The sequence below is a fragment of the Salinivibrio sp. VGrn1 genome (assembly GCF_009377995.1).
GTDB classification, from domain to species: Bacteria; Pseudomonadota; Gammaproteobacteria; order Enterobacterales; family Vibrionaceae; genus Salinivibrio; species Salinivibrio siamensis.
The window spans coordinates 1-57,671 of sequence record NZ_SATA01000010.1 but is presented as its reverse complement, the minus strand read 5'-3'; the positions used below and the strand labels follow the sequence as shown (position 1 = coordinate 57,671).

Below are 57,671 nucleotides of genomic sequence, written 5' to 3'. Positions count from 1 at the left end.
TGTCACCTGCCAGGCTGGCACGATTTACCAATGGCGGGATCAAAACGGACAGTGGCATATCAGTGATCAGCCTCCCAATGCGCCCCACCAAGTGCGGCATTATGCTCCCTCGCCGGTGTCGCCATCGTTAACGCAACCGCCGCAGACAACCACCCAGCCCGCCAGTCAATCAAACGTGGCGATCACACTGGTTCACCCCAGTGATGGCGCGACGTTACGTAATAATCCCGGTAAGGTTTCAGTAAAAGCCACCCTTGCTCCGGCGGCTTCCCCAAGCGACCAGGTCCAGCTGGTGATGGACGGTAACCCCGTTCAGGCTCACCCTAAGCAGACGCGTAGCGCCTCACAGCTCACACTACAATGGCACCTCAGCCCGATAGACAGGGGCACCCATCGTTTTCAAGTCCGCTATTTAGAAAGCGGCAAGGTAATTGCATCATCCTCTGAGCATCAGGTGTATTTGCATCGCGCCCATGTGAATCAGCCACATCGAACGCATGATTAATCCGCGGCAACGCCGATGAATTCACAAACCCGGCAGTGCAAGCTGCATCAAGCAAGGATCTCGATTACACTCAATGCACCAAAACAGTGCAAACAAGGACGCAACACAGATGACCCCCGCTCAACTGTTCGATCATCTTCTCACCGCGATCATTGTGGTGGATAGCCAATGGCGTATTCAGTACGTCAACGCGGCCGCCGAGCAGCTGATGCACCAAAGTGCCAGGCGCCTGCTGACACAACCGCTCACCGCGCAGATTCAGCACGCCAGCGTCGACTGGGGACAAATTGCCAACACCACACGTGCCGGGCAAAGCTTGACGGACAGTGATGTGACCTGGGTGGTGGACGGCCAGCCACAAAAGGTGCAACTCAGCGCCAGTCCGTTGTTTGATCAAGAAGATGAGGGACGGCTGTTACTGGAAGTGAATGTGGTCAGCCAACAACAAAGGATCAGTAAGGAGCTTACCCAAAAAGCGCAACAACAAGCGGCAAAAGAGTTGGTACGCGGCTTGGCACATGAAATAAAAAACCCGCTCGGCGGCTTACGCGGGGCGGCACAGTTGCTAGAAAAGATGCTGCCTGATGCGAACTTGGCTGAATATACGCAAATTATTATCGAGCAAGCCGACCGATTGCGAAACTTGGTCGACCGTTTACTGGGGCCACAGCGCCCTGGGTTGCGCCAACGACAAAACATTCACGTTGTGTTGGAAAAAGTCCGCCAATTGATCAGCCTCGATAACCACGAAGGCATCCAGATCATTCGCGATTACGACCCCAGCTTACCCGATTTTGAGATGGATCCTGAGCAGCTTGAGCAAGCGATTCTCAACGTCGCCACCAATGCTGCCGATGCCATACGCGGTCAGCCTGACGCCTGTTTGACGCTCCGCACGCGTACAGGCTTTCAAACCGTGATCCATGGCGAGCGTCACCGAGTGGTCGCGCAAATTGAAATCATCGACAATGGGCCTGGGATCGCGCCGCATTTGCAGGATACCTTGTTTTACCCCATGGTGACGAGCAAGGCTGACGGCAATGGGCTTGGACTCGCTATCACCCATCATTTAATCGATCAGCATCAAGGCAAAATTGACGTGAATAGCTGGCCAGGCCATACCTGCTTCACCATCCAATTGCCAATCATTGAAAAGGACACGCCACATGAGTAAAGGGACCATTTGGATTGTTGATGATGACAGCTCCATTCGTTGGGTGATGGAACGCACCCTCAGTGCCGCCGGCCTCACCTGCGATACGTTTAGCAATGCTGAAAATGTACTCAGTGCCCTGCATGAACGTCGCCCTGATGTGTTGGTCTCCGATATTCGCATGCCAGGTAGCGATGGGCTGGCGCTGCTAAAAACGGTACAAGAGCAACACCCTGACTTACCCGTGATCATCATGACCGCGCACTCGGATTTAGATGCCGCGGTTAACGCCTACCAAAAAGGCGCGTTTGAATACCTGCCCAAGCCGTTTGATATTGATGAAGCGCTGGCACTGGTTGAGCGCGCACTGGCCCACTATAAAGAGCAGCAAAAGCAACAAACGTCACAACAGCCGCAAACGCAGACACCAGAGATCATCGGCGAGGCGCCCGCGATGCAAGAGGTGTTTCGTGCCATTGGCCGGCTGTCACGCTCCTCGATTTCGGTGTTAATCAATGGTGAGTCGGGCACGGGTAAGGAGCTAGTCGCCCAAGCGCTACATCGTCATAGTCCGCGGGCCAATCAAGCCTTTATCGCCCTGAATATGGCCGCCATCCCCAAAGACTTGATTGAGTCCGAGCTGTTCGGTCATGAAAAAGGGGCATTTACTGGGGCCAACGCGGTCAGGCAAGGACGCTTTGAGCAAGCCAATGGGGGGACGTTATTTCTCGATGAGATTGGCGATATGCCATTGGATGTGCAAACGCGTTTACTGCGTGTGCTAGCGGATGGTCAATTCTATCGGGTCGGCGGTCACGCGGCGGTCGATGTGGATGTGCGCATTATCGCGGCTACCCACCAAGATCTCGAACGCTTGGTGACAGAAGGCAGTTTCCGAGACGACCTGTTTCACCGCTTGAACGTGATCCGCGTTCATCTGCCCTCACTCAAAGATAGGCGCCAAGATATTCCCCAGCTATGTCAGCATTTTCTTGCCCGCGCGGCCAAAGAGCTGGATGTCGAAGCCAAGCAACTCCACCCAGACACAGAAACCATGATGAGCCAGTTACCTTGGCCGGGTAACGTCCGCCAGCTAGAAAACACCTGCCGCTGGCTGACCGTGATGGCCAGCAGTAAGGAGGTGCTGCCCTCCGATCTCCCAAGGGAGCTGCTCAACCAGCCAAGTGCTATGACCGACAATGAAGCCCATGATTGGCAGCAGGCTCTCACGTATTGGGCGCAAGATGCGATAACACAAGGACAACATGGTATTTTGCAACAAGCGCTCCCCAGTGTTGAACGCATCTTGTTACAATCGGCGCTCAAGCACACGCATGGTCACAAACAAGAGGCAGCTAAAATTTTAGGGTGGGGGCGTAATACCCTGACACGTAAACTCAAAGAGCTAAATATTGAGTCGTAACTCATTATTGAAACTGACACTCTTTGAACCTCTGCTAAATTTAAGTAAAGAGATTGAGGTAAAATCTAACAATCATGTTGTTTTTTTTATAAGAGTAAAGTTGCTGTCCTGATGAGAAACTTACGCCCATTGTCGATACGCGCTGCCGTGATGCTCCCCGTGTTTCTCGTCCTAACACTCACGCTGGTCGTGATCATTATTACCATCAACAACCACTATCGCGCCAGCTCGCAATTTGTCGGCAAGTTATTGCTCGAAGACTACTCCGTCGGTATTGAGCGAGACTTGCGCCAGTATCTTGCTCACCCCTTTAATGCCAACATCTTTGTCGCCGACAGCCTAGCCGCCCGGCTTGGCGATGCGCCAATGACTGACGCAGGGCTGCGTGATTATCTTCTCAATAGCTACACCTCCCTCTACCAAGCCATGCCTTACATGCAGGTATTAAGCATTGGCGTCGATGCCGAGGGCGAATATTTCGGCTACCGTAAAAGCCAAGCAGGTCAGTATATTTTGATGGAGCAAAGTGACGCGACCCAGGGTACGCTGCGTATTTTTGATGGCCGCACGCCAAACGCTAACGTCATTTATCAAGACAACTACTACGATCCACGCATCCGACCATGGTACATTCCTGCTTTCAATCGCGAGCAGCCGCGCTGGACCGACATTTACCGTGATGCCGATGAGGTCGGCGAAGTCTCCTTATCGGCCATCGCCCCGGTGATGGTCGATGATAATGTGTGGGGCGTGGTCGCCAGCGACATCAAGCTCAATGCGTTTAATCGCTTCTTAAGTGAGCGTCAACAAAAACTTGGGGGGGCATTATTTATTGTCGACGATGAGGGTCGGATGATCGCCCACAGTGGCCAAGAGAGCCCCAGCAATATCTTGCATTTTCCCGATATTAGCCATAACCCAGTCCTCGACAATACGATTAGCCAGGTCGCAAATGCGTGGCCGCCCGACCCCAGCCGTTTAGGCAAGCCCTTTAATTTCGATATTGCCGATAAGGGCCATTTTTATGGCACCATTAAAAAAGTGGCAATGCCCGCTCCCTTTCAGCATCAATGGTATGTGGTGGTCGCACTGCCCGACCAGCTACTGTTAAAAAACCTTCTTAGCCAGCAAGAAATCAGTATTTATCTGGTGGTAACCATGGCACTGGTCGGGCTTGCGGTGGTGTATTTCATTATACGCCAACTGACTCGCCCATTGAGAGACACCGCTGAAGCGGCAGCCAAACTGGCATCCGGCAACTTGACTTACCGCATCAATACACCCGCAAGCCTGCGGGAAATCGCGATACTCAAAGAAGCGTTTAATAATATGTCGGTCAAATTGCAGCATTCTTTCAATGCGCTGCGTCAACAAGTCCGCCAAGATAACCTCACGCAACTCTATACGCGAGAAGGCTTGATTGAACAGGCCGCTGGCTTACGCTATCACGCTCCCAATACCTTGGTGATTTTGGGGATCAATGGCTTTCGTAATATTAATGACAGCCTGGGACAAGAAGGCGGGGACACGCTTTTATGCGCGATTGCCGATCGACTCAGCGCCCTCTCCGATGGCTCTGGGATGCTACTGGCACGCGTACGTGGCGATGAGTTCGCCGTTCTCGCGCCCAATACCACTAACCGAACGCAATCAGAGGCATTGGTCGATCAGTTATTGAGTTTATTTAAGCGCCCCGTCACCATTGGCAACGATGATGTCCTGGTCGACGCATGTGCGGGCGTAGTCTTTGGCTACACCTTTGGCGATGCCATCTATGAAGGCCTTGATCACGCTGGTCTCGCATTGAGTGAAGCCAAACGCAGTGAAACAGCGATGTACGTGTACTTTGAAGCCAATATGCAGGCACGGATTCAAGAGCAATCACGGCTTCTCCTCGAGCTTCATCACGCCGTTCAGCATCACCAGTTTGAGGTCTATTACCAACCCTTTGTCCGCTTGCTTGATGGCCGGTTCTGCGGCGCAGAAGCCTTGGTGCGCTGGCGCCACCCTACACGCGGTATGGTCTCCCCGGCTGAATTCATTCCCGTGGCGGAACAAAGTGGCTTGATTAATCAAATCGGCATGCAGGTACTTGAGCAAGCCGCCTATGACACCGTGGCGCAGATTCAAAAAGGCTTATGGCCAGCCAATTATCAGCTACACGTGAACTTATCCGCTCGTCAGCTACTGTCGGCTGACTTTATCGACAAACTGCAAAGCGTGCTGGATCGTACTCAACTGCCAGCGGATAATTTAACCTTGGAGATCACTGAGTCACAGCTGATGAGCCACGAACACTTGGCAACTTCAGGGTTAACCAAAATCCGTGCGCTGGGAATTAAAATTGCTATCGATGACTTTGGCACCGGCTATTCATCGCTGGCATACCTTCACCAAATGGCGTTTGATAGCCTTAAGATTGATCGCAGCTTCGTTCACTCGATGACTGAAAACAGCACCAACCAACGCATCATTGAAGCCGTGGTTGCCATGACACGTGGCATGGATGTACACCTAGTGGCCGAGGGGATAGAGACCCAGGAAGAAGCCGAGCGGCTGCGCGACATCGGTTGCCATTTTGCACAAGGTTTCTTGTTTGCCAAACCGCTGCCCCTCACCGAGCAACCAACAGAACGGGTAACGGACAAGCTCCCCACGCGATAGCTGTCACGCCATCGACACACTGACTACTGACGATGAGCAGGTCACTCGCTATACTGAGCCCCAACTCACCTGCTGGGAACCGATGATGATAAGAAAAGACTTACCCGTGACGGATTTACACCGCCACCTAGACGGCAATATTCGTATCGAAACCATTTTGGCATTAGGGCAAAAATTTGCGATGCCGCTGCCCGCCACTGATATCGAGTCATTGCGCCCACATGTGCAAGTGGTTGAGACCGAACCCGATTTGGTCGCGTTCCTGTCTAAGCTCGATTGGGGCGTGGCAGTATTAGGTGATTTAGATGCCGTTCGTCGCGTCGCCTACGAAAACGTAGAAGATGCCTTAAACGCTCAAATTGATTATGCCGAGTTGCGCTTTTCGCCCTACTACATGGCGCTGAAGCATCAGCTCCCCCTCGAAGGGGTGGTAGAAGCCGTGGTAGATGGTGTGCAGGCGGGTAGCCGCGACTTTGGCGTGAAAACCAACTTGATTGGTATCATGAGCCGTACTTTCGGCACGCAAGCATGTATGGCCGAGCTCGATGCGCTACTGACGCAAAAATCACACTTAGTCGCCATCGATCTGGCCGGTGATGAGCTGGGCCAACCAGGTGACCAATTCACCGAGCACTTTGCCAAAGTACGGGCCAGCGATCTGCAAGTCACCGTACACGCGGGCGAAGCCGCTGGCGCCGCCAGTATGTGGCAGGCAATCAATGAGCTCGGCGCCACCCGAATCGGTCACGGGGTCAAGGCAATAGAGGACCCAGCGCTGATGGATTATTTGGCTAAACACCAGATAGGTATCGAAACTTGCCTGACGTCAAACATCCAAACCAGCACCATTGCCGATCTCGCACAACATCCTGTGCGTCAATTCCTCGACCATGGCATTTTGGCGTCCTTGAATACCGACGACCCAGCGGTAGAAGGCATTGAGCTGCCCTATGAGTATGAAGTGGCTGCCCCTGCCGCAGGCTTAACCCCTGCGCAAATCACCACATTGCAAGAAAATGGTCTTTCGATTGCTTTCTTGTCTGATAGCGAGAAAGCCGCACTGACAGCCCACGCGGCAACACGATAGGTCGCCGTAGAGCCTCTCCACACGAGCCTCGCGCCGTAAAAAAACCGCCATTTGGCGGTTTTTTAGCTAAATCACCCGCGAAAACTGTTGCTGACGCGCTCTATCTCGCAAATAAACATCAAAGCTCATACAGATATTGCGGATCAGCATACGGCCTGTTTTGGTCACCGTAATCGTTTGATCGGTCACTTGCACCAACTCGTCATCAATAAAGCACTGCAGTAACGCCAGATCTTCAGCAAAATACTGATCAAAATCTATCTGGTAACGTGTCGCAATGTCCGCTTTTTCTAAGGTGAAGTTACACATCAGCGCTTTTATGACATCACGACGAATGCGATCGTCCGGCTCAAGCATCACGCCTTTAAACAGTGCATGGCGTTCAGCATCCACTTGCTGATAATACGCTTTCATCTCTTTTTGGTTCTGCGCGTAACAATCACCAATCATCGAAATCGCCGATACGCCGAGTCCGAGCAGATCACAGTCACCTTGCGTGGTATAGCCTTGGAAGTTGCGATGTAAACGCCCTTCTCTCTGCGCCACCGCTAGCTCATCATCAGGCAGAGCAAAGTGATCCATCCCGATAAACTGATAGCCTGCCCCCGTTAACGTATTGATGGTGTCTTGCAACATGGTGAGCTTGGCGTCCGGAGACGGTAAATCCTCTTCTTTGATTTTGCGTTGCGCCGCGAACAAATTAGGCAAGTGCGCGTAATTAAACACTGAGAGTCGACCCGGACGCATCGTCAAAACTTGCGCTAAGGTTTTGGCAAACCCCTCTGGAGATTGGCTGGGCAAGCCATAAATCAAATCGAGGTTGGTGGAGCGGAAGCCCAGTTCACGGGCACGTTCAACCAAGGCGTGAATAAAGTCTTCATCTTGCTCGCGATTGACCAGCTGCTGCACTTTTTTATCAAAGTCTTGCACCCCGATACTGATGCGATTGAAACCTTCGCTCCGCAGGTGATCGAGCATATCGAGTGGAATTTCGCGCGGGTCGACTTCAATGCTGATTTCCGCATCGCGCTCAAAACCAAACTCTTGACGCAACAATCCCATTAAGCGGGAGATTTGCGCCTTGGTGAGAAAGGTGGGCGTGCCACCGCCCCAATGCAGCTGAGTCACTCGACGTGAACCCAGCAAGAAAGCACGCTGACGGATTTCGTGCTCAAGCGCATCTAGATACTCATCCGCCTTGTGTTGGTGCCGTGTCACCACTTTATTGCAGCCACAGTAATAACAAAGTTTGTGGCAAAACGGGATATGCACATACAACGACAACGGGCGCTCAGGGTACTGACTACACGCCATATCAAATTCCGCGGGCGCAAACGCCTCATGAAATTCGAGTGCCGTCGGATACGACGTATAACGGGGCCCTGAATAGTTGTACTTATTGATAAGGGCTTGATCCCAAATGATTTGTGGTGATGACATGGCTTACATTCCGCAAAAGCGCTTAGGAAAGGAGTAACAGCGTCTAGTGTGCCACAGCCTTGAGTAAGGTGTTTAGCACTACCCGCACTGGTGTTGCGAAAGTGTCGGTGAGATCGATTTTCGCCCAATAATTATAAGGGTATTGAGGCAAAATGACAGAGGAAAGCAGCCACGATAGGCTGCATTCCAGGCAGTCACACTTAGTGCGTGAGGATATGATCAGGGATGTGACGCGCGCCGGTGAAGGCGAGGATTTCCGCAAGCTCAACTTTTATCGCCTCTTCCAAACGCGCTTCATGTTTGGCTCGGTCTAAGTCGAGTCGCATGCGCTCATTCTTTTTCAATCCCTTCCTTGCCTCACCGCGAGGGGTATCTTTTACCGCCTCATACAGTTCAAACAAGGCCGGGTAGCGGCTATCAAACGCAACCCGTTTATCGCCTTGTAGATGATCCATGATCATGTAAAGGCGGATCGCAGCCTCCGATAAATCGCATTGATTCTGTAGTGCGGCAAACGCAATCACATCAACACTCTCAATGATTTTGTCATTGCGTTGGTTGATCGCTGCCTCTTTCATCTCGGCTTGCCACTTGGTTTGTCGCTTTAACTTCGCCAGCAATACGCCTGCGTAAACCGATAGCGCTAAAATAATGAGCGCCCCAAGTCCTGCCAATATCCAGATCCACTCCTGCACCGGCTACTCCTTGTTAATCGTCCTATTGCTCAAATTTAGCCAGCAGGTCGTCGTCATCATCCAACTCGTTATCGTCGGCAAGCAGGCCCAGTTTATCCATCAGCACCTCAATCCGATCCAGCTTCTCATCCACATAAGCTTGTAAACCCGCCCCTAATTTCTCGCCATTTTCGATTCTATCCAACAACACGTTCAATTGTGGATCTTGCTCAAGCTTGGCAAGCTCTTGCTCTGGTGTGAGCTTGGGTTGCTTAGGTTTTTCTGCATCCGTACCCAATGGGATCGGCTTTTTACTGCCAATGCGCGGGTCCTTTTTTCCACCGCTGCGACGCACTTGCTTGTTGTCTTCTTCTGAATGACGCGAGCCGGCTTTTTTGCCTTTACGCTTTTTTTGCTTTTTCAGCATTCGCGCAATGCGGTCTTGCTCGTTCTGATTCTTATCTACGTATTGCGCCGGGCCTTCCGATCCTACGCGGCGCGTTTTCTTTTTACGCGTCATGACTCTGGTTTCCTCATTAAAATTACGTCGTTGCCGATAAACGTCAGTTCCAACCCCGCTTGGTGAGCTAAAAACTGGAATGTATATCGGCTAAAAAAGCTGACATGCGTCAGATCATTCTTATAGTGCCAGCGTGAAAAAGCGTCTGGATCTTTAACCAGCTTGGTCATGATGCCCAAGTAACCCCCCGGCTTGAGCATCGACAACCACTGCTGCCATTGCACCTTTGGCCAATAGAAATGCTCGATGGCCTCCGTACAGGTAATAAAGTCATAATGTGCATCCAGTACGTCGGTTTGTGGCGCATAGAAGGGATCATAGCAGGCGACATCATGCCCTGCGTCTCGCAACATACTGGCCAAGACAGGCCCAGGACCACAACCAAAATCTAATCCCTTTGCTGGCACCGATAAGCGGTCGAGTAAAGGGTTGATCACGCGCGATAAAAAACGCTGATAACCGTCATCCTCAGGGTGATTTTGGTGTAAGTCATAGATAGCTTTCTCATTTTCAGGCGCGAGCAATGCCTGGCGCTCAACAAACACCAACGCGCACGCCGCGCATTGAAGGTACGCTCTGCGTTTGTCGGTATGATAAAGATGGGTTGTTGTGTGCTCACATAAAGGGCAGTGCTGCATATCATTCATCTATGCCAAAAGCTGGCGCGAATGTAGCAGAAAGTGGGTCAATAAAAAAGCGACAGGCATAAAGCCTGTCGCGTATCGCGCTTGCGATAATAAGCGGATAGTGTCCGTCCTGGTACCTTGTTCATCCCTGACTCATGGCGCTTGGCGCCTTAGTATCAACGTCCTGTTATCGTGGGTCGCATACCTGCGTGTCAGTCGCTTCCTGCGTCCTTGTCGTTCGACACCCACCACACATCCTGTGTCACGTCGTCCTTGTGCGCCTACCTTGGCAACATCCACATCCTGTGGTCAGACCGTCCTGGTGCTCATGTGCCTTGCTTGGCTCAATCACTTGTCCTTAAGACCAACGTCCTGTTGATAGTGGTAGCATATCGCAATGAGCGCGACTGCCTAGAATGCCAGCCATAAAATATTGAGTCAGGAAACAAGACACAGAGATAACTGACTGATTTTAAATAAACCTAAAATATGTCTTTCAAAAAATGACGTGTTTTTCTTGCAAGAGAATAGCCAATCTCTTACGCAGAAGGTCGCCGTTGTCGCTATCAGTGATGTGCTGACAAAATGCGTGCCAAGCGTCATAGACTGTCGCATAAATGGAAGAGATAAAAAAACGGTGGCGTACATTACGCCACCGTTTTCGTTGGACAGCTCGGTTATTAGTGGAGCCCGCCTAAGTAGTTAGACAGTGCATCAATTTCCTTGTCCGTCAGTTTCGCCGCAACCGAGCGCATCATTTTGTTCATATCATTATGACGCTCTCCGGCACGGAACATTTTCAACTGACTGGCTAGATACTTCGCAGGCTGGCCAGAAATTTTCGGGAAACCAGAAGAAGGGGTGCCATTCCCGCGAGGACCATGACAGGCTGTACAGGCTGCAATACCGCGCTCCGGATCGCCCGCCATGTAGAGCTGACGGCCTACTTCGATGGCCGTTTCGGGCGTGGTGCCAGGCTTGGGTGTTAAGGTTGCATAGTAAGCCGCTAAGTCTGCCATGTCCTGCTCAGAGAGCGGTGCCACCATACCAGCCATCACAGCGTTATAACGCCCCTGCTCACCGCCGCTTTGCGCGCCGAGCTTAAATTCTTTCAGTTGTTTCTCTAGATAGTTGGCGTGCTGACCCGCCAAGTTTGGGTAATCAGGCAAAACACTGTTACCGTCAGCACCGTGACAGGCGACACAGGTATTGGATTTTGCTTTGCCCGCTTCAGCATCTCCTTGGGCCCAGACTGAAGTGCTGGCGAGGAGAGTCAATATTAGCGCTAATTTCTTCATGACATTCCGTTTATAATTATCAAGCTTCCAGTACCACTACTTAGTTACCGTCATGGTACAATTACCGATCAAAAACCGAGCACGGTTATTTTACACAAATTCACACAAAAGTAATCAGTCTACTACACCAAGACGAGACGGAGTTAACAGTGGAGCAATCACTTAGTTACCGTAACACCCAGTTTGTTACCAGCGCACCCGACATTCGCCATCTTCCTGATAATACGGGGATAGAGATTGCGTTTGCTGGCCGTTCCAACGCCGGTAAGTCTAGCTCCCTTAACCGTCTTTGTGACCAAAAGAGCCTAGCAAAGACCAGTAAGACACCCGGGCGCACACAATTAATTAACCTCTTTAAAGTGGACGAAGGGTGTCACATTGTCGACCTACCTGGTTATGGTTATGCCCAAGTCCCGTTGGAAATGAAAGAGAAGTGGCAGCGTTCACTGGGGGAATATTTACAAAAACGTGATCAACTTGGCGGATTAGTGGTCTTGATGGATATTCGTCATCCGATGAAAGACTTGGATCAGCAACTGATTTACTGGGCGGTTGAATCTCACTTACCGGTGTTAGTGCTACTGACCAAAGCCGACAAATTGAAATCAGGGGCACGTAAGCAGCAACTGATGAAAATCCGCGAAGCGTCACTGGCCTTTTGCGGGGATGTTGAGGTCGAGTTGTACTCATCGCTCAAAGGGATGGGCGTCGACAAATTGCGCCGTAAACTAGACGCTTGGTATCAACAAACACCCCCGGTGATCGCAGACGACCCACAGCCAACCGATTAACCCTCTTGGACGGGTAGGGCCCACCTGTCGCTTACGCAGATAAAAAAAAGCCGACCCTCAATACGAGAGTCGGCGAATCTTTGTGCGTAAGCGAGCTCAATCAGCCCCCATAGACACATAAAGAACAAGAAGCTGTGCGCATTATAACCAAGCCTCCAGCCATAATTAAAGTAATTACTCTAATTTTTTTGAAAAGAATGGGATGATGCGAATCAGCAAAACACAAAAAAGGCAGTGGCAGGGTCGACTCATCGCGTTGACGATTAGCCAATAAAAAAAGCCCCAGTCAGTATCCTGACTGGGGCTGCTGAATCAGCCAAATCCAATAACGTGAAACAAAAGGTCTGAAAGATAGAACATCTTACCTCTGTACCCTACGTTGTTAACTGTATATCAATCACTCAGTATTGAAAAGTATCTTACGTAATTTTTTTTCATAAAAATAAGGCGGTTTAGAGTAAAAACGCCAAAGATCAGGTGGATAGTGACCAAAAAAAAGCCGATAAAAATATCGGCTTTCGGTATAAAACGACAGAAAGGTCAATAAAAACCCTGAACTTAGTGGGCTTCTCCCCAGTTATCTCCGAAACCGGCTTCGGCAATCAAAGGGACATCCAAGTCAGCCGCTGATGCCATCAATTTCCGTACTTGGCTTTCAACTTTGGACATTGATGACGTTTTGACTTCCAACACCAGTTCATCGTGAACTTGCATCACTAGGCGAGCATCATCCGCCGCATTGGCTTGAATCCATTGATCAACCAGTATCATCGCACGCTTGATAATATCGGCGGCGGTTCCTTGCATCGGCGCATTGATTGCCGCGCGCTCTGCCCCTTTACGACGCATGCCATTACGCGATTTAATTTCTGGCAAATAGAGGCGACGACCAAAAATGGTTTCCACATAGCCTTTTTCCGCTGCTTGTTCACGGGTGCGGTCCATGTAGGCCTTCACGCCTGGATAACGCTCAAAGTAAGTATCCATATAGCTTTGTGCTTCATGGCGACCAATCCCTAATTGACGAGATAAGCCAAAGGCACTCATGCCATAAATCAGGCCAAAGTTGATTGCTTTGGCGCGGCGACGCTGTTCACTGGTGACTTCATCGAGGCTTACCCCCATCACTTCCGCTGCGGTGGCGGCGTGAATATCTTTGCCCTCACGGAAGGCTTCTAGCAAGGCTTTATCACCGGATAAGTGCGCCATAATCCGCAATTCGATTTGCGAGTAATCGACCGCCAAAATGGTGTGATCCGGTTCCGCGGTGAAGGCTTCTCGAATACGGCGACCCTGTTCGTTACGAATAGGGATATTTTGTAAGTTCGGATCGGTGGACGATAAGCGCCCTGTTGCAGTAACGGCTTGATGATACGAGGTATGCACGCGGCCGGTTTGCGCATTGATCATGCGCGGCAACTTGTCCGTATACGTCGATTTGAGTTTTGCCAACCCACGGTATTCCAGAATCCGCGCTGGCAGCGGGTAATCGAGAGAGAGCTCTTGCAGCACTTCTTCATTGGTTGAGGGGCTGCCTGATGGGGTTTTCTTTACCACCGGCAGGCCCATTTTCTCAAACAAAATCGCTTGTAGTTGCTTGGGCGAGCTTAAGTTGAACTCCTCACCAGCAATCTCAAACGCTTCACGCTCAAGCTCAATCAAGCGAGTATGTAGCGCCTCTGATTGGGTCGCCAGCTTGTCTTTGTCGATTAGCACACCATGACGTTCCATACGCGACAACACGCTGACTAACGGCATCTCATAGCACTCAAAAATGGTTTTCAGTTTCTCGTCACTGGTGACTTTACCAATCAGGTATTGGTGCAAACGCAACGTAATATCGGCATCTTCCGCCGCATAAGGTGCCGCTTGCTCAAGAGGAATTTGATTAAAGGTCAGTTGTTTCTTGCCTTTCCCCGCTATCTCTTCAAAGCTGATGCAGGTGTGCTGCAAGTAGCGCTCAGCGAGGCTGTCCATGTCATGGCGTCCCGCCACACTGTTATAGACGTACGACTCGAGCATGGTGTCATAGGCAATCCCTTTTAAGGTGATCCCGTGACGCGCAAACACACTGGCATCATATTTCAGATTCTGGCCAACTTTCGCCGCTGAAGGGTCTTCCAACCAAGGGCGTAACACCTCCAGCACTTCATCCAGCGATAACTGCGCGGGCGCTTCCAGATAATCATGAGCCACGGGTACATAGGCCGCTTCACCTGGCGCGACGGCAAATGAAATCCCAACCAGATTGGCTTCCATATAGTTGAGACTATCGGTTTCGGTATCGACCGCCACCACCTCAGCATCACGAATTTTCTTCAGCCAAGTGTCTAGTGCGTCCCGCGTTAATAGCGTTTGGTAGCCACTACGGTCAATCGTGGCCGCTTGCGAGATAGGTTCATCAGACACCACTTCTTCCGGCGCATCACCTTCATCCAGCTCTTTGAGCCAGCGGCGGAATTGCAAATCACGATACATGGTCACCAAGGTGTCATTATCAGGCGCTTGCTTGACCAGCTGTTCAGGGGTGAAATCGAGCGCTACATCCAATTTAATCGTAGCGAGTTGATATGACAGGTAAGCGGCTTCTCGATGCTCAGTCAATTTCTTCGCCATGCTTTTGGCACCGCGGAAGCTGAGCTCAGCAATCTTATCAAGGTTGGCGTAAATATCGTCCAAGCCACCTAGATTGGCAATCAACGCGGTCGCGGTTTTATCGCCCACACCCGGTACGCCAGGAATATTATCGACTTTGTCGCCCATCAGAGCCAGATAATCAATAATATGCTCAGGGCCGAAACCATACTTCTCACGCACCGCCTCAGGATCCATCACCACATTAGTCATGGTGTTGATTAAGGTGACATGCTCATCCACCAACTGCGCCATGTCTTTATCACCCGTACTGATAAGCACCGGCATCCCCGCTTTCGAGGCTTGAGTAGCGAGCGTGCCGATAACATCGTCGGCTTCCACGCCCTCTACCGCCAGTAAAGGCAAGCCCATCGCGTTGATAATCTTGTGCAAAGGTTCAATTTGCCCGCGTAGATCCTCTGGCATCGGTGGACGGTTGGCTTTGTACTGCTCGTACATGTCGTCACGGAACGTCTTCCCTTTGGCATCAAAAATCACCGCCACATGCGAATGCGGGTACTGTCGCAACAGGCTGCGCAGCATATTCACCACCCCAAACACCGCGCCAGTGGGTTCGCCTTGGCTATTAGTGAGATTGGGAGACGCATGGTATGCCCGGTAAAGATACGAAGAGCCATCCACAAGGATTAACGGATTGTCGGGAAGAGTTGCCATATCAGAATCTTGATCGCCAGTTAAACACGTTAGCCGTTAAGCATGCCACGAGTCTCGACCCCTGTTAACCATGGTTTTTCCCACAAGGTCGCCAATCTGTGGATAACTTTGTTGGTAATTATTTTATAGGATTTTGATTTTGTCTAAACAAGCATGAAAAATGGATTTTTTATTAAATAAAAACATCAACTTAAATAAAAAACCAGGATCTAGATCTTGATCGAAAAAGGATCCTGTGGTGTGGAAAAAGAAATCGCTATCGGTGTCAAAGGTTGCAGAGAAAGTCATCACAAACTGCGGAGATAATCACCAATTTATCTTGCGATCTTGACTACTATTTCGCATAAGCCCTTGGCCAATGCGACACTGTCAAACGCCATTAAGCGTAGACGATGCTTTATGCATTGCCCACTCTGATTGCAATATTGTAAATGCCGATACAAGGAGAGCGTCATGAAAAAGGTTGCTGTGATCTTATCTGGCTGCGGCGTGTTTGACGGTGCCGAGATCCAAGAAACTGTGTTATCCCTACTTGCCCTTGAGCAAAACGATGCCCAATGGCAGTGCTTTGCGCCAGATATCGATCAGCACCATGTCATTAACCATCGTACTGGCGAGGCGATGAGCGAAACGCGTAATGTGCTCACTGAAGCCAGCCGCATTGTACGTGGAGATATTCTTCCGCTGACCGATCTGAACGCCGATGACTTCGACGCCTTACTGGTTCCCGGGGGCTTTGGGGCAGCGAAAAACTTGTCGGATTTTGCCTACAATGGCGATCCGGTTCAGGTGCACCAAGATATGTTTGCGGTGTGTCAGGCCTTTGCCCGTTCCGAGAAGCCTGCTGGCTATATGTGTATTGCCCCTATTATGATCCCGCAGATCTACCCGAAAGGCGTCAAAGGCACCATTGGTAATAAGCCCGATATCGCCGCCGCCTTTAATCGTATGGGCGGTGAACATATAGAGTGTCCGGTATCGGATTATGTGTTAGACCAACGTCACCATCTGCTTTCCACCCCCGCCTATATGCTCGCGACATCCGTCACTGGTGCGGCCGTTGGCATCAATCGTATGGTAAAAAAATTGGTTGAGCTCGCCTAAGCCACGCTCATCCACAAAGAGACAAAGAAGAGAAAAGAAAAAAGCGACGCCGAGATGGGCGTCGCTATAACAAGTGAGCGCAAAATCAAAGCTGTCTTAGTAACAGTTTGCTGGCCCCAATACACTGGAAGCAATGTGAGCAATGTCGTGCCTTCAGCGCTGAGCATGTGGGCTTGGCCCTGAAGACAAGTTAACAATAACCATTCTCATTACCGTTTTCAACACTTAATTGAGAATATTTTTCATTTGTTGATCTTGTGCGCAGACTCTCTCATTGTCATCAAACTGTCATTGCACCCACAGCCATCACACCAACAACCCGGGTTCGAAAAGCCCTTGCCCAGAAAAGAAAAAAGCGACACCCCGAGAGGTGTCGCCTAGCAAAAATAGGCTAACTTAATCACTGTCTGATAAGCGCCCCGCTAATACACTGGAAGCAATGTGAGCAATGTCGTGCCTTCAGGGTTAAGCATGTGGGCTTGCCCTGAGTGCAAGTTAATAATAACCATTCTCATTATCGTTCATCAAGAAGAAAATGCGATTATTTTGCATTCACTGCTCAATTATTGATCTGCTTCTCAAAATAAAGGCGATAGTCAGCAGGCTGACCCTTTTCCTCCAACGCCACAATCTGATAACCATGACAAACCAGCATACAAACCATCGCGGTAAAGCGGTTGCGTGATTTAACCGCAAGCGTTTGATAACCCGACTCATCAACCCACGCTTCTTGAGCCTTGAGTAGCGCTTTCGCCACCCCTTTGCCACGGGCCGCTTTGGTCACTCCGCCGAGCCAGCTATAAAACTGGGTCTCACTGGTGGCATAGCCTATTTTCGCCCCCACAGGCTCACCGTGTAGATATCCCACCAATACCAATGCCGTGCGTCCGGCTAATCGCGCGTGGCATTGCTCCAAGGATACACCCGCATCCAACTCGGGCACGCTGTTAAGCACCGTTACCGCCTCCTCTAAGTGCCCAGCACGAATTTCCATCTCACCTCCCCGCATTGATGTAAAAAAAGAGCCGCGATGCGACTCTTTATTCTGCTACTAATTAGGACGTTTGCTGTACCGTCGCCGATGGCGTCACCTGTGTGATTCTTCGAATAATCAAGTTGAGTAACACTCCATACATAGGAATAAACAGCCCCAAGCTAATAATCAGCTTAAAGGCATAGTCTACCAAGGCAATTTCAACCCAATGCTCGGCCATAAAAGCATCCTGGCTTTGGTAAAACGCAATCGCAAAGAACGCGAGCGTGTCTGACGCATTACCAAACAAGGTAGAACAACTCGGCGCGACCCACCATTGGCGTTGCTGGCGTAACCGGTTAAACACATGAATATCTAAGATCTGGCCGAGCAGATAAGCCATAAAGCTGGCAATCGCAATTCGCGCAACGGTGAGATTAAACGTACCCAGCTGTTCCATGCCTTGATAGCTGCCTTGGTAAAACAAGACGGATAATACGTAAGAAATCAGCAGCGAAGGTACCATGACCAGCAAGATAATACGGCGTGCCAATGCTGGACCATAGATCCTGACCGTTAAATCCGTCGCCAAGAAAATAAACGGAAAGGTAAACGCTCCCCACGTGGTATGAAACCCCCATACCGTAAAGGGTATCTGCACCAAGTAGTTGCTGGAGGCAATGATCAGTAAATGAAAAATCACGAGGTAGCCCAGCGCTTTACGCTGCTGAGCAAGAGAAAAGTGGCTCATAGTGCACCTTTTTGTTATTGGGGGCGAGGGAACCCAAAAAACTTAGCTACCTGTCTGCAGGTAGCGCGAGGTGGCGAATTATACAGCAATCAATCGACGGTGCCAGTGCAATTTAGAGAGGCGGATGACGCGTCCACCAGCGATGTAAAAACGCAATCACCTCATCGCCGTCGCTGTCCAACGGCTCCAACCACACGCTCTGGGTATAATGCGCCGCTTTGAGCATTAGCCGAGTGCCTTCAAAATCAATCAGCCAGGTCATCATGTCCGCGTCTTGTTGCCGCTCAAGCACAGAGGCTGCGAGGGTGTCTAACAATGGCTGACAGACTTCTTTAGCATTATCCGCATCAAGCTGCGGCTGATAAAACGCCAAGGCGCCGTCGGACGCCATCAGTTGCCAGTTACTCGGCGCCATAACCAAATTCACTTACACTAAGATGATCATCAATTAAGTCCAAAAACGCATCGCCGAATTTTTCTAGCTTGCGCTGCCCCACGCCACTCACCGCCAGGAGCTCTGCTTGAGATGACGGCAGCATCTCGGCCATTTCCATCAAACTGGCATCGTTAAATACCACGTAAGGCGGAATATCTTCTTCGTCAGCAATGGCTTTCCGTAACTTACGCAGCTTGGCAAACAGTTTTTTATCGTAATGGCGCTGGCTCAGCTTGTTGGCTTTGGTGCGAGGGCTGAGGCCAATACGCGGCACCGCCAGCTCGAGGGCAATCTCGCTGCGCAGCAATGGTCGCGCTTGTTCGGTCAACTGCAGCACCGAACTACGGGCAATGTTTTGCACCAGATAACCGCGGTGGATCAATTGGCGAATAATACTCACCCAGTATTCATGGCTCCACTCTCGCCCGATGCCATAGGTAGAGAGCTTGTCGTGACCATGATCTTTAATGCGCTGATTTTGCATCCCGCGCAACACTTCCACCACATATCCAACCCCGAAGCTTTGGTTAACACGGTACACGCACGACAGCGCTTTTTGTGCTTGTTCGGTGCCATCAAAATGGGTGGGTGGGTCGAGACAAATATCACAGTTGCCACAAGGGGTTTGGCGATTCTCGCCAAAGTAGTTTAGGAGCACTAAACGGCGACAGGTTTGCGCTTCAGCAAACGCGCCCATCGCGGTCAGTTTATGACTTTCGACCTGCTTTTGGGGCCCATCCGGCTTTTCTTCCAAGCAGCGATGGAGCCATCCCATGTCGGAGGGGTCATACAACAACACCGCTTCAGCCGGTAATCCATCTCGCCCTGCTCGGCCGGTTTCTTGGTAGTAAGATTCAATATTGCGCGGCACATCATAGTGCACCACAAAGCGGACATTGGGCTTATTGATCCCCATCCCAAATGCCACGGTCGCCACCACAATGTTGACATCGTCACGTTGAAACGCCTCTTGCACAGAGCCGCGCGCCTCAGTGCTCATTCCCGCATGGTAGGCAGCGGCGAGCATATTGTTATCACACAGTTTTTGAGTGACCTGCTCAACCCGCTTGCGACTATTACAATAAACAATCCCAGACTGACCACGCAGGCCAGTCAGAAACTGCACCAATTGCGCCAAGGGCTTGTGCTTTTCCAGCAAGGTGTAGCGAATGTTAGGGCGGTCAAAGCTACCCAGATGCACCAAGGGATCGTGCAGAGCAAGGCGGGATAAAATATCCTCGCGCGTGGTGGCATCGGCGGTGGCTGTCAGCGCCATCACAGGCACATCAGGAAAGTGCTGTTTGAGCTGGCCTAAAGAGGCATATTCGCGGCGAAAGTCATGGCCCCATTGGGAAATACAGTGCGCTTCGTCGACCGCAATCAACGCCAGTTGCCACTCGGTTAAGCGATGGATAAAGTCGCGCCCTAACGCGCGCTCAGGCGACACATAGAGTAGCTTCACCTCCCCCTGATTTAACGTGCGCAAGGTGTCCGCTTGCGCCTCAGGCGTCATCGCTGAGTTTAAACACGCCGCGGCAACACCATTGGCATTAAGCTGGTCAACCTGATCTTTCATCAATGAAATCAAAGGTGAAATCACCACGGTCAAGCCAGTGCGCACCAACGCAGGGATCTGATAGCACAGTGATTTCCCGCCCCCGGTCGGCATAATCACCAAGGCGTCACGCCCCGCAATCGCCGCATCAATCACCGCTTGCTGACCCTCGCGGAACTGGTGATAACCAAACACCGCTTTGAGTACCTGATGGGCAGGACTCATGGCAGGATCAGCGGTAGCGACGTCAGTCGCGGTTGACGCATCGGCATGGGCGGGGGTGGCGGACATAATCAAGCTCATTACTCAAACTGGCGCTCATTCTACCGACACCCCGTAAGCGATGAAACCCTGAGCACAGAGAAAGGTGCTTGCGCCCGCCCTTACAACTTGTTACATCTAGGCAACATGCACACGTTGGTGTTCATCCCTGACCGACACTTATAACGAGACTGCGCTGTGATTCCTGATCCAAAACGTACACGTCAAGGCGTGTTATTGGCCCTTGCGGCCTATATTATGTGGGGTATCGCCCCCATGTACTTTAAAACGGTCAACCATATTCCGGCGCCGGAAATTTTAGCGCACCGGGTATTGTGGTCGTTTGTTTTTTTGGCATTACTGCTTTTTTTCACCCGTCGTTTTTATCAGCTCAAGCCGATTGTCCGCGCGCCGAAAAAGCTGTTGATGTTGATGCTCACCTCTTGCTTTATTGGCTGTAATTGGCTGATTTTTATCTGGGCGATTGTCAATAACCGCATGCTAGATGCCAGCCTTGGCTACTACATTAATCCACTGGTGAACGTAGCGCTGGGGATGATCTTTCTTGGTGAGCGTTTCCGCCGTCTACAGTGGCTTGCGGCTGCGCTGGCGTTGGTAGGGGTATTGGTACAACTGATCACCTTTGGTTCACTGCCTTGGATTGCGTTGGTGCTGGCCACCAGTTTTGCGATTTACGGCTTACTGCGCAAAAAAATCAATCTCCCTGCGGTGCCGGGTTTGTTTGTGGAGACCTGCACACTCTTGCCCGTTGCGCTGATTTATCTGTGGCAGTTTGCCGATACACCCAGCGCCAACCTGCTCGATAATCCCATCAACCTGAATATGCTACTGGCCGCTGCCGGTTTGATCACGACGGTGCCTTTACTGTGCTTTACCGGCGCCGCCACCCGCTTACCCTTGACGGTATTGGGCTTTTTCCAATATATCGGCCCCAGCTTAATGTTTTTACTTGCCGTCGGCTTGTATGACGAACCCTTTACCCCAGATAAAGCCACCACCTTTGCCTTTATTTGGGCCGCCTTGGCGATATTTAGCTTTGATGCCTATCGAGCTAAGCGCCAGCAAGAAGCCAAGATAGAGACCACTCCTTTGTCAGCAGGAAAATCAGGATGAATGAGTTCGCTATTCTCGCCACGCTGGCGGGGGTGCATATGGTTGCGCTGCTCAGCCCCGGGCCCGACTTTGCCTTGGTGCTCCAAAATGCGACCCGTTATGGCCGTGCCACTGGCTTAGCGATCGCACTAGGGTTATCGCTCAGTATTTTGGCGCACACAATACTGAGCATTACCGGCATCAGCCTGTTGGTGCATCAGCACCCACAACTGTTTATGTGGGTGCAGGTGGCCGGGGGCAGTGTGCTGATGTATTTAGGCCTTAGCGCCATTAAAGGCTTGCTCGCCGCCACCACAGCACCGGCGCAAACCGCCAATGATGCGCCTGCGGTACGCGGCCAAAAACAGGCCTTTTGGAAAGGGGTGCTGACCAACCTTTTTAACCCTAAAGCCTTGGTGTTTTTTATTTCGTTGATGAGTACCTTGGTGCCGGCGAGCATGTCTGCCAGCGGCAAAGCCATGGCTGTGGCGGTGGTGTTTCTGCTCTCATTAGGCTGGTTTTCTTCGCTTGCCTGGCTGCTATCAGGCAGTCGCGTACAGCAAGTGCTCACCAAAGTCGCCCCGGTTATCGATGGCCTGTGTGCGTTGTTGTTTTTGCTGCTAGGTGGCGCGGTCGTTTGGCAAGCCGGCGTGTTCGACTAACGCCGCAGCTGAAAAACGCAGGTGGTAGGATAAATACCAATACGCCCAGCCGAGGCTGGGCGTATTGCGTTTTTTACCGTTAACCGGTCGAGCTTAAAGCGCTTCCAGTTTGGCGTACTGAGTCACCAACCACTTAATCCCTTCCCCATTAAAGGCAACTTGCACGCGGCTTTGTCCGCCACTGCCTTCAAAGTTGATGATGGTGCCTTCACCAAATTTAGGGTGTTGAACCCGCTGACCCAAACTAAACCCGGTTTGGTTAAAGTTCTCCTGAGTCTGCGTTTTGGAAAAACGGCCACCGCTTGCGGCAGGGCGTGAGACATTGGCACGCATCCGCACTTCTTCCAAGCAGGCCTCGGGCAGCTCACGAATAAAGCGCGAGATCTTATGGAACATGTCTTTGCCGTACACACGGCGCATTTCTGCGTAGGTCAGATAGAGTTTTTCCATCGCTCGCGTCATGCCGACATAGCAAAGGCGACGCTCTTCTTCTAAGCGGCCCGCTTCTTCGGCTGACATCTGGCTGGGGAACATGCCCTCTTCCACCCCGACCATAAAGACTAAGGGGAACTCGAGGCCTTTGGCACTGTGCAAGGTCATCAATTGGACCGCATCATCAAACTCGTCCGCTTGGCCTTCACCGGCCTCAAGGGCGGCATGGGCCAAGAACGCCGACAGCGGTGTCATCCCTTCCGCTTCCGCCTCTTCAGGAGGCGTAAATTGGCGCGTAGCCGTCACCAACTCTTCCAAGTTATCGACACGCGCTTGCGCTTTTTCACCTTTTTCTTGCTCGTACATGGCGCGCAAGCCGGAGTGACGGATCACCGCATCGGTTTGTTGATACAGTGCCATGTCACGGGTGTCATCTTCTAGCGCATTGACCAGCTCGATAAACCGGCCCAGCGCATTGGCTGCGCGTCCTGCCAGTGCTTTTTCTGCCAAGATTTGCTCGGCCGTGTGCCATAAGGTTTGGCCACGATCGCGCGCCGCGCCACGAAGCGTCTCAAGGGTGCGATCACCAATCCCCCGAGTGGGCGTGTTTACCACCCGCTCAAACGCCGCATCGTCATTGCGATTCCCCATCAAACGTAAATAGGCCAGCGCATCTTTGATTTCCTGACGTTCGAAAAAGCGCATGCCGCCGTAGATACGATAAGGGAGACCGGCTTGAATTAAGGCTTCTTCCAGCACCCGAGATTGGGCGTTGTTGCGGTATAAAATCGCGCTGTCGGTGAGCGCACCGCCTTCGTCTTGCCAGGTTTTGATTTTCCCGACCACAAAACGCGCTTCATCCAGCTCATTAAAACCGGCATACACAGAGATGGGCTCACCCTCTTTGCCCTCGGTCCACAGGCTTTTGCCCATCCGGTCGGCATTGTTTTCAATCAGGGTGTTCGCCGCTTGCAAAATCGTACTGGTTGAGCGGTAGTTTTGCTCCAAACGAATGGTCTGCGGGGTGGTGAAATCATCCAGAAAACGCTGAATATTTTCGACTTTCGCGCCACGCCAACCGTAAATGGATTGGTCGTCGTCCCCCACAATCATCACATGCGCCTGTTGGCCCGCCATCATGCGCAACCAAGCATATTGGATGTTGTTGGTATCTTGGAACTCATCCACCAAAATGTGCTGGAAACGCGCTTGGTAGTGTTCGCGGATCACCGCTTTATCGCGCAATAACTCTAACGTTCGCAGCAAGATCTCGGCAAAATCCACCAAACCGGCGCGATCACAGGCTTCTTGATAAGCCTGATAAATCCGCAGCCAAGTACTTTCAACCGGATCATGGCGGGTATCAATGTGCTTGGGGCGCAAGCCTTCATCTTTTTTGCCATTGATGTACCAACTCGCTTGCTTGGCGGGCCAGTGTTTTTCATCCAAGTTTTGCGCTTTAATTAACCGACGTAGCAAACGCTGCTGATCGTCTGAATCAAGAATTTGGAAGTCTTGTGGCAGGTTGGCGTCCAAATAGTGGGCACGGAGAATACGATGGCAAATGCCGTGGAAGGTGCCACACCACATGCCAGAGGCGGTGCCTTGCATCAATTGCTCGATACGGCCGCGCATTTCCGCTGCCGCTTTGTTGGTGAAGGTGACCGCCATCACCGAGAACGGCGATGCCTCTTCGACCCGCATCAGCCAAGCCATACGATGAACCAGCACCCGGGTTTTACCACTGCCAGCACCTGCCAACACCAAATGGTTGCCGAGCGGCGCGGCCACGGCTTCACGCTGTTTGTCGTTGAGTCCGTCAAGAAGAGTTGATACGTCCATCGCCACCTGCCATTTTACTGGGTATTTATACACTGGTTAGCGATTATACCAGCTCGCCACTAAATTGCGCGCCCGATCCCGACGCAACTTTTTTAAACAATAATTCAGCAGGTTAGCCACCAGCACGCAAAAAATCGCTTAAGTGGTGAAAGATTGCGCAGTGTTTTCCTATCTTGGTTTATATGCCCACCACCAATCAGTGGGCTGATAACACCAACACGGAACAAGAAGAGGAAGCATGATGAAACATACTAACCTAGCGGTTGCCGCCGCTGTCACAGGATTGCTGGCCGTAGGCGCGACCACACTCACTAGCGCACCGGCCCATGCGGCAGAAAAAGAAAAATGCTATGGCGTCGCCAAAGCCGGACAAAATGACTGCGCCACCAACACTAGCTCCTGCGCGGGCACCTCCACCGAAGACGGCCAAAAAGATGCGTTTGTGATGGTACCAAAAGGCTTGTGCGATCGCTTAGCCGGCGGCAGTACCTCGTCATCGTGATATGGCGCGCCCGGGCTAACCCCGGGCTTTGTCATTTGACCACAAGGAGCAACCATGGATGAGGCAACCGTTTTGACCGGCGTGGGGCTCAGACAACCACATCTCGCCTACTTCGACCAATATCGCCCAAAGCTTGGCTGGTTAGAAATTCACAGTGAAAACTATTTCCGTCCCCACCGTCCTGCCTTCTCAACCCTGATGCGGTTACGTGAGGATTACGCCATCAGCTGTCATGGCGTGGGGCTGTCGCTGGGGAGCGACGAGCCGCTTGATCGGGCACATTTAGACAAATTATGTACACTGGTCAAACACGTCGAGCCACTGTTTGTGTCTGACCATTTAAGTTGGAGCCGGATAGACGGGCAGCACTTTCACGATTTACTCCCCCTCCCTTACACCGAGCAGGCATTGCGGGTGTTTTGCACCAATGTGCAACAGGTTCAAGACGCGCTGCAGCGTCCTCTGCTGATTGAGAACCCATCGAGCTATTTAAGCTTTGCTCAGGGTGACTACCACGAATGGGACTTTCTCGCCGAAGTACACGCTCGCACGGGCTGCGATTTACTGCTCGATTTAAATAACGTTCATGTCAGCGCGTTTAACCATGATTTCAGCGCCAGCACCTACCTTGACGCGATTCCCGCCCATGCGGTGAAAGAAATTCACCTTGCTGGGTTTACCGTCAAACACACCCCCGCAGGAGAAATTTGGATAGACACCCATAACCAGCCGGTTAGCGAGGCAGTATGGACGCTCTATCAACAGTGGATTGACCGCCACGGCCCTCGCCACACCCTCATTGAGTGGGATACTGACTTGCCCGCACCCGAGCGATTGTTAGCAGAAGCGGCCAAAGCCCACCACCGACTAGCTCGACATAAGGAGGCGGTATGACGCTGGCAACCCTGCAGCAGGCCTTTGCTGCCACATTGCGAGATGACCCTCAGCCGCTGCCGATAAAAGACGGTCGCCTTGCCGCTGACAAACGATTGCAGATTTATCGTAACCATTATGTGGTCACCCTGACCGACACGCTAAAATGCGTGTATCCCAAGACCTGTGCACTACTGGGTGAGGCGTGTTTTGACGCGGTAGCGCGTCATCATGCGATGGTGCATCCCCCACAAACCGGGGTGATGGAAGACTATGGCGCACAGTTCGATGCGACCTTGCGCGCCCTACCCAATATTATCGAGGCCGTGCCGTGTTGCGCCGAGCTTGCCCGTTTTGAGTGGGCGCAAGTGGTGCTCACTCTCACCCCTCCCTCTCCGACGTTTGAAGGCAGCGCGCTCGCGTCGCTAAGCCCTGAGCAACAAGCGCAGGTTTGTTTACCGCTCAACCATCAAGCTCGTTTATTTGAAAGCGACTACGCAGTCAGTGACGTGTGGCAAGCGATCGCTACCGAGCAGTTCGAAGGCTTGGTGGTCGAGAAGCCGCAAGCTTTATTACTGGTTGCTAACCAAGACAAGGTGCATTGGTACGCGCTCAGTGCCCATCATGTCAGTGTGCTCAACGCCTGCCCCCATACACCATTAGGCGCGCTGTCAGAGACGCAACTTGCGTGTGTGTCTGAGCTCGCGGCCATGAATGCATTTACCACCCCAACGACTGCCTGCAATGCTAAGGAGTAAGCCATGTGGCTAACCACAATCAATCACACCTTCACTCGCGCGCTTACCCCACTGCAGCCGTTACTTCTGCTAATGGGTCGCGTCTACGTGGCGTGGATTTTTTTTCAATCTGGGCTGATCAAATACCAAAACTGGGACAGCACGCTATACCTGTTCGAGTATGAGTATCAGGTGCCGTTGCTGCCGTGGCAGCTGGCCGCGTATTTAGGGACCGCGGCGGAGCTGATTTTGCCAGTATTTGTTGCTTTGGGCCTGCTCGCACGCCCCATGACCTTGGCGTTATTTGTGTTCAACATTGTCGCGGTCGCTTCCTACCCACTGCTATGGGAGCGTGGCTATGATGACCACATTATGTGGGGCGTGATCTTATTGGTGGTCAGTGTGTGGGGGCCGGGTTGGCTTAACCTCGATAACTGGCTAGCCCGAAAACAAAGCGGCACCGGTTAGCGGTGCCACTGCTGAATAAGGGTATCGAGCTCAGATAAATCGTCGATCGCCACATCCGGCAAGGTGCGCCCTTTATGCATCATGGGGGACTGGCGCTCTGGGCGGATCCAACAGGCTTGCATGCCCGCTTGGCGCGCCCCAGACACATCCGAGCTTAAGTGATCGCCCACATGTAAAATACGCGCCGGGGCGATGCCCAAGGCCTGCGCGGCTTTATCAAACATCTCTGGGCTCGGCTTGGCTGCCCCGTGTTCACCGGCACGGAAAATATGCTGGAAAAACGGCGTCAGGCCAATCGCATCGGTGTCGACGTTACCGTTGGTGATGGCCACCAATGGCAGTTTCTCGGACCAGGCTTTTAAGTAAGCCAAACTGTGCGCCGGCGGAGTAAAGTCACTGCGATATCCGCAAAAGAAGGTGGTCGCCGCTTGGGCTTGTGCGCGCGCCTTCTCCGCGGTTAAACCAACATGCTCACCGGCAAGCGTCAGCTGGGCAACCCGCATCGCGGTAACATCAAAGCGTTGGGCAGGGTTCTCATCACGGGCTTGGCGGCGAAATCCCGCAAGGGTGGCTTTATCAAGCGCGGCGAGCGGCGGGCAGTGCTCACTCAAATAGTCGTTTAGCGCCGCCTCCGCACGTGCGATCACCGGCCAGTTATCGTACAAGGTATCATCCAAGTCAAAACTCACCGCATCAAACGCGTTTAAGCGACGATAAAATTTCATATCACGACTCCGAGTTGTTTTTTTTACCTGCACGAGGTTTGCTAGCCTCTGTGCTGCGGGCACGGGGATGCGCCGCGTCATACACTTTCGCCAAGTGTTGAAAGTCCAAGTGGGTATAAATTTGTGTGGTACTTAAATCGGCATGGCCGAGCAGCTCTTGCACTGCGCGCAAATCCCCGGACGACTCCAGCATGTGAGTGGCAAAACTATGACGCAGTTTGTGAGGATTAATGTGGCTATTCACCGCCTGCTTTTGTCCCCACTCCGCCATACGTTTTTGCACGCTACGGTGCGAAATTCGCTGGCCAAGTTTAGAGATAAATAGCGCCTCTTCTGGCCCTTTGAGGAGCTGGTTACGCACTTTCAGCCAGTTCATTACCCAGGTTTTGGCCATGCCGGAAAAAGGCACGATGCGCTCTTTTTCCCCTTTACCGGTGACACGCAAATCCCCTTTACGTACCGAGACATCACGCACGTTTAAATCAACCAGCTCGGCTAAACGCAATCCTGCGCCATACATCAGCTCCATCATCGCCCGATCACGCACCGACAGCGGGTCGTCTTGATCCACCTCGAGCAGTTGATTCATTTCATCCACATCAAGGTTTTTCGGCAACTGACGCCCTTGCTTAGGCGCGGCGACCCCTTTGGCCGGATTAGCCGCGAGCTTCTCGGTGAGAACGAGGTAGTCGAAAAAGCTGCGCAGTGCGGACAGCCGCAACGCAATACTGCCCGGTTTAAGGCCATCGCGTTTGGCTTGGCTCGATATTTGTCGCACCCAATCCGCATCCACGTCTTGCCAATGGGCGATACCCCGCGCGGTCAGAAAGTCGACAATCTTATCTAACTGGCGCTGATAATTGCGTTGCGTATGGGCACTAAGGCCCCGTTCGCTGAGCTGATATTGATAAAAACGGTCAAGAGGGACCGTCAGTGAACGGGGAGCAGCTTGGTCAGGCGTTACCGCTGTCACTGACGCTCACCCTTTTTCGCCCATTGGCTGCATAATATGGCCAAGTGCGAGGCCAGCTGTTCGATAAAAAGGGTGTCCATGTCTGGCTGAAAGTGCCCGCCATCTGCGCTCGCAAAGCTCAACAGTCCCCACTCTTTGCCTTCCCCTTTAACCGGTACCAGCGCAAAAGAGCCTAGCTCCGGTGGCGTTGCCATCACCGCTTCCGCATCCACACGGCGCAAGCGCCCAAGATAGCAACGACGACCAGCAAAATGATGGCTTTTTAATTGATCCACCGCCTGACGCGGCATGGTCTGCAGCCCGTCGATAGGCGCATACACCCGTAAGCTAACGGTCAGTTGCAGTTGCTCGCTAAGTGCCGTTAACGCCGCTTGCACCGCCTGTGGCGTGTTGGCACGCAACAGTGCCTGATGCGCTTCAGCAAAAGCACGAAACAGCGCGTCGTTTTTCGCCCCTAGGCTCATCAGTTGGGTAATGTCTTCTTCCAACTCCGCCACCCGCTCACGCAGGCGCTTAAGTTGAATTTCCACCAGCGATACCGCGCCTTGCTCACCGTGTGGCACGGTCAGCTGCGTCAGCAAATCGCGATGGCGAATAAAAAAATCTGGATTGTCTTTTAAATACGCCGCCACCGCCTCGTCGCTCAGCGGCATGGTTTCCAGTGTCGAGGCTTCTACCCCATCATTCATAATTGCAATTGTCCATCAAATACATGTGTCGCTGGGCCTGTCATTGATAAGGGATGGCCCGGCCCGCGCCAGCGAATGCGTAGATCTCCACCGGGTAAACTCACCGTTACTTGCTCATCAAGCACGCCTTGTATAATCCCGACCGCAACCGCGGCACACGCGCCACTGCCACAGGCTTGGGTTTCGCCGGCACCGCGTTCGTACACTCTAAGCTTAATCGCATTGCGGGAAAGGATCTGCATAAAGCCGGCATTGACCCGCTCAGGGAAGCGTTCGTGACTTTCAAGTAGCGGTCCCAAGGTGTCCACGTCGGCGTGGTCGACATCCTCAACCACGGTCACCACATGCGGGTTGCCCATGCTCACGGCGCCGACAAACAAGGTCTGTTCCGCCACCCGCATCAAGTAGGTTTTTTCTTGTGAGTTGGCACGAAACGGAATTTTCCCCGGCGTGAATTCCGGCTCGCCCATGTTCACACGCACCTGATTGTCGTTTTCAATGTGCAGCAGCATTTTACCGGCTTGGGTGCTCACGCTGATCTGATGCTTATTGGTCAGGCCTTTCATTCGCACGAAACGCGCAAAGCAGCGCGCACCATTGCCACATTGCGAGACTTCCGATGCGTCAGGGTTAAAAATGCGGTAGTGGAAGTCTGTTTCGGGATCGTAGGGCGGCTCAACCACTAAAAGCTGATCAAATCCCACCCCACGATGACGATCGGCCAGACGCCGAATCAGATCCGGCGAAAAGAACGCGTTTTGCGTGACACAGTCAACCACCATGAAGTCGTTGCCCAGTCCGTGCATTTTTGCAAACTGTACCTGCATGCCAATCCTTATTCTGGTAGGCGCTGTTCAAGCTGCCATAACGACGCCAAGTTCTCGCGCTCGCGCACAAGGTGTGCCTGGTCGCCATCGACCATCACTTCGGCAGGACGGCAGCGTGAGTTATAGTTTGACGCCATCACAAAGCCATACGCGCCGGCTGAGCGCACCGCCAGCAAATCGCCTGCTTCTAACACCAGCGAGCGATTTTTACCTAAGTAGTCACCCGTTTCACACACCGGGCCAACCAAATCATAGGTTTGCGGTTCACCGTCGCGCGGCACCACAGGGATGATCTCTTGATAGGCTTGATACAGGGACGGACGAATTAAGTCGTTCATCCCCGCATCGATAATGGCAAAGTTTTTGTGCTCACTGTGCTTGAGGAATTCGACCTTGGTCAGCAACACCCCTGCATTGGCAGCAATCGCACGGCCCGGCTCAAAAATCAGCTCAAGATGACGATGATTGTCCAAACGCGCCAACAGCGCTTTGGCATATTCCGATGGCTGCGGCGGTTTCTCGTCGCTGTAGGTCACGCCTAAGCCGCCACCCACATCGAGATGGCGAATAGAAATGCCTTCATCGCCCAAGGTATCAATCAGCGCCAGCAAACGGTCAGTGGATTCAATAAAAGGCGCTAGCTCGGTTAACTGCGAGCCGATATGGCAATCAATACCTTCGACCTTAAGGTGTGGCAAGCTGGCCGCATAACGGAAGCTCGTCAGCGCTTGATCAAAGGCAATGCCAAACTTATTGTCTTTCAACCCGGTAGAAATATAAGGGTGAGTATTGGCATCCACATCGGGGTTAATACGCAGCGATATCGGCGCTTGCACACCCAACTCGCCCGCCACTTGGTTTAAGCGATCGAGTTCAGAGTGTGATTCCACGTTGAAGCACTTGATGCCTACTTCCAGCGCACGACGCATCTCTGCGGCCGTTTTGCCCACGCCAGAAAACACCACTTTCGCGGGATCACCACCGGCGACGAGCACGCGCTCAAGCTCACCTTGAGAGACAATATCAAACCCTGAGCCCAAGCGTGCCAGCACATTTAATACGCCAGTATTGGCGTTCGCTTTAACGGCATAACACACCAAATGCGGGTGGTCGTCCACGGCGCGGTCAAACGCGTGCCAATGGCGCTCAAAGGTGGCACGCGAGTATACGTACAAGGGCGTGCCGTGGTCGTGGGCCAGTTGGGTCAAGGGCAGTGATTCAGCCCACAGCTGGCCGTCGTCCTGATAATTGAAATAGTCCAAGGTGCTCTTCCCTGTCGTCGTTGGTTATTGATTTTGCGTCGGTTGTTGGTCCGGATAATACAGGGGCCCTTGTTGGCCACAGCCGGTCAGTGTCATGATGCCAGTGAACATCAGTAAAATGACGAGTTTTCGCATAGTGAATGCCAGTGATTATCGAGTCAATGCCCTCTATAATCGCATCACAACCATGAAAAGCAATAGGATGTAACGGGATGAACACAACGGAATATCATCAGTTGGTCGATTTACAAATGCAGGCCATTGAAGAAGGTATCGATGACTCAGGCGCCGACATCGATTATGAGAGCGTTGGCAACGTGATGACGCTGGAGTTCGATGATGGCAGCCAGATCATCATTAATCGCCAAGAGCCCATGCAAGAAATTTGGGTGGCGTCAAAAAGTGGTGGGTTCCACTTCGCCCTCAAAGACGGCGAGTGGACCTGCAGCAAAACCGGCTTGATCCTGATGGATTTAGTTCAGCAAGAGTGCAGTAAGCACGCTGGCGAACCTATTTCTTGGTGATACATGGTCACGCATAAGCGCCCGCGGCTCGGGCGCTTATGCTCACTTAAATGATGCGACTTGCCCGGTAAACCCGCCTTGAGAAGGCGGACGTGGTGGCTGCCACTGACCATCACATTTAAAGGGCAAGGCTTGGGTGTCGCCCCCGTCATCGGTGACAATCTGATAAAACTGCGGCAAATTAAAGTTAATGAAATTCGCGCTGTAGCTGTAACGGTCGTGGGACGAGGTATAAAAACGGTTTACGCCCTGTACCATTTCGGTTTTATCCCCGCTGCACTGGCGATACACTTCCACCCGATTGTTCTCGTCGAGAATATAGAGGTTGTAACCATTGGTACAATCTTCAAAGAAAAACTGTACTAAGCCCTCGCTGGCATACGCATCCACGACTTCCGGCGGATGCACATCCTGCGGATTATCCACCACCATCACTGGCGTGCCGTTTACCTTGTTGGTGGAAATACAGCGATAAAAGTCGACCGAGTTTTCCAACCGCTGGACTGACACACCACGACGCTCAAAGAACAAACCATGAGTTTGCTTGCCGATGCGTAAGGCTTTAAAACGACGACGCTTCTCTTTTTCAACCGGCTTTAAACGTAATTCAATGCACTCAGCCACCAGTTGGTAAACCAAGTTTCGGATTAAACCGCGCATTTTGCTCGAATAACAGAACACATCGACTGACTCAGGCGGCACCGCATCCTGGTGCATTTTACCCAACATGGTTTTTAGCGCTTCCAAAATGGCATCGTCGCCACGGTAATTGAGCGTGCGCACTTCGTTCCATGAGTTGCGGTAAACGAGGTCAACACTCCCCACCAAGCAGGTTTGTTCAGGGCCATAGCTAAAAATATCGCTATTTTTAAAATCAAAGCGCATCGACGGCTTTTTGTAGGCTGATGTCGGATCATGCTCCAGGTTGACAAACAAGGCGAGCTGACGGATTTCGCATGGGCTCGACAACGCATCCAGCGTCGGACGTGGAGGGTTGAGCGAGAAGGTATTACGAATATCACTGACCAGCTGATACAAGGTATCAATATCAACATCGGCGTCGCGTACCACGGTATCCAGGCGTGTAGACTCTGTTAGCAGCCCATTGAAAAATGCCCAAGCGACCAGCTTGGAGAGGTAGCTGTTGTGCTCAAGTGGGGCGCGACCGATGATATCGACCGGATCAAGCGAGTGCTTATACAAATACCATCCCGGCGCATTAGTCCGCCCCTCCGGTACTTGAATAAAGGTGAGATCCGGTTCGTGTAAGTCTGGCGAAATTTGCGGGTTGAGCAAGGTGACTTTACCCGGCAACTCTTCAAATGCCGCGTAGAGCTTGCGGGCGAGAATGCTGATATCTTGCGGACTAATCGCGGATGTAATGTCGTTACGGCGCGCAAAGCGGATCAGGTTCCGATAACTTTGCATCAAAGCATCAAGCAATTCATTGTGGGCGTGCTGTACTTCCTCGACTTTCCAATGGCGACGATTATCGAGATACGCCAATGCCTGTTCATCCCAGCCCCACTCACGCGCCAATAAGCGCAGCACTTCGCGGCGCCAAGCGACCGAACCAGTCGCTGGGGACTGGGTCAATTTCTCATGGGTTTTAAGGTAAAAACAACGACGAACCAAATCTAAACGGCGCGTGTCACCAATCGACTCCAAGTAACGGGTGACTTTTTCCAGCATCAGATAATAAGCATCAGATTGATACACATCGACCCAGCCTGCATAGAAGCGGCGTTTGCCATCCACACTCAAAAGCTGGGTGCCGGGATACTGCCACGAGTACGCCTCGAGCAAAATCGCTTTGAGCACCGACTTATACGGCGAATCAATGCTTTTATACAGCTGCCACAAACTCGAGCCAAAATATTCTTCGGCCGGGATGGTCGGCAGGCCGCCAAAATCGACCCAATCACGACGGTCAAGGCCATGTTCAGCTACCAGTGTGTCGACGTACTCTTCATAACAGCCTTCCATCTCTGGTGGTACCATGTACCACAACAGCTTTTGCCCGGCGAGTCGCATAGAGGAGCGATAAAACTCGTCCAGCAAAAGGAAATGCTGGCTGGTGCCACAGTTATCGCTGGTCATCGCTTGGGAGAGATGATGACGAAAGCGCCCCTCACAAACCACAAAAAAATTGGCTTCTATCCCTTGGCTTAACGCCCATTCCGAGATCGCCATGCATTTGGCATCAAGCTTATCGCGCTGAGCGGCCGTTACAGAGGCATCGATACACACCCAAATATCGAGATCACTGGTGAGGCTTTGCCCCATCGAGCCGGTACTGCCCATGGTATACATGCCTTTGATCGGATGGCGCTCACGGCCTTCCACGCAGGCGGTTAAAGAAGAGAAGCGGGTGTTTGAGTGGATCAGGCAATCAGAGACAAACTCTCGTTGTGTCTCATCGAGCGCGTAATCAGCAATACCGAAAGGCACGCTGTCGCCACAAAACCCGGGTAATGCGGGGTGATTTAGATGTAAAAGCACTGGCAGCACATCAAAGATAGCTTGCGCCTGACGGCTCATCGCGGACCGCGCGCGATCCATTCTCACGCGGTTAAACGCTTCTATGCGCTCAGTTTGCTGTTCTACGTATGTTTGCAAGGCAATCATCCAGATTCGTTGACATCCCGGTCAACAGGTCGACGTTACTGTCTTCACCGTATCCGCCCAATTGCAGATAACAAAACGTGATCAATGTAACACTCTCGACAACTCGGGTAAAGCCAATAACCCCGATGCCTGTGTGGTGGTATCAACATCGCACTATAGGTGCTTTTTGAGACCAATATCAACTTTTTTGCTCTACTACCTTAGTCGTAAGTCAGCCATATTGCCGCCTTCAGATCTCATTATTTGCGCAAATAATACGCTACCGATCACATTTTTTCACCTATATGACCATAACGCCGTCATAAATCGCCAAACCGCATGGCAGAGATTACGAGTCGTCCAGCGCCAATGTTACGATGGGTGTTATGAACCAAGAAGGAAAACAAACCATGTACTCAACGCCTGTACGCATTGCCACGCGCAAAAGCCCTTTGGCTCTCTGGCAAGCTGAATTTGTTAAAGACGCATTAGAGCGCTCTCACCCGGGGCTAACGGTTGAACTGGTGCCGATGGTCACGAAAGGTGACGTGATTCTGGACACGCCTTTGGCGAAAATCGGTGGTAAAGGCTTGTTTATTAAAGAGCTTGAACAAGCCATGCTCGACGGCCGCGCAGACATTGCGGTGCACTCAATGAAAGATGTCCCGGTTGAATTCCCTGAAGGATTAGGGCTGGTCACGATTTGTGAACGCGGCGACCCACGTGATGCGTTTGTCTCCAATCACTACGACAGCATTGACGACTTACCTGAAGGCGCGGTGGTAGGTACCTCTAGCCTGCGCCGCGAATGTCAATTGCGCGAGCGTCGTCCTGATCTGGTCATTAACACATTACGGGGCAACGTGGGGACACGCCTCGGTAAACTCGATGACGGCCAGTACGATGCGATTGTCCTCGCTGCCGCTGGCTTAAAACGATTAGGTTTGAATGAACGCATTCGCAGCGAAATCCCACCAGAAGTCATTCTACCCGCCGTCGGCCAAGGCGCCGTAGGGATTGAGTGCCGCCTTGATGATGAACGCATTCGCACCTTGCTCGCGCCCTTGTCTGATGCCAGCACCACGCAGCGCGTCTTATGTGAGCGCGCAATGAACAACCGCCTAGAGGGCGGCTGCCAGGTTCCGATTGGTAGCTATTCAGACATTCAAGGCGATAAAATCTGGCTACGTGCGTTGGTCGGCGAACCTGACGGCTCCACCATTTTACGTGGCGAAGTCACGGGCCCGCTTGAAAAAGGCGAACAGCTCGGCACCGATTTAGCAGAGCAGCTTCTCGCTCAAGGCGCGCGTCAAATCTTGGATAAGCTTTATCAAGACGACGCATGACCACGGTTGTTGTTCGCCCCGAGCCAGACTGCAGTCAGTTAGTCGCCCTACTCGCCCAGCAAGGGCTAGCGGCGATCCCCTGTCCATTGGTCAGTTTTACGCCGGGGCGAGGCTTACCGTCTCTGGCCAGTCTGCTCGTCTCACTGCCTTCCGGTAGCATCTTGGTCGCAGTGAGCCCGCGCGCCGTGGCATTTGCTCATCAAGCCTTGCAACACCAAAACGGGGGATGGCCTGTTGACTGTCACTACGTCGCGGTTGGGCAACGCACTGCCAACGAGTGGCAGGCCGTCTCAGGGCAGCCTATCTTGACCCCCACCCGTGAAGACAGCGAAGGCATGCTTACACTTGCTCCTTTTAGTGCCGTGACAGGGACGCAAGTGGTGATTCTGCGCGGGGAGAGTGGACGCGATATGATGGGGCAAACGTTACAAGCACAAGGCGCACAAGTTCACTATTGCGAGACCTATCGGCGACAATGGGCGATTGAGCCTTTAGTATCGCAAGTAGTAAGCTGGCCGCATGACGCTATCGACACAGTCGTTATCACCAGTGGCCAACAATTAGCCTACTTTGATCAACTTATCACACTGAGCGGACAGCACTGGCTGCGCCAATGCCGTATACTGGTGCCCAGTAAAAGGATTCAAGATCAAGCCACTGCGCTTGGTTTTGACACGATTACGACCGTTGACAGCGTGGCCAATGATGCACTGGTTAACACGCTGCTCAGGTTAAGTAAAACGGGACTTTCGGATGACTGACAACAAAAATACCGACACCAAACAAAGCAAGGCCACCACGCCATCTTCACCCAAGACCCACGCGACAGATGCGCCGGCGCCTGAAAAAGCCAGCCAAACCTCATCGGGGGGACGTGGCGGCATATTACTCGGCGCTATCGCCATCGCATTAGCCCTCGGCTCCAGTGGCTGGGTATTTTATCATGGCCACCAGCAAGCCACCGTGTTGCAAAACACCGTATCCGCGCAACAATCTCATATCTCTCGCCTTGAACAAGATCTTAACCAACAAAAGCAAGCGGCAGAACAAGCGCGAGAGCAACTGAAAGCCACCACTCAAACACGTTTGAACCAGCAGGACAGCAGTTTATCTAGCTTGCAAAAAGCCGTCGCTGAAGTGAAAGGCCGACGTCCCAATGACTGGTTACTGGCAGAAGCCGACTATCTGATCCGAATGGCTGGGCGTAAAATTTGGCTAGAACAAGATGCACAAAGCGCCACTGCCCTGATGGAAGCGGCCGATCACCGCATTGCTCAGCTCAACGACCCGTCCTTGATGCCGATTCGCCAGGCGATGGCTGACGATATCACCGCGTTAAAGGCGGTGAAACGGGTTGATAGAGATGGGATTGTACTGCGCTTGACCAGCATGCAACAGCGGGTCGAAAATCTTCCGCTTGCCAGCGCGGTCATTCCCGACGCCGAGGCGGTGGACACGCCTATTGTCTCTGAGTCAGTGAATGACTGGAAAAGTAATCTCACCACTTCAGTCAAAGACTTTGTCGATAACTTTGTCACCTACCGCAAACGTGACGGCAACGTGGTGCCCTTGTTATCACCCACCCAAAGTTACTACCTGCAAGAAAATTTAAAAAACAAACTCGATCAAGCGATGCGCGCCGTGTATGAAGGCAATGATACCCTGTATCACGAAGCGCTAGAGATGGGAAAAGACTGGACACTGCGCTTTTATAATCAAGACGCCAATGCCACTCGCCGCTTTGTCGAGCAGCTTGACGAGCTGAACCAACAAACCATTGGCGTCGACCTGCCGCAAAAACTGAAAAGCCAGTCGCTAGTCAGTGATGAAATCAATACCCGACTGCGTCGAGACATTGCACCGCTGACAGGAGACCAATCATGATTAGATTGCTTTTGCTCGTCCTTGTGCTGGCGGCAGGGCTGGTGGTTGGCCCTCAATTAGCCGGACAGCAAGGTTATGTTTTGATCTCCGCGGCAGAACAAACACTGGAAATGAGTGTTACCACCTTGTTGGTACTGATTGGCATGTTAATCGCGGTATTATGGGCACTGGAGTGGCTACTGAGAAAGCTTTTATCCATCAGCAGCACCGCAACAGGCTGGTTATCCGGCCGTAAGCAACGTAAAGCGCGCCAGCAAACCCAAACTGGCTTAATTAAGTTACGCGAAGGGGAGTGGAAAAAAGCCGAAAAACTCCTCGCCAAAGCTCGGCCTCACAGCGATGCGCCTATGCATAACTTATTGGCTGCCGCGGAGGCGGCACAACAGCGACAAAACCTGCAGGCGCGTGACCAATACCTGCAGCAAGCCGCTGATCTTAACGCCAATAGCTTGGCTCTCGCCCTGACTCGTGCGCAGCTCCATAGCCAAAGTGGTCAGCACGAAGAAGCCTTGGCCTCGTTGCGTGCGATTAAACGTCAGCATCCTCGCAACCCGGTGATGCTGGCGCTGCTAAAAGACACCTATATTCATCTAGAAGATTGGTCAGCGCTTCTTAACCTTCTGCCCACCTTGAAAAAGGCTCAACTGCTTGATCATGAGCAATTTGATGCCCTACACGAGCGAGCTGAGCTAGGTGTAATGGCCCATGTCGCCAGTCAACAAGGCACCGAGGGACTGCTGGCGCATTGGAACCAACTCCCTAAAGCCAAACGCAACCAGCCTTCACTCTTAGCGGGGTTAGTCAAACATCTGGCGGCGCGCAATGCCGACTCAGAAGCCTACATTCTGCTACGCGAGGCCTTGAAAAAGCGCACCGATGATCGCTTGATTGCCCTGATCCCGACGCTAAACTTGCCAGATAACTACCCCGCGGTGGTGATGCTGGAAGAGTTGCTCACGCAAGATAGCCGCAACCCTGTACTTCACAGCGCCCTTGGGCAACTGCTTATGCAGTCGGGAAAATGGCAAGATGCGCGCAGCCACTTTGAGAAAGCCCTGGAGTATCGTGCCGACGTCACCGACTATGCGTATTTGGCTGATGTGTTGGATAAGCTTGATCAGGGAAAAGCCGCGAGTGATGTCTCACGTACAGCGTTAAAGTTAGCACTGCCTGAACAACCTCCCGCGGCATAGTATTTCCGCCAGCCGAAAAGGCAGTCAGTCAATTACCTTCGAATGAGAAAAAACGCCCCGCACTGCGGGGCGTCTTATTATTGTGGATAGCGACTACCGCTTTTTACACAGGACATTGAGCGCCGCATCGGCGTTACGTGTCACCACTTTGCCACTTCGAGCATCTACGCCCTTGGCGCCTTGTACCCAGTACGGTAAGCGCATGGGGAGCTGATCTGTCGCCTGCGCCACTTGCACCAATTCCTGCTGGGAGGCCAACACCATCCCTTCACGTTGACAGCGAGGTGCCGCCTGCGCATAAGGGACACGCAACCAACTCATGGATTTTTCGGTGTATTGCTTATCGCCAGCTTCTGGCTCTGGTAAGCCAAAATGGCTCAAGGTAATCGCCGTTTCCATCGGCGCCGACTTTTCAGCTCCCGAGGTCGATTGGGTTTGAGACAGCGGTGGTAAGCGGATCACGGCCGGTTGCGACAATGGCTGACGGGTTTGTCTTAACACCGCCTGCTTGGTTGGTCCAAATTGACGAACCCGCTTTAGCACCAACTGAGCCACGTCTAGGTTAGGATACGGACCAATCAAGCAACGTCCTCGCCCCTCACGCACCTGCACTTGAAACGGCAAGTCCGGTAAGCCTTGACGCAGAGACTGATAGAATTGGCGTGATGGCACGCCTTGCGTGGCGCCGCATTGCACCCAAAACGCCGTGCTCTGCGGATCCGGAGATTGATTGCCCCACAACCCTTGTCCGATATCACATGTCTCGCCAATGATTGGCCAGCCTTGTTGGCGGTCGATAATGGCGCAAGGGTTCTGTTCTGCGCGCACTGGCGCACTAATTGCCCACACTGCTACCACACTGACAGCCAAACCTCGCCACCGCCCCATGAGTCGCTCCCTTGATAACCTAATCTGCTCAGCTTAAGCAAAGTCACACATTGACTCAAGCAAGGGATCACCAAGCTGTCAGACAGCCATCAAAAAAAATGGCTGCGAACGCAGCCATTTTCCTTACCCTTTGTAGATTTTGGGATTGAAAACATCTCGTAGCCAATCGCCGAGCAAATTGATCACTAGCACCAGTAAGACCAGCACAATACCTGGGAAGGCGGTTATCCACCACGCGCCGGAGAAAATATAATTAAAACCGATACTGATCAATGAGCCCAGTGATGGCTGATCGACAGGCATCCCCAGCCCCAAGAAAGACAGTGCCGCCTCAGACATAATCGCATTGGCAACCTGCACGGTTGAAATCACCAAGATGGGCGACAAGCAGTTGGGAAGAATATGACGGAACATGATCCGTGGCGAGCGGAAACCCATCACTCGCGCTGCTTCCACATATTCTTTTTTCTTTTCTGCCAGGACAGAGGCACGAATGGTCCGCGCATACTGTGGCCACTCGGCAATCCCGATAATCACCACCAGCATTAAAATCGCGTATTGGCTATAAAACTCACTGCCAAAGCTGGCTTTAAAAATCGCTGAGACAATAATAGCGACCATCATGGTCGAGAAAGACAGCTGGATATCGGCGATACGCATAAAAAAGCTATCAATGCGGCCACCAAAATAGCCGGCACTCAGACCAATCACCGTCCCCAGAATCAACTGCAGGCCGACGGCACACAAACCTATGGTCAAAGAGATCCGTAAACCATAAATAATGGTCGACAAAATATCTCGCCCTTGGTTATCCGTGCCGAGCAAAAAGCGCGGATCGCTCCACTCCATCCAGACAGGGGGGAGCTCAGAGTCCATAATATCAATCGCCATTAAATCATAGGGATTGGTTGGGGACACTAAGGGCGCAAAGATCGCGAGCAATAAGAACACCATGAAAATGGTGAAGCTAGCGATCGCCACCTTGTCACGCTTAAAGTGGTAGAAGAAGTCAGAGTCCAAGAAGCGCTGCCAACGACTTGGTGTTGTATTCGCTTGTGTCATCGCTTACGCCTCCTTGCCGGTTAAGTTAACCGTTGGGTTAATCAAGCCATACAGCAGATCGACAATGGTGTTGGTCACCACAAAAATCAGCCCGACGAAAATCACGTAAGCGGTAATCAACGGTGTATCTACACGGTTAATCGCTTCAAGGAACAAAAAGCCCGTCCCCGGCCACTGAAAGACGGTCTCGGTCAAAATGGTATACGCAATCATGGTACCGATTTGCACACCACCAACCGTTACCACCGGCAGCATGGTGTTCTTCAGCGCATGCTGATAATAAACCTTGTTTTCGGGCAACCCTTTAGCACGTGCAAATTTCACATACTCGGTTCCCAAGGCTTCCAGCATTTCAGAGCGCACCAAGCGAATGAACAAAGGTAGCATGATGGATGCCAGCGACACGGAGGGCAGCACCAAATGCGCTAAGCCATCCAGGGTGAAAAAGCCGGACTCCCAGCCAAGCCAATTGGCCGTTTCTCCACGCCCATAAGAAGGCAGCCAGCCCAACTCAATCGAGAAGACATACATGAGCATAATCGCGGTCAAGAAGACAGGTATCGAGATACCCACGATACTAAAGCCCATGATTATCTTGGTGAGCATGCTATTGGGGTGAATCGCCGAGTACACCCCGAGTGGTATCGACACCACGACAATGATCAGTGCCGCCCCCGCCACGAGTTCTAGCGTTGCCACCAATTTATCTAAAATGACGTCCACGACTGGACGCTTAAAGAAATAAGAATTGCCTAAATCCCCTTGTAGGGCCTTGCCTACAAAGCGGGTATATTTGGTTAAGAAGGGATCGTTAAGCCCCATTTCATCACGCAGCGCATCACGCTCCGCTTCTGATACTGATTGCCCCACCAGCTCCCGCAAGGGGTCGCCGAGGTTGTCTTGGATAGCAAACGCCACCAGACTGATGACAAACATCACAATCAGTGCCTGTACCAGACGTTTGACTAAAAACGTTACCATGTGTGCCTCTAAGCGATTGGATAATCAGGGCCCCAGCGGTTGGGGCCCTGTTTTAGTCCATTACTCGACCACTAGATCGCCGAAGTAAGGGAAGTTCATACCGTTAACGATCGGCTCGATGTTAACGTTATTTTTGGCTGCCCATGATGGATCTTGCCAGTGCAGAGGTAAGAAGGCCGCTTCGTCATACAGGATCTTCTCGACCTTTTGCAGCATCGCACTACGCTTTTCCAGATCCGTTTCTGAGTTGGCTTCCATCACCAGCTTATCCACTTCGCTGTTCGAGTAGTGGCCACAGTTATACTGACCCTTACCGGTGTCCGCATCACGTGTCATGGTGAGGAACTCGGTGAAGTTGGCAGAATCTTCTGTATCTGGGTGCCAACCGATCATCTGCATGCCCGCTTCGCACTTATCAAACTCAGGCCAGTACTGCGCTTTTGGCATGGTTTGCAAGTCAACCTTGATACCAATTTTCGCCATCATTGCCGCCACCGCTTGAGCGATTTTTTCATCGTTCACGTAACGGTTGTTAGGGGCAATCATGGTGATTGAGAAACCATCTGGGTAACCGGCCTCTTCCATCAGTTTTTTCGCTTTCGCCAGGTCATAACGTGGCTCGAGATCAGGATTATAGCCTGCATACCCGACTGGGCTTTGCTGGCTCGCGGGCGTGGCCGCCCCTTTCATGATCTTCTGCGCGATACCTTCGTTGTTGACCGCATAAGCCACCGCTTGGCGAACACGTGGATCTTTAAACTCATCCACCACACTCTGGTTCATTTGGAAGGTGATGACCCGCGTCCCTGGCATGGTCACCAATTGCAGCTCGTCGGCACGTTCGATACGGCGATAGTCGTTAGGAGAAACAGGCGCAATCATGTCGACATCACCAGACAGCAGCGCCGCGACGCGGGTGGCATCTTCTTTGATCGGACGCAGCGTGATGTTATCCACATTGCCTTCGCTGTCTTTGTCCCAGTAATTCTCATTACGGTCAAACTCGACAACCACGCCTTGTTCACGTTCGTCAACCACATACGGCCCGGTGCCTGACAGGTGTGTCGACGCATAGGTTGAGCCATTTTTCTTCAGCTCAGATTTATCACGGCCGTCTTCTGTCTCACCACTGTAGAACTTGCTGTCCATCGGGAACACGTAGGTCATGACGTTTTCTACCAGCGGGTAGGTACCGTCCGTCACCACATCCACCGTGTGCTCGTCGACTTTTTTGATATCAACGATTGGGGTGAAAATCCCTTTAAAGTCGGGGGATGATTTCAAACGATCAAAGGTCCACACCACATCGTCGGCAGTAAACGCGTTTCCGGAATGGAACGTCACGCCTTCGCGAAGATTGAAACGCACGGTTTCATTATCGATACGCTCCCAAGACGTGGCGAGGCGAGGCTCAAAGTCCATCTCTTGGGTAAAGCGGACCAAGGGGTCGAAGACCATGTGTGATAGCTGTAGCGTACCACCGGAAAGCTGCTCATGAGGGTCCAGAGAAACCGGATCCGCATCATACGCGACGGTGATATCTGCAGCCGCGGCACTAACGCTCAGGCCGGCGGCCATAAGCGCCACGGCAATCTTGCTCTTCATTGTTTTCATTGCATAGCTCCTTTATGCGTAGGGGTTGCCCCCTGCTGTGTTTGCATCATGGATGAGGTGCGGCGCAATGCCGCGTCGACATAGCGTGCTATGCCGGTTGCAAACCTTCCGTGCTCATTCCCTTAAACTCTGGCATCAATGAGATAAGCTGACGGCTATATTCGTGTTGTGGGTTAGTAAACAGTTGCTCTGTCGGTGCCACTTCTAACAGCTGGCCTTTGCGCATCACACCAATGCGGTCACACATTTGGCGAATCACCGGCAAATCGTGACTGATAAACAACATGGTGAGATTGAGCTCGTCCTGCAGATCTTTGAGCAGGTTCAAAATTTGCGCCTGTACTGACACATCCAACGCGGATGTCGGCTCATCGCAAATCAGTAAACGCGGACGCGTCGCCAATGCGCGAGCAATCGAAATACGCTGGCGTTGCCCCCCAGAGAACTCGTGCGGATATTTAATCCCTGCGCCGCGACCCAGGCCAACGTGATCAAGCAAGTCGCCGACGATTTGGCGGATTTGAGACTCGCTTTCGGCCAAACGGTGAAAACGAATGGGCTCAGCGATAATGTCGTAAATCTTCATCCGTGGGTTCATGGATGAATACGGGTTTTGAAACACCATTTGCATTTGGCGACGGATAGGACGTCGGGCGCGTTCGTTTTTAATCGCGGTCAGATCGATATCTTCAAAAATGATTTGCCCCGTGTTGGGCGGATAAAGCCCGGTGATCGCGCGCGCAATGGTCGACTTTCCTGAGCCCGACTCACCGACAAGACCAAAGGTTTCCCCCTCAACCACGTCAAAGCTGACATGATCAGAGGCTTGGACGTATTCGCGGCGGCTCGCAAAGAGAGAATCCTTAGTAATAAAGCGCAAGGACACATCTTTCACCTGCAGTAGCGGACCGCTATAAGCGCGCTGATCTTGGCTTTGCCCCAGCCAGTGATTCTTGACATCAAGCTCAAGGGTCTCACCGGCTTCCTCGATATAATTGACCAGCGGAAAGCGGTCCAGCTTGATATCAGAGCGTGGCACCGCTGAAATGAGACTTTGCGTGTAAGGATGCTGAGGCTCACCTAACACTTGCTGGGTGGTGCCCAGCTCCACCAAATCACCACGATACATCACCGCGACACGGTCGGTCACATTGGCGACCACGCCCATATCATGGGTGACCAGCATACAGCCAACATTTTTCTTTTGGCATAAGTCGCGGATGAGGTTAAGGATTTGATCTTGGATGGACACATCCAACGCCGTGGTCGGCTCATCGGCAATGATGAGATCCGGCTCCCCGGCCAGCGCAACCGCAATCACCACGCGCTGACGCATCCCGCCGGAAAACTGATGGGGGTATTGTTTGATGCGCAGCTCTGGCTCAGGGATCCCCACCTGCTCCATTAAATTAAGCGCGCGCTGATAGGCCTGTTGCTGCGTCACATTCAAGTTGGTCAAAATGGTTTCGGTAAGCTGCTGCTCGACCGTAAACAGCGGATTCAGGGAGGTCATCGGGTCTTGAAAGATAAACCCAATTTTATCACCGCGCACTTTGCGCATTTCGTTGGGGGTTAGCCCGGAGATTTTTTTACCGTCCAGATACACATCGCCACTGGCAATGCGACCCGGCGGACTGAGCAAATCAATCACGGCATTACCCACCGTTGACTTGCCCGCCCCAGACTCACCCACCACGCCAACAATCTCACCGCGCTCAATCGTTAATGACAATGACGTCACGGCGGCGTGAACGCCATGGCGAGACGGGTACTCTATTCGTAGATTATTTACTTCTAGCAGTGACATTTTTCATCCTTGATATCGTCTTAGGTGACGATCGACTTCCTTACCAAAACAAGGTGATATGATCTTGCCTCGGAGAGATGCGGATTTAATCTGGCAAACATTTCACAAAAAATCAACATCACAGCAGAAAATGCCATAATGACACAGTCGGCTCGAATATTCATTCACTTGGCTACGATTGTGTACCCAAGCGTCAAACAAAAAATACACTTCATATCATAAAGATATAAGGTATTACGCTTTCCCCTGTTTTAAAGCAAATCGCGCATAGAATAAAGCAAAGTTATTTAACAGCGTGTAAACAATGACAGCGATAAGCACCAAAAAAAACGCATTTGTCGAGTTAATTGATTACTTAATAAATGAAAGGCAGTTTTTTGAACCACACAATGATAGGTATAGCAGTCACATCAAAAGGTGTGGTTTTTATTGCTGATTGGTGACTTTTTATCTATCAGAATCTTGATAGAGTTCTAATTTCTGCATTTTATCCTCTCTCAACGTCGCCACGTAGAGAAAAGAATCACCAACACGTACTCGCAAATCGATATAAAGCAGTCCCATAACAGGGAAGCTTGAAGGGGGGAAGACATGTTCATAGGGGCCAAACGAAAAAAACCAGCCATTAGGCTAGGGTTTGTAATAGTGGTCGGTGAAGAGGGATTCGATGGGGCGGCTTCCGGCCCCCGACCCTCGATCTCCAACGAACAGGCATAAACAAAAAAACCCCAGCCGTTAGGCTAGGGTTTGTAATAGTGGTCGGTGAAGAGGGATTCGAACCCCCGACCCTCTGGTCCCAAACCAGATGCGCTACCAAACTGCGCTATTCACCGACATATTCGCTGTGAGCGAAAATAATGGGGTGGCTGACGGGACTTGAACCCGCGACAACTGGAATCACAATCCAGGGCTCTACCAACTGAGCTACAGCCACCACTGATTTTTTGCCAATTTCCTTTATCCCCGGAATGGCGCGCCCGACAGGATTTGAACCTGTGACCTTTGGCTTCGGAGGCCAACACTCTATCCAACTGAGCTACGGGCGCTTGCCCCGTTGGCGGTGACGAATATTACGGATATCACCACCAGCCGTCTAGCACTTTTTTTAATTTTTTTACTGACTGGTCTCTTTTTCAACAAATTGCGTAGAAATCGTCAGTAAGGTCTCTACTATAACGGTTTAACGTAACAATCTAAAGCGCTATAATCACCTAATCTTTACACGGAGTTAACCCAGCAACGTTGGCAAATCCGTTAAGACGAGACTGACAGGCCGCAACCGAATCACCCTTGATTGATTCACCCCCTTAGGTTGGCGGCAAATAAGATAAAAAAGGCGTTAAGCCACCAGTAATGTGGGAGTGTCATTGTGAGCGCAAAGGGAAAAAGTCTAGGTCAAATTATGGTTGCCACCGTGGCGGCCCTGTTATTTGCTTCTGCTGCGCAAGCGCTAGAAGTGTCTGAGCAAGAAAAAGCCGCTATTGCTGAACGCATTGCCCCGGTTGGTGATGTGTATATTGACGGCGAAGCGCCAACGCAAACCGCCGCCGCAGAGCCGAGTGGCCCACGCAGCGGCGAGCAGGTCTACAACACCTACTGCACCGCGTGTCACGGCACAGGCGCAGCCGGCGCGCCCAAAACAGGCGATGCCGCCGCTTGGGGGCCACGTGTCGATAAAGGCATGGAAACGCTGACCACGCACGCTATCAACGGCTTTAATGCGATGCCTGCCAAAGGGACGTGTATGGATTGCTCGGATGATGAGATTGTGGCGGCCATCGAGCACATGCTCGACGCACTTTAATACCGCCGCGCAGCCAGTGTGACAATAACGCCGCCCTTGCGGCGTTATTTGTTTTTATCCAGCATGGCTTTTAGGTTGGCGATTGCGGCTTGCCCTTTCTCCATCCGCTCTTCTTGTGAAACAGGCTTTCTTTGCGACTCCCACTCCACATCGTCAAAAGGAAGCTCTTCCAGGAAGCGGCTTTGCTGAGGTTTAATCACTTCACCAAATTGACGCCGTTCTCGACACACTACAAAGGTCAGCGCCTTTTGCGCACGAGTCAGTCCGACATAAGCCAAACGCCGCTCTTCATCGATATTGTCTTCATCAATGCTCGACTGATGCGGCAATAAACCTTCTTCCATGCCAATCAGGTAGACATAAGGAAATTCGAGCCCTTTGGAGGCATGCAAGGTCATCAACTGGACTTGGTCTGCGTCATCATCGTCTTCCCCCCGCTCCATCATGTCACGTAGTGTAAGGCGCTGAACCACCTCTCTTAAGCTGCGTTCGACCTGATCGGGGTTATCACCTTCTAAGTCGGCGACAATCCAACTATAAAGCTGTGAGACGTTTTTCATCCGCATTTCAGCCACTTTAGGGCTTGAAGACGTTTCGTACAGCCACTCTTCGTAGTGAATGTCACGCAAAAGCGCCCTCACCGCCGCCACGGTATCGCCTCGCTCGGCTTGATCGGATAATTCTACCACCCAGCGGGTAAACGCTTGTAGCGACGCCAAACCACGTCCCGATAAATGTTGACTTAGCCCGAGCTCGAAGCTTGCCGCAAACAAGCTCTTTCCGCGTTGGTTGGCATAACTGCCGAGTTTCTCTAACGTCACAGGGCCAATCTCACGTCGTGGCGTGTTAACGACTCGCAAGAACGCGTTGTCATCATCGGGGTTCGTGAGCAGGCGCAGATAGGCCATGATATCTTTGATTTCTGCACGTGAGAAAAACGACGTCCCACCCGAGATCTTGTAAGGAATGCGGTTTTGCATCAGCGCTTTTTCGATTAAACGCGATTGGTGGTTTCCGCGATAAAGGATGGCGTAATCTTTGTATTGGGTACGTCCGAGAAAACGATGGCCTATCAGCTCGCCGACCACGCGCTCCGCCTCATGTTCTTCATTATTGGCCGTCAATACTTTGAGCATGTCGCCATCAGGTAAAGCAGAAAATAAGGTCTTTTCGAATACATGGGGATTATTGGCAATCAAGATGTTGGCCGCGCGGAGGATGCGACTGGTTGAGCGGTAATTTTGCTCCAACTTCACCACGTGCAAACGCGGAAAGTCTTGCTGAAGATACACCAGATTTTTCGGCTGAGCCCCTCGCCACGAGTAAATTGACTGATCGTCATCCCCGACCACCGTGAAACGTGCACGCTCACCCACTAGCAGCTTCACTAACTGATATTGGCTGGTGTTGGTATCTTGATACTCATCGACCAATAAATAACGAATGCGCGCTTGCCACCGCTCGCGTACGGCTTGGTTTTGGCTAAGTAGCGCGACCGGCATCAAAATGAGATCATCAAAATCCAGCGCGTTATACGCACGCATTTGTTTTTGGTAGCGCGCGTAACAGGCGGCAAACAGTTGATCACGCTCGCCTTGCGCCTGAGCCAGTGCTTCATCCGGCCCCAACATGGCATTTTTCCAGTTGGAAATGGTATGCACTAACTGACGGAGCAAATCTTTATCGTTATCCAACTCTTGTTCGGTCAGGGCTTTTAACAAAGCTAATTGGTCTTGATCATCAAACAGCGAAAAGCCTGCCTTGAGCCCCAAGGTTTTATATTCTCGCCGAATGATATTGAGGCCCAAGGTATGAAAGGTCGACACCATCAAACCACGCGACTCTTGCTTTCCTAAACTTTGTGCTACCCGCTCTTTCATCTCGCGTGCCGCTTTGTTGGTAAAGGTTACCGCAGCGATATGGCGCGCTTTATAGCCACATTGCTGAACCAAATAGGCAATTTTATGGGTAATGACACGTGTTTTTCCCGAGCCGGCCCCTGCCAAGACCAAGCAAGGTCCAGAGATATGTCGTACGGCATCGGATTGCGCGGGGTTAAGTTTCATGGTGACAACACCTCATCAGTGGCTGAATGAGCATTGTAGAGCGAATCCAACTGATGTCTATCTCACCGCAGCAGAGTGCATTTTGCTTGCTACACTTTATGCTTGTCATCTGCGCGAAAAACGCTCTAAAATGAATGAACGTTCATTCATTGCTTGGTGCATTATCTATGGACAAACGTACGCAAATCTTTGCCGCGACCGAGCAATTAATCGCGACGGTCGGGCTCGATAAAGTCTCAATGCAACAAGTGGCGACACAAGCACACGTCGCTGCAGGGACCATTTATCGCTATTTCAAAGACAAGGATGATTTGCTTCGCCAACTGTCTTCACACCTGATGATGCAGTGTGCGACCAATATCCAGCAAGGGGTCAAGGATGAACCAACACTCAAACGTCAGTTTGAACGCTTATGGCGCAATACTTGGACTATGATGCTACAACGCGATCATCTGCTATTGTCTCGAGACCAGTTTGATGCGCTGCCACGGGACGACCAGTTACACGCTCAGCGGGAGCGAGATGCCTTCTCCGACCTTTATCAAGTCTTTCAAGAAGGTAAGCAACAAGGCGTGCTCAAGCCCCTTGATGATGAGGTGTTAATCACCTTGGGACTCGAACCCGCTTTTTGTTTAGCTCGCAAACAGGTTCGGGGTGTTATAACCCTGGACAGTCATGCTATCGCAGATGCGATCCACGCTTGCTGGGATGCAATTTCTCTTCACTAACGACGTTCGGAGCTTACTTCGATGAAAAAATGGTTTTTCTTTATGGTTATCCTCGCACTGCTGCTGTTTGGCAGTGTGATTGGCTTTAACCTGTTCAAGCAGCAAAAGATTGCAGAGTATATGGCAAACATGCCAGAGCCCACCCACCCAGTCACCGCGGTGACGGTTGAGGCTGAGCCTTGGACACCAACGCTTGACGCCATTGGTTTTGTTGAGCCTAACCAAGGGATCACCTTAACCACCCAAATTGCCGGTGTCGTCGATGTGATTAATTTTGAGTCTGGCCAAACCGTTGAGCGTGGGCAAAACCTGGTCGAGCTCGACTCGAGCGTTGAAAAAGCCAATTTAGCCAGCACCCAAGCTCGCCTACCGGCGGCGGAAGCCAAGTTTAAACGCTACCAAGGACTGTTTGCTAAAGGCTCTATTTCTAAAGAAGCGCTGGATGAAGCCGAGGCCAATTATCGTTCGCTACAAGCTGACATTAACGCACTGAAAGCCACCATTGCCCGTCGTAATATCCAAGCACCCTTCGATGGTGTGATTGGCCTGCGTGATGTTTTCTTAGGTGAATACTTGCAGCCAGGTACGGATATTGCTCGCCTCGAGGATACCTCGGTGATGAAGCTGCGCTTTACCGTGCCACAAACAGATATTTCTAAAATCCGTCTGAGCCAGCCGTTGCGCATTACTGTCGATGCGTATCCTGAAAAGGAATTCATCGGCTCTATCAGTGCCATTGAGCCTGCGGTCAACAGCCAGAGTGGTCTTATCAAGGTGGAAGCGAACATCCCGAATAACGATGGTCAGTTGCGCTCAGGGATGTTTGCCCGTGCCGATATCGTTCTACCTACCATTGAAGAGCAAATCGTGATTGATCAAACCGCGATTAATTTCACCTTGTACGGGGAAAGTGTGTACGTGATCCGCGAAGAAGAAGGGGAAAAACGCGCGTTCCAACAAGTGCTCAAAGTCGGTGAACGTCGTGGCCATCAAGCACGCATTATCGAAGGTCTGCAACCTGGCGATCAGGTCGTCACCTCCGGCCAAGTGCGATTAAGCAATGGCTCCAAAGTGAAAATCGTCGAAAACGACGCTCTCACACCACCAGAACAATTACCTCAATTGTAAGACGAGGATGTGATGCGCTTTACTGATATTTTTATCCGGCGCCCCGTGCTAGCCGCGTCAATCAGTATTCTGATTGCGCTGCTCGGCCTGCAATCTTTATTTAAGATGCAAGTCAGGGAATACCCGGAGATGACCAATACCGTGGTCACCATCACAACCAGCTATTATGGCGCCAGCGCCGACTTGATTCAGGGCTTCATTACGACGCCACTCGAACAAGCCGTGGCCCAAGCTGATAATATTGACTTTATGACCTCAGAGTCGGTGCTTGGTTCTTCGACCATTACGGTCAATATGAAGCTTAATACCGACCCTAATGCCGCCTTGGCCGATATTCTCGCCAAGGTAAACTCGGTGCGTGCTCAGCTCCCCGCTGAAGCCGAAGATCCGTCAGTATCGATGTCGACCGGTTCGACCACCGCGGTGATGTATGTTGGTTTTACCTCACCCGAGCTCGACTCCAGTCAGATCACCGACTACCTCGAACGCGTGGTCAAACCTCAGCTGTTTACCGTGGATGGCGTTTCCAAAATCGACCTTTACGGCGGTGTGAAGTATGGCCTTCGCGTGTGGCTCGATCCGGAGAAAATGGCGGCATTTAAGCTGGCGGCCACCGACGTGATGTCCGTGCTTGATGCCAACAACTACCAGTCGGCCACCGGTCAGGCGATTGGTACCTTTATGATCTATAACGGCAGTGCCGATACCCAGGTCTCCACCCCTGAAGAGCTGAGTAACTTGGTGGTGGATACCCAAGATGGTCGTGTCGTACGCCTCGGAGACATCGCTAAGGTCTCACTCGAGAAAAGCCATGATCGGGTACGTGCACTGGCCAATGGCTCTGAGGCGGTTGTCGCCGCGATCAATGCCACCCCGTCGGCTAACCCCATAAATATTGCCGCTGACGTCATGGATATGTTGCCGGAAGTTGAGCGCAACATGCCAAGCAATATCGAGATGAATGTGCTGTATGACTCATCTAATGCAATCAATGAGTCCATCAATGAGGTGATCAAAACCATCATTGAAGCGGCACTGATCGTGTTGGTGGTGATCACCCTGTTCTTGGGCTCATTCCGAGCGGTAATTATCCCTATTATCACCATTCCGCTATCCCTGATTGGTGTGGCGCTGGTGATGGAAATGATTGGCTTCTCACTGAACTTGATGACCCTGCTGGCGATGGTGCTGGCTATCGGCTTGGTGGTCGACGATGCGATCGTGGTATTGGAAAACATCGACCGCCATATCAAGCTGGGAGAGTCCCCTTTCCGCGCGGCCATTATTGGTACACGGGAAATTGCCGTGCCGGTTATCTCCATGACACTGACATTGGCGGCGGTGTATGCCCCCATCGCCATGATGGGCGGGATCACCGGCTCGCTGTTTAAAGAGTTTGCGTTAACGCTTGCTGGGGCTGTGTTTGTCTCCGGGATTGTCGCATTAACACTCTCACCGGTAATGTGTTCGACCATGCTGAAAGCCAACGCCAAGCCAAGTCGCTTTGAGCTTGCCGTTCATCGCTTCTTGGATGGAATGACCGACAAGTATGCTCATCTTCTTAGTAAGGTGATGCAACGCCGTCCTGTGGTGGTATCTTTTGCGGTCATCGTCTTTGCCTCTTTACCCGTGCTATTTAATTTTATCCCCAGTGAACTCGCACCATCGGAAGATAAAGGCGTGGTAGTCATGATGGGGACGGCGCCCTCGACGGCTAACCTGGATTACATCCAAAACAGCATGGCGGAAGTGAACCAAAAGCTCGACGAGCAACCAGAAGTGGCCTTTTCTCAGGTCTTTTCTGGGGTGCCGAAGTCGAATCAAGCGTTTGGTATCGCCTCACTGGTGCCTTGGAGTGAGCGGGAAGCCAGTCAGTCCGAAGTGGTAAAACGCATGGCTGACGAAGTGAAAGACATTCCGGGTATGAAGGTCACCACCTTTGAAATGCCAGAACTGCCCGGTGCCTCCTCCGGCTTGCCGATCCAATTTGTGGTGACGACCCCGAATAATTTCGAAAGTCTCTATCAAGTGACCGCCGAAATTATGTCCGAGGTACAATCTAGTCCGAACTTCGTCTATTCGGAGCTGAACCTTAACTTTGATTCGGCCACCATGAATATCAGCATTGATAAAGACAAAGCTGGCTCATATGGCGTGACGATGCGTGATATTGGCGCCACCATTGGCACCATGATGGCGGATGGCTACGTCAACCGTATCGACTTTGATGGCCGCTCATATGAGGTGATCCCGCAAGTGGAGCGTAAATATCGCCTCAACCCTGAGTCCATTGAGAGCTACTATGTTCGTGCGGCCAACGGCGATTCCATTCCGCTGGGCTCGCTGATTGACATTGAAGTCACCGCGGAGCCTCGCTCACTCCCGCACTTTAATCAGCTAAACGCTGCGACCATCAGTGCGGTATCTGCGCCCGGTGTCACCATGGGTACCGCGGTGGATTGGTTCGAAAGCAAGGCAGCAGAATTGCCTAAAGGCTATCAGCACGATTACCTCGGTGAGTCTCGCCAATACGTGACAGAAGGCAGCGCGCTGTATGCCACCTTCTTGTTTGCCTTAGCGATCATTTATCTGGTACTGGCGATTCAGTTTGAATCCTTGCTCGACCCACTGGTGATCTTGGTCTCTGTGCCACTTGCGATTTGTGGTGCCTTAATTGCACTCGCGTGGGGGCTGTCATCAATGAACATCTACTCACAAGTCGGGTTGATAACCTTGATAGGTCTGATTACCAAACACGGTATTCTGATCTGTGAGGTGGCTAAAGAGCAGCAACTGCATCATCAAGCCAGCCGAATGGACGCGGTAAAAGAAGCGGCCAAAATTCGTCTGCGTCCGATCTTAATGACCACTGCCGCGATGATTGCAGGCCTCATCCCACTAATGTTCGCCACCGGCGCAGGCGCCGAGCAACGCTTTAGCATCGGGATTGTGATCGTAGCGGGTCTCGCTATCGGTACGTTATTCACGCTATTCGTTCTGCCAGTGATTTACACCTACCTGGCCAGCAAGCACAAACCACTGCCTGTGTTTGTCGAAGACGATGAACTTGATAAGCTCGATGAAGACTATCGCGCATCACACTAACCCAAAGGGCCTTCGGGCCCTTTTCTTTTATCATCCTTTCGACAAGCTGTGCGTATTTACATAGAATAAAGACAGTTAATAAAGGAGTATTCCATGTTTGACCCCAAAAAACTTGAGCAAATGGCCAAGCAAATTCACGACGCCATGCCTCAGCCTGTTAAAGAGTTAGGCACGGATATGGAAAGCCGTGTGCGCCAAGCCATCCAAGGCCAACTGACTAAGCTGGATGTAGTAAGCCGTGAGGAGTTTGATGTACAAACCCAGGTGTTACTGCGCACCCGTCAAAAGCTCACCGAACTCGAAGCCAAGCTGGATGCCATGGAAACAAAAGTGGGTCAATCGACAGATAACCAAGAATAACCCACGCAGATATAAAAAAGCCTGACCCTCAGGCCAGGCTTCTCTTCCGCGTTATCTCAAACGATCCGCGTTTTTATTTGTCGAGCGCAATTTGTTTCATATCAGTCATATAGCCGCGCAATTCCTCGCCGATAAACTCAATCGGGTGATTACGGATACGATCATTGACCTCGATTAAGGTGGCGTTGTCGACCTGATTAGAGGCTTCTCCGAGTCCTTTACCAATCACATCAGCCCCCACTGTTGGCATAAAGTGTTCGCGCAGCAGCGGTGTCGCGACGTTTGCAAATAAGTAGTTGCCGTACTCAGCCGTATCGGAAATGACCACGTTCATTTCATAAAGACGCTTACGCGCGATGGTGTTGGCAATCAAAGGCAATTCATGCAATGACTCGTAATACGCTGACTCTTCGATAATGCCGGATGACACCATAACTTCAAAAGCAAGCTCGACCCCTGCACGCACCATAGCAACCATCAAAATACCGTTATCAAAGAACTCTTGCTCACTGATGCTTACATCCGACTCGGGATAGTTTTCAAACGCGGTCTGTGCCGTTTCTTCACGCCATGTGAACAAGTCTTTATCGCCGTTTTCCCAATCGGCCATCATGGTCGCGGAGAAATGGCCAGAAATGATGTCATCCATATGTTTGTTATATAGAGGACGCATCAGTTCTTTAAGCGACTCCGACAGTTCAAAGGCTTTGATTTTCGCTGGGTTGGACAAGCGATCCATCATGTGGGTGATGCCCCCGAACTTCAGCGCTTCCGTAATGGTTTCCCAGCCGTACTGAATAAGCTTACCCGCATAACCTGGCTCAACGCCCTCTGCGATCATTTTCTCATAGCAAACGACCGAGCCTGCCTGCAGCATGCCACACAGGATAGTTTGCTCTCCCATCAGATCGGATTTCACTTCTGCCACGAATGAAGAGGCAAGTACGCCAGCACGGTGGCCACCGGTTGCAGCTGCCCACGCTTTCGCAATCTCAAAGCCTTCACCTTTAGGATCATTTTCTGGATGGACAGCGATCAGCGTCGGCACACCAAAGCCGCGTTTATATTCTTCACGCACCTCGGTACCCGGACACTTAGGCGCCACCATAACCACAGTAATGTCTTCACGGATACGCTGACCGACTTCGACAATATTAAAACCATGTGAGTAACCGAGCGCGGCGCCCTCTTTCATCAGTGGCATCACGGTTTCGACGACGTTGGAGTGCTGTTTATCTGGTGTAAGGTTGATCACCAAGTCTGCCTGTGGAATCAAATCTTGGTAGCTACCCACTTCAAATCCATTCTCAGCCGCATTCTGATAAGAAGGGCGCTTTTCATCAATGGCAGCCTGTCGCAGTGCATAAGCCACATCAAGACCCGAGTCGCGCATGTTTAAGCCTTGGTTGAGCCCTTGCGCACCACAGCCGACAATCACCACTTTTTTACCTTTGAGAAATTCGGCCTCGGTGGCAAATTCGTCACGATCCATAAACCGGCATACGCCTAATTGTTCCAATTGTTGACGCAAATTCAGGGTATTAAAGTAGTTCGCCATGGGGTGCTCCATTGATTCAAATCCGTGATTGGGTGTGTTTTCACCGCGTTTTTTTGATACTACCCTAACCACTATATTGCCTAAAGTGATATATTCACAATATAACATTGCAATTAAAGCAACAATAAAATCATGAATGCAAAGCAACTCACGGGCTTCCTCCATCTCTGTGACACCAAAAGCTACACCCGGGCCGCACAAGCGATGCACGTCAGCCCCTCAGCCTTGAGCCGAATCATCCAACGTCTTGAAGAAGATATCGGTCAGCCGCTGTTTATTCGCACCAATAAAGCGGTCGATCTCACCCCAGCAGGTAAAACGCTGCTTCCCGTCGCACGCGATATTCTTCAGCTTTGGCACACGACTAAAGCCAGTATCAATGAACATGCCTCTTTGCTCGGCGGTAAGCTCACGCTCTTTTGTTCGGTCACTGCAAGCTATAGCCATTTACCTGAGCTCCTCGCGCGGTTTCGTCAACAATACCCAAATATCGAGCTACAGCTTCTGACTGGCGATCCCGCCCAAGCAGAAGAGAAGGTGCAAGACAATAGCGCCGACATTGCCATTGCTGCTAAACCCAAACGCTTGTCATCCAGCTTGGTGTTTCAACCGATTGATACAGTCAGTTTGTCGGTTATCGCACCGGCAATGGCCAGCAGTGGCATTGACCTACAAGCCATTGACTGGCAGCACACACCATTAATCTTGCCCGAAGCAGGGACAGCGCGCGAACTCGCTGATCAATGGTTGACCAGTAAAGGTATCGAGCCAAACGTCTACGCACAAATAGCAGGCCATGAGGCGATTGTCAGTATGGTGGCATTGGGCTGTGGTATTGGTGTCGCGCCCGATGTAGTGATTGATAACAGCCCAGTAAAAGACAAGGTTGAGCGATTACGCCAAGAAATTGTACAACCTCTCGAACTGGGCCTTTGTTGTAAAGCTTCCCGCGCAAAAGAGCCTTTACTCAACGCCCTACTCGATGTCATGCGATAAACACAAAAAGCCCTAACACAATGATGCTGGGGCTTAAACGCAAAAAACCCCAGCTTTTCAGCTAGGGTTTCTAAATAGTGGCGGAGGGCCGGGGTTGCGGACAACGGGCAGGCCATCCTGCGGGACTCATTCGCCCGCAGGGCGAACCTGGCCAATAACAAAAAAACCCCAGCTTCTCAGCTAGGGTTTCTAAGTAGTGGCGGAGTGGACGGGACTCGAACCCGCGACCCCCGGCGTGACAGGCCGGTATTCTAACCAACTGAACTACCACTCCGCACCAATGCTGTATGACTAAAGACTTATATCTCTTGGCTTTAATCAATTGTAATCAAAGCCTGGCGATGT

The 57,671-nt window shown here is 51.7% G+C and carries 50 protein-coding genes and 4 tRNA genes (1 of these 54 running past the window's edge); 24 read left to right on the top strand and 30 right to left on the bottom strand.

Annotation, left to right across the window (positions count from 1 at the left end):
* The 5 genes from EHW56_RS13360 to add form a co-directional block, all read left to right on the top strand.
* A protein-coding gene (locus tag EHW56_RS13360) for a DUF4124 domain-containing protein (protein WP_152797003.1) crosses the window boundary here: on the top strand, positions 1 to 505 show its 3' portion. 35 nt of this gene lie to the left of the window's left edge; 505 of the gene's 540 nt are visible here — the last part of the coding sequence; the start codon falls outside the window, past its left edge; it ends in the stop codon at positions 503 to 505.
* A 109-nt stretch (positions 506 to 614) separates the two neighbouring features.
* A complete protein-coding gene (gene glnL / locus EHW56_RS13355; RefSeq protein ID WP_152797004.1) occupies positions 615 to 1,679 on the top strand; it encodes a nitrogen regulation protein NR(II) in 1,065 nt (354 codons plus the stop codon).
* Positions 1,672 to 3,081 carry a nitrogen regulation protein NR(I) gene (glnG, locus tag EHW56_RS13350; protein WP_152797006.1) on the top strand — a complete coding sequence of 470 codons (1,410 nt, stop codon included), beginning with the start codon at positions 1,672 to 1,674 and terminating at the stop codon, positions 3,079 to 3,081. The genes glnL and glnG overlap by 8 nt, the downstream gene beginning before the upstream one ends.
* Before the next feature lie 111 nt (positions 3,082 to 3,192).
* Positions 3,193 to 5,745, top strand: a complete 2,553-nt coding sequence (locus EHW56_RS13345) for an EAL domain-containing protein (RefSeq protein ID WP_152797008.1) — start codon at positions 3,193 to 3,195, stop codon at positions 5,743 to 5,745.
* Positions 5,746 to 5,830: 85 nt separating this feature from the next.
* Positions 5,831 to 6,832, top strand: coding sequence for an adenosine deaminase (gene add, locus EHW56_RS13340; RefSeq protein WP_077579490.1), 1,002 nt, complete (start codon positions 5,831 to 5,833; stop codon positions 6,830 to 6,832).
* A 66-nt stretch (positions 6,833 to 6,898) separates the two neighbouring features.
* Here the strand turns inward: add and hemN are convergent, their stop codons facing one another.
* The 5 genes from hemN to EHW56_RS13315 form a co-directional block, all read right to left on the bottom strand.
* Positions 6,899 to 8,272, bottom strand: a complete 1,374-nt coding sequence (hemN, locus tag EHW56_RS13335) for an oxygen-independent coproporphyrinogen III oxidase (protein WP_046074450.1) — start codon at positions 8,270 to 8,272, stop codon at positions 6,899 to 6,901.
* A 200-nt stretch (positions 8,273 to 8,472) separates the two neighbouring features.
* Entirely contained in the window at positions 8,473 to 8,967 is a 495-nt protein-coding gene (locus EHW56_RS13330; protein ID WP_046074451.1) for a DUF2489 domain-containing protein, read from the bottom strand.
* A gap of 22 nt (positions 8,968 to 8,989) precedes the next feature.
* The gene (yihI, locus tag EHW56_RS13325) at positions 8,990 to 9,466 is read right to left on the bottom strand and encodes a Der GTPase-activating protein YihI (protein WP_152799979.1); all 477 of its coding nucleotides are present in this window, start codon (positions 9,464 to 9,466) and stop codon (positions 8,990 to 8,992) included.
* Positions 9,463 to 10,104: a class I SAM-dependent methyltransferase gene (locus EHW56_RS13320; protein WP_077607199.1), complete on the bottom strand. Its 642-nt coding sequence runs from the start codon at positions 10,102 to 10,104 to the stop codon at positions 9,463 to 9,465. The genes yihI and EHW56_RS13320 overlap by 4 nt, the downstream gene beginning before the upstream one ends.
* Before the next feature lie 668 nt (positions 10,105 to 10,772).
* Positions 10,773 to 11,390 (bottom strand): cytochrome c, encoded by a 618-nt coding sequence (locus EHW56_RS13315; RefSeq protein ID WP_046074454.1) that lies wholly within the window; start codon positions 11,388 to 11,390, stop codon positions 10,773 to 10,775.
* A 149-nt stretch (positions 11,391 to 11,539) separates the two neighbouring features.
* On the opposite strand from EHW56_RS13315, the gene yihA reads away from it, so the two are divergent.
* Positions 11,540 to 12,181, top strand: a complete 642-nt coding sequence (yihA, locus tag EHW56_RS13310) for a ribosome biogenesis GTP-binding protein YihA/YsxC (RefSeq protein ID WP_370517164.1) — start codon at positions 11,540 to 11,542, stop codon at positions 12,179 to 12,181.
* Between the two features lie 558 nt (positions 12,182 to 12,739).
* On the opposite strand, the gene polA is transcribed toward yihA, so the two are convergent.
* On the bottom strand, positions 12,740 to 15,490 hold the full coding sequence (gene polA / locus EHW56_RS13305; protein ID WP_077639136.1) for a DNA polymerase I: 2,751 nt from the start codon (positions 15,488 to 15,490) through the stop codon (positions 12,740 to 12,742).
* A 453-nt stretch (positions 15,491 to 15,943) separates the two neighbouring features.
* Between polA and elbB the strand changes: the two genes are divergently transcribed.
* Positions 15,944 to 16,594, top strand: coding sequence for an isoprenoid biosynthesis glyoxalase ElbB (gene elbB / locus EHW56_RS13300; RefSeq protein ID WP_152797012.1), 651 nt, complete (start codon positions 15,944 to 15,946; stop codon positions 16,592 to 16,594).
* Positions 16,595 to 17,153: 559 nt separating this feature from the next.
* Here the strand turns inward: elbB and EHW56_RS13295 are convergent.
* The 4 genes from EHW56_RS13295 to recQ form a co-directional block, all read right to left on the bottom strand.
* Positions 17,154 to 17,588, bottom strand: a complete 435-nt coding sequence (locus EHW56_RS13295) for a GNAT family N-acetyltransferase (protein ID WP_077666762.1) — start codon at positions 17,586 to 17,588, stop codon at positions 17,154 to 17,156.
* A 61-nt stretch (positions 17,589 to 17,649) separates the two neighbouring features.
* Positions 17,650 to 18,318 carry a 7-cyano-7-deazaguanine/7-aminomethyl-7-deazaguanine transporter gene (locus tag EHW56_RS13290; protein WP_046074459.1) on the bottom strand — a complete coding sequence of 223 codons (669 nt, stop codon included), beginning with the start codon at positions 18,316 to 18,318 and terminating at the stop codon, positions 17,650 to 17,652.
* A gap of 112 nt (positions 18,319 to 18,430) precedes the next feature.
* Positions 18,431 to 18,733: a DUF3630 family protein gene (locus tag EHW56_RS13285; RefSeq protein ID WP_152797015.1), complete on the bottom strand. Its 303-nt coding sequence runs from the start codon at positions 18,731 to 18,733 to the stop codon at positions 18,431 to 18,433.
* On the bottom strand, positions 18,720 to 20,534 hold the full coding sequence (gene recQ, locus EHW56_RS13280) for an ATP-dependent DNA helicase RecQ (protein WP_227486558.1): 1,815 nt from the start codon (positions 20,532 to 20,534) through the stop codon (positions 18,720 to 18,722). Before recQ ends, EHW56_RS13285 begins: the two co-directional genes overlap by 14 nt.
* Positions 20,535 to 20,771: 237 nt before the next feature.
* Here recQ and rarD point away from each other — a divergent pair, with 237 nt between their 5' ends.
* Together rarD and EHW56_RS13270 are read left to right on the top strand one after the other, a co-directional pair.
* The gene (rarD, locus tag EHW56_RS13275) at positions 20,772 to 21,704 is read left to right on the top strand and encodes an EamA family transporter RarD (RefSeq protein ID WP_172970052.1); all 933 of its coding nucleotides are present in this window, start codon (positions 20,772 to 20,774) and stop codon (positions 21,702 to 21,704) included.
* Entirely contained in the window at positions 21,701 to 22,345 is a 645-nt protein-coding gene (locus EHW56_RS13270; RefSeq protein ID WP_152799977.1) for a LysE family translocator, read from the top strand. Before rarD ends, EHW56_RS13270 begins: the two co-directional genes overlap by 4 nt.
* Before the next feature lie 93 nt (positions 22,346 to 22,438).
* Here the strand turns inward: EHW56_RS13270 and uvrD are convergent, their stop codons facing one another.
* Positions 22,439 to 24,619: a DNA helicase II gene (uvrD, locus tag EHW56_RS13265; protein WP_152799975.1), complete on the bottom strand. Its 2,181-nt coding sequence runs from the start codon at positions 24,617 to 24,619 to the stop codon at positions 22,439 to 22,441.
* A 241-nt stretch (positions 24,620 to 24,860) separates the two neighbouring features.
* Here uvrD and EHW56_RS13260 point away from each other — a divergent pair, with 241 nt between their 5' ends.
* From EHW56_RS13260 to EHW56_RS13245, 4 genes are read left to right on the top strand one after another with little or no spacing between them, the layout of a single operon-like run.
* On the top strand, positions 24,861 to 25,121 hold the full coding sequence (locus tag EHW56_RS13260) for a DUF2282 domain-containing protein (protein WP_046074463.1): 261 nt from the start codon (positions 24,861 to 24,863) through the stop codon (positions 25,119 to 25,121).
* A 54-nt stretch (positions 25,122 to 25,175) separates the two neighbouring features.
* On the top strand, positions 25,176 to 26,015 hold the full coding sequence (locus EHW56_RS13255; RefSeq protein WP_152797019.1) for a DUF692 family multinuclear iron-containing protein: 840 nt from the start codon (positions 25,176 to 25,178) through the stop codon (positions 26,013 to 26,015).
* Entirely contained in the window at positions 26,012 to 26,752 is a 741-nt protein-coding gene (locus EHW56_RS13250) for a DNA-binding domain-containing protein (protein ID WP_152797020.1), read from the top strand. Before EHW56_RS13255 ends, EHW56_RS13250 begins: the two co-directional genes overlap by 4 nt.
* Positions 26,753 to 26,755: 3 nt before the next feature.
* The gene (locus tag EHW56_RS13245; protein ID WP_152797022.1) at positions 26,756 to 27,199 is read left to right on the top strand and encodes a DoxX family protein; all 444 of its coding nucleotides are present in this window, start codon (positions 26,756 to 26,758) and stop codon (positions 27,197 to 27,199) included.
* Here EHW56_RS13245 and EHW56_RS13240 read toward each other — a convergent pair.
* From EHW56_RS13240 to EHW56_RS13215, 6 genes are read right to left on the bottom strand one after another with little or no spacing between them, the layout of a single operon-like run.
* Positions 27,196 to 27,924, bottom strand: coding sequence for an HAD-IA family hydrolase (locus EHW56_RS13240; RefSeq protein WP_152797023.1), 729 nt, complete (start codon positions 27,922 to 27,924; stop codon positions 27,196 to 27,198). The genes EHW56_RS13245 and EHW56_RS13240 overlap by 4 nt on opposite strands.
* Before the next feature lies 1 nt (position 27,925).
* Complete coding sequence (gene xerC / locus EHW56_RS13235) at positions 27,926 to 28,897, bottom strand: tyrosine recombinase XerC (protein WP_370517165.1); 972 nt, start codon at positions 28,895 to 28,897, stop codon at positions 27,926 to 27,928.
* Complete coding sequence (locus EHW56_RS13230; protein ID WP_152797025.1) at positions 28,894 to 29,586, bottom strand: DUF484 family protein; 693 nt, start codon at positions 29,584 to 29,586, stop codon at positions 28,894 to 28,896. The genes xerC and EHW56_RS13230 overlap by 4 nt, the downstream gene beginning before the upstream one ends.
* Complete coding sequence (dapF, locus tag EHW56_RS13225) at positions 29,583 to 30,413, bottom strand: diaminopimelate epimerase (protein ID WP_077579518.1); 831 nt, start codon at positions 30,411 to 30,413, stop codon at positions 29,583 to 29,585. Before dapF ends, EHW56_RS13230 begins: the two co-directional genes overlap by 4 nt.
* Before the next feature lie 8 nt (positions 30,414 to 30,421).
* A complete protein-coding gene (gene lysA, locus EHW56_RS13220; protein ID WP_152797027.1) occupies positions 30,422 to 31,675 on the bottom strand; it encodes a diaminopimelate decarboxylase in 1,254 nt (417 codons plus the stop codon).
* A gap of 24 nt (positions 31,676 to 31,699) precedes the next feature.
* Complete coding sequence (locus EHW56_RS13215; RefSeq protein WP_046074471.1) at positions 31,700 to 31,810, bottom strand: lipoprotein; 111 nt, start codon at positions 31,808 to 31,810, stop codon at positions 31,700 to 31,702.
* 77 nt (positions 31,811 to 31,887) lie between these two features.
* Here EHW56_RS13215 and cyaY point away from each other — a divergent pair, with 77 nt between their 5' ends.
* Entirely contained in the window at positions 31,888 to 32,199 is a 312-nt protein-coding gene (gene cyaY / locus EHW56_RS13210; protein ID WP_046074472.1) for an iron donor protein CyaY, read from the top strand.
* 42 nt (positions 32,200 to 32,241) lie between these two features.
* Here cyaY and EHW56_RS13205 read toward each other — a convergent pair whose 3' ends face one another.
* A complete protein-coding gene (locus EHW56_RS13205; protein ID WP_077579519.1) occupies positions 32,242 to 34,827 on the bottom strand; it encodes a class I adenylate cyclase in 2,586 nt (861 codons plus the stop codon).
* A gap of 389 nt (positions 34,828 to 35,216) precedes the next feature.
* On the opposite strand from EHW56_RS13205, the gene hemC reads away from it, so the two are divergent.
* Genes hemC through EHW56_RS13185 form a run of 4 tightly spaced genes read left to right on the top strand, consistent with a single transcriptional unit; the run spans position 35,217 to position 39,229 of the window.
* Positions 35,217 to 36,152, top strand: a complete 936-nt coding sequence (hemC, locus tag EHW56_RS13200) for a hydroxymethylbilane synthase (RefSeq protein ID WP_046074500.1) — start codon at positions 35,217 to 35,219, stop codon at positions 36,150 to 36,152.
* On the top strand, positions 36,149 to 36,913 hold the full coding sequence (locus tag EHW56_RS13195; RefSeq protein ID WP_077607186.1) for a uroporphyrinogen-III synthase: 765 nt from the start codon (positions 36,149 to 36,151) through the stop codon (positions 36,911 to 36,913). The genes hemC and EHW56_RS13195 overlap by 4 nt, the downstream gene beginning before the upstream one ends.
* Positions 36,906 to 38,036: a uroporphyrinogen-III C-methyltransferase gene (locus EHW56_RS13190; RefSeq protein ID WP_152797029.1), complete on the top strand. Its 1,131-nt coding sequence runs from the start codon at positions 36,906 to 36,908 to the stop codon at positions 38,034 to 38,036. The genes EHW56_RS13195 and EHW56_RS13190 overlap by 8 nt, the downstream gene beginning before the upstream one ends.
* On the top strand, positions 38,033 to 39,229 hold the full coding sequence (locus EHW56_RS13185; RefSeq protein ID WP_077668091.1) for a heme biosynthesis HemY N-terminal domain-containing protein: 1,197 nt from the start codon (positions 38,033 to 38,035) through the stop codon (positions 39,227 to 39,229). The genes EHW56_RS13190 and EHW56_RS13185 overlap by 4 nt, the downstream gene beginning before the upstream one ends.
* Before the next feature lie 93 nt (positions 39,230 to 39,322).
* Here EHW56_RS13185 and EHW56_RS13180 read toward each other — a convergent pair whose 3' ends face one another.
* From EHW56_RS13180 to EHW56_RS15715, 9 genes are all read right to left on the bottom strand, one after another.
* A complete protein-coding gene (locus tag EHW56_RS13180; protein ID WP_077579521.1) occupies positions 39,323 to 40,117 on the bottom strand; it encodes an SPOR domain-containing protein in 795 nt (264 codons plus the stop codon).
* Positions 40,118 to 40,240: 123 nt separating this feature from the next.
* Positions 40,241 to 41,179, bottom strand: coding sequence for an ABC transporter permease (locus EHW56_RS13175; RefSeq protein WP_152797032.1), 939 nt, complete (start codon positions 41,177 to 41,179; stop codon positions 40,241 to 40,243).
* Between the two features lie 3 nt (positions 41,180 to 41,182).
* A complete protein-coding gene (locus EHW56_RS13170) occupies positions 41,183 to 42,160 on the bottom strand; it encodes an ABC transporter permease (protein WP_046074479.1) in 978 nt (325 codons plus the stop codon).
* Positions 42,161 to 42,220: 60 nt separating this feature from the next.
* Entirely contained in the window at positions 42,221 to 43,774 is a 1,554-nt protein-coding gene (locus tag EHW56_RS13165; RefSeq protein WP_046074480.1) for an ABC transporter substrate-binding protein, read from the bottom strand.
* Positions 43,775 to 43,862: 88 nt separating this feature from the next.
* Positions 43,863 to 45,581 (bottom strand): ABC transporter ATP-binding protein, encoded by a 1,719-nt coding sequence (locus EHW56_RS13160; RefSeq protein ID WP_046074481.1) that lies wholly within the window; start codon positions 45,579 to 45,581, stop codon positions 43,863 to 43,865.
* Between the two features lie 756 nt (positions 45,582 to 46,337).
* Positions 46,338 to 46,414, bottom strand: a tRNA-Pro gene (locus EHW56_RS13155).
* 25 nt (positions 46,415 to 46,439) lie between these two features.
* Positions 46,440 to 46,515, bottom strand: a tRNA-His gene (locus EHW56_RS13150).
* A gap of 35 nt (positions 46,516 to 46,550) precedes the next feature.
* Positions 46,551 to 46,627: transfer RNA gene (locus EHW56_RS13145), tRNA-Arg, on the bottom strand.
* A gap of 404 nt (positions 46,628 to 47,031) precedes the next feature.
* On the bottom strand, positions 47,032 to 47,121 hold the full coding sequence (locus EHW56_RS15715; protein ID WP_369795697.1) for a hypothetical protein: 90 nt from the start codon (positions 47,119 to 47,121) through the stop codon (positions 47,032 to 47,034).
* Between EHW56_RS15715 and EHW56_RS13140 the strand changes: the two genes are divergently transcribed.
* A complete protein-coding gene (locus EHW56_RS13140) occupies positions 47,092 to 47,385 on the top strand; it encodes a cytochrome c5 family protein (RefSeq protein WP_369795698.1) in 294 nt (97 codons plus the stop codon). The genes EHW56_RS15715 and EHW56_RS13140 overlap by 30 nt on opposite strands.
* Positions 47,386 to 47,429: 44 nt before the next feature.
* Here EHW56_RS13140 and rep read toward each other — a convergent pair whose 3' ends face one another.
* Positions 47,430 to 49,451 carry a DNA helicase Rep gene (gene rep, locus EHW56_RS13135; protein ID WP_046074483.1) on the bottom strand — a complete coding sequence of 674 codons (2,022 nt, stop codon included), beginning with the start codon at positions 49,449 to 49,451 and terminating at the stop codon, positions 47,430 to 47,432.
* Positions 49,452 to 49,618: 167 nt separating this feature from the next.
* On the opposite strand from rep, the gene EHW56_RS13130 reads away from it, so the two are divergent.
* The 4 genes from EHW56_RS13130 (at position 49,619) to EHW56_RS13115 (ending at position 54,772) form a co-directional block, all read left to right on the top strand.
* A complete protein-coding gene (locus tag EHW56_RS13130) occupies positions 49,619 to 50,179 on the top strand; it encodes a TetR/AcrR family transcriptional regulator (protein WP_227486555.1) in 561 nt (186 codons plus the stop codon).
* Between the two features lie 21 nt (positions 50,180 to 50,200).
* Entirely contained in the window at positions 50,201 to 51,307 is a 1,107-nt protein-coding gene (locus tag EHW56_RS13125; protein WP_046074485.1) for an efflux RND transporter periplasmic adaptor subunit, read from the top strand.
* A gap of 12 nt (positions 51,308 to 51,319) precedes the next feature.
* On the top strand, positions 51,320 to 54,412 hold the full coding sequence (locus EHW56_RS13120; protein WP_046074486.1) for a multidrug efflux RND transporter permease subunit: 3,093 nt from the start codon (positions 51,320 to 51,322) through the stop codon (positions 54,410 to 54,412).
* A 93-nt stretch (positions 54,413 to 54,505) separates the two neighbouring features.
* Complete coding sequence (locus tag EHW56_RS13115) at positions 54,506 to 54,772, top strand: accessory factor UbiK family protein (protein WP_077579525.1); 267 nt, start codon at positions 54,506 to 54,508, stop codon at positions 54,770 to 54,772.
* 73 nt (positions 54,773 to 54,845) lie between these two features.
* On the opposite strand, the gene ilvC is transcribed toward EHW56_RS13115, so the two are convergent.
* Positions 54,846 to 56,330 (bottom strand): ketol-acid reductoisomerase, encoded by a 1,485-nt coding sequence (ilvC, locus tag EHW56_RS13110; RefSeq protein ID WP_152797038.1) that lies wholly within the window; start codon positions 56,328 to 56,330, stop codon positions 54,846 to 54,848.
* A gap of 132 nt (positions 56,331 to 56,462) precedes the next feature.
* Between ilvC and ilvY the strand changes: the two genes are divergently transcribed.
* The gene (gene ilvY / locus EHW56_RS13105; RefSeq protein WP_069590338.1) at positions 56,463 to 57,326 is read left to right on the top strand and encodes an HTH-type transcriptional activator IlvY; all 864 of its coding nucleotides are present in this window, start codon (positions 56,463 to 56,465) and stop codon (positions 57,324 to 57,326) included.
* A 197-nt stretch (positions 57,327 to 57,523) separates the two neighbouring features.
* On the opposite strand, the gene EHW56_RS13100 is transcribed toward ilvY, so the two are convergent.
* Positions 57,524 to 57,600, bottom strand: a tRNA-Asp gene (locus EHW56_RS13100).
* Between the last annotated feature and the right edge of the window lie 71 nt (positions 57,601 to 57,671).

Bases quoted from the DNA above. Each gene is read 5' to 3' on its own strand.
- glnL (WP_152797004.1), top strand. From the start codon at position 615: ATGACCCCCGCTCAACTGTTCGATCATCTTCTCACCGCGATCATTGTG.
- glnG (WP_152797006.1), top strand. From the start codon at position 1,672: ATGAGTAAAGGGACCATTTGGATTGTTGATGATGACAGCTCCATTCGT.
- EHW56_RS13345 (WP_152797008.1), top strand. From the start codon at position 3,193: ATGAGAAACTTACGCCCATTGTCGATACGCGCTGCCGTGATGCTCCCC.
- add (WP_077579490.1), top strand. From the start codon at position 5,831: ATGATAAGAAAAGACTTACCCGTGACGGATTTACACCGCCACCTAGAC.
- hemN (WP_046074450.1), bottom strand. From the start codon at position 8,272: ATGTCATCACCACAAATCATTTGGGATCAAGCCCTTATCAATAAGTAC.
- yihI (WP_152799979.1), bottom strand. From the start codon at position 9,466: ATGACGCGTAAAAAGAAAACGCGCCGCGTAGGATCGGAAGGCCCGGCG.
- EHW56_RS13320 (WP_077607199.1), bottom strand. From the start codon at position 10,104: ATGCAGCACTGCCCTTTATGTGAGCACACAACAACCCATCTTTATCAT.
- EHW56_RS13315 (WP_046074454.1), bottom strand. From the start codon at position 11,390: ATGAAGAAATTAGCGCTAATATTGACTCTCCTCGCCAGCACTTCAGTC.
- polA (WP_077639136.1), bottom strand. From the start codon at position 15,490: ATGGCAACTCTTCCCGACAATCCGTTAATCCTTGTGGATGGCTCTTCG.
- elbB (WP_152797012.1), top strand. From the start codon at position 15,944: ATGAAAAAGGTTGCTGTGATCTTATCTGGCTGCGGCGTGTTTGACGGT.
- EHW56_RS13295 (WP_077666762.1), bottom strand. From the start codon at position 17,588: ATGGAAATTCGTGCTGGGCACTTAGAGGAGGCGGTAACGGTGCTTAAC.
- EHW56_RS13290 (WP_046074459.1), bottom strand. From the start codon at position 18,318: ATGAGCCACTTTTCTCTTGCTCAGCAGCGTAAAGCGCTGGGCTACCTC.
- EHW56_RS13285 (WP_152797015.1), bottom strand. From the start codon at position 18,733: ATGGCGCCGAGTAACTGGCAACTGATGGCGTCCGACGGCGCCTTGGCG.
- recQ (WP_227486558.1), bottom strand. From the start codon at position 20,534: ATGAGTCCTGCCCATCAGGTACTCAAAGCGGTGTTTGGTTATCACCAG.
- EHW56_RS13270 (WP_152799977.1), top strand. From the start codon at position 21,701: ATGAATGAGTTCGCTATTCTCGCCACGCTGGCGGGGGTGCATATGGTT.
- uvrD (WP_152799975.1), bottom strand. From the start codon at position 24,619: ATGGACGTATCAACTCTTCTTGACGGACTCAACGACAAACAGCGTGAA.
- EHW56_RS13260 (WP_046074463.1), top strand. From the start codon at position 24,861: ATGAAACATACTAACCTAGCGGTTGCCGCCGCTGTCACAGGATTGCTG.
- EHW56_RS13255 (WP_152797019.1), top strand. From the start codon at position 25,176: ATGGATGAGGCAACCGTTTTGACCGGCGTGGGGCTCAGACAACCACAT.
- EHW56_RS13250 (WP_152797020.1), top strand. From the start codon at position 26,012: ATGACGCTGGCAACCCTGCAGCAGGCCTTTGCTGCCACATTGCGAGAT.
- EHW56_RS13245 (WP_152797022.1), top strand. From the start codon at position 26,756: ATGTGGCTAACCACAATCAATCACACCTTCACTCGCGCGCTTACCCCA.
- EHW56_RS13240 (WP_152797023.1), bottom strand. From the start codon at position 27,924: ATGAAATTTTATCGTCGCTTAAACGCGTTTGATGCGGTGAGTTTTGAC.
- EHW56_RS13230 (WP_152797025.1), bottom strand. From the start codon at position 29,586: ATGAATGATGGGGTAGAAGCCTCGACACTGGAAACCATGCCGCTGAGC.
- dapF (WP_077579518.1), bottom strand. From the start codon at position 30,413: ATGCAGGTACAGTTTGCAAAAATGCACGGACTGGGCAACGACTTCATG.
- EHW56_RS13215 (WP_046074471.1), bottom strand. From the start codon at position 31,810: ATGCGAAAACTCGTCATTTTACTGATGTTCACTGGCATCATGACACTG.
- cyaY (WP_046074472.1), top strand. From the start codon at position 31,888: ATGAACACAACGGAATATCATCAGTTGGTCGATTTACAAATGCAGGCC.
- EHW56_RS13205 (WP_077579519.1), bottom strand. From the start codon at position 34,827: ATGATTGCCTTGCAAACATACGTAGAACAGCAAACTGAGCGCATAGAA.
- hemC (WP_046074500.1), top strand. From the start codon at position 35,217: ATGTACTCAACGCCTGTACGCATTGCCACGCGCAAAAGCCCTTTGGCT.
- EHW56_RS13195 (WP_077607186.1), top strand. From the start codon at position 36,149: ATGACCACGGTTGTTGTTCGCCCCGAGCCAGACTGCAGTCAGTTAGTC.
- EHW56_RS13190 (WP_152797029.1), top strand. From the start codon at position 36,906: ATGACTGACAACAAAAATACCGACACCAAACAAAGCAAGGCCACCACG.
- EHW56_RS13185 (WP_077668091.1), top strand. From the start codon at position 38,033: ATGATTAGATTGCTTTTGCTCGTCCTTGTGCTGGCGGCAGGGCTGGTG.
- EHW56_RS13180 (WP_077579521.1), bottom strand. From the start codon at position 40,117: ATGGGGCGGTGGCGAGGTTTGGCTGTCAGTGTGGTAGCAGTGTGGGCA.
- EHW56_RS13175 (WP_152797032.1), bottom strand. From the start codon at position 41,179: ATGACACAAGCGAATACAACACCAAGTCGTTGGCAGCGCTTCTTGGAC.
- EHW56_RS13170 (WP_046074479.1), bottom strand. From the start codon at position 42,160: ATGGTAACGTTTTTAGTCAAACGTCTGGTACAGGCACTGATTGTGATG.
- EHW56_RS13165 (WP_046074480.1), bottom strand. From the start codon at position 43,774: ATGAAAACAATGAAGAGCAAGATTGCCGTGGCGCTTATGGCCGCCGGC.
- EHW56_RS13160 (WP_046074481.1), bottom strand. From the start codon at position 45,581: ATGTCACTGCTAGAAGTAAATAATCTACGAATAGAGTACCCGTCTCGC.
- rep (WP_046074483.1), bottom strand. From the start codon at position 49,451: ATGAAACTTAACCCCGCGCAATCCGATGCCGTACGACATATCTCTGGA.
- EHW56_RS13130 (WP_227486555.1), top strand. From the start codon at position 49,619: ATGGACAAACGTACGCAAATCTTTGCCGCGACCGAGCAATTAATCGCG.
- EHW56_RS13125 (WP_046074485.1), top strand. From the start codon at position 50,201: ATGAAAAAATGGTTTTTCTTTATGGTTATCCTCGCACTGCTGCTGTTT.
- EHW56_RS13120 (WP_046074486.1), top strand. From the start codon at position 51,320: ATGCGCTTTACTGATATTTTTATCCGGCGCCCCGTGCTAGCCGCGTCA.
- EHW56_RS13115 (WP_077579525.1), top strand. From the start codon at position 54,506: ATGTTTGACCCCAAAAAACTTGAGCAAATGGCCAAGCAAATTCACGAC.
- ilvC (WP_152797038.1), bottom strand. From the start codon at position 56,330: ATGGCGAACTACTTTAATACCCTGAATTTGCGTCAACAATTGGAACAA.
- ilvY (WP_069590338.1), top strand. From the start codon at position 56,463: ATGAATGCAAAGCAACTCACGGGCTTCCTCCATCTCTGTGACACCAAA.